This is a genomic window from Corallococcus praedator, from assembly GCF_003612125.1.
GTDB lineage: Bacteria > Myxococcota > Myxococcia > Myxococcales > Myxococcaceae > Corallococcus > Corallococcus praedator.
This window is the reverse complement of record NZ_RAWI01000037.1, coordinates 1-40,703: the sequence shown is the minus strand read 5'-3', so window position 1 is coordinate 40,703 and position 40,703 is coordinate 1. Positions and strand designations below refer to the sequence as shown.

The following is a 40,703-nucleotide window of genomic DNA, read 5'->3' as shown; positions in this document are numbered from 1 at the left end:
CACCGTGAACAAGTCGAAGTCGTAGCCCGCCATCGCCAGCCTCCCGTGTGTCTCAAGGCGTGTTTCAAGACATGGTGCCCTGCTGCCTCACAGGGAAGGAGCCAGCCGGGCCCTGCCCGCCGGTCCGCCCACCAGGGTCCGAAGCGCCTCCTACCTCGGTTGCCCGGTTTGCATTCAATCCCCTCCCGCGCGGGAAGGGGGGATATCCTCGCTCGCAGGGCGGCCCCCCGTATGTCCCACTCCTCCTGCCAGACACCCCTCCGCACGGACGTGCCGGACCCTGACGCGTCTCCGGACCTCGATCCGGAGGTGGTGGGGCGCCGCTATCGCATCCTGGACCTGCTGGGGCGCGGGGGCGCGGGCACCGTGTGGCGCGCCCAGGACGGGCTGTCCGGGCCGGTGGCTCTCAAGCGGCTGCACAAGACGGTGGCGGACCTGGCGCGCCGGCCCGGAAAAGGCACGCCCTCCGCCTTCGCCACCCAGGGCATGGCCCTGTCGCTGGCGCACGAGTTCCAGACGCTGGTGTCCCTGCGCCACCCGCACGTCATCCGCGTGCTGGACTACGGCTTCGACAACGAGGGCCGGCCCTACCTGGCCATGGACCTGCTGGAGGACGCGCGCACGCTGGTGGAGGCCGGCTCGGACGCGCCCCTGCCCACGCAGGTGGGGCTGCTGGTGCAGACGCTCCAGGCGCTCGCGTACCTGCACCGGCGCGGCATCATCCACCGCGACCTGAAGCCCGGGAACGTGCTGGTGGTGCGCGGCCAGGTGAAGGTGCTGGACTTCGGGCTCGCGGTGGGCCGCGACCAGGGCCGCCGCGCGCACCCGGCCGGCACCCCGGGCTACCTGGCCCCGGAGCTCTTCGAGGACCAGCCCCCGTCCGAACAGACCGACCTCTTCAGCTTCGGCGCCATGGCGTGCCAGATGTTCTTCGGGCGGCTGCCTCACGCCGGCCAGGTGTTCGCGACGCCGGACTTCCCGCCCGCGCTCAAGGCCGCGCTGGAGCAGCTGGTGGCCCCGGACGCCCACCGCCGGCCGCGTGACGCGGAGGCCGTCATCGCCGCGCTGTGCGCCGCCACCGGCCAGCCCGTGCCCGCCGAGTCCGCCGCCACCCGCGAGAGCTTCCTCCAGTCCGCGCGCTTCGTGGGCCGCGTGAGCGAGCGCGAGCACCTGAACGACGTGCTCGACCGCGCGCTCGCGGGCCAGGGCAGCGCGTGGCTCGTCGGCGGTGAGAGCGGCGTGGGCAAGTCGCGCCTCCTGGAAGAGCTGCGCTCGCTGGCGCTGGTGCGCGGCGCCGTCGTGCTGCGCGGACAGGCAGTGGACACCGGCGGCGTGCCCTACCAGGAGTGGCGCGCGGTGCTGCGCTGGCTGCCCATGCTCACGGAGCTGTCGGACCGGGACGCTCGCGTCCTGAAGCCGCTGGTGCCGGACATGGACACGCTGCTGGGCCACGCGGTGCCGGCCGCCCCGGAGCTGGACGCGGAGATGGCGCAGCTGCGGCTGCACCAGACCGTGGAGGACCTCTTCGGCCGGCTGCCCCAGCCCACCGTCGTCATCCTGGAGGACCTGCACCAGGCGCACAGCGAGTCCCTCCAGCTGCTCGCCCAACTCGCGGCGCGCGCCCCCGGGCTGCCGCTGCTGCTGCTCGCGAGCTTCCGCGACGACGAGGCCCCGCACCTGCCGGAGCGGCTGCCCGGGACCCGGACGCTGCGCTTGCCCCGGCTGGACTCGGAGGAGATCGCGCTGCTGGGTGAGTCCATGCTGGGCACCATCGGCCGCCGGCCCGACGTGGTGGAGCTGCTGCGCCGCGAATCGGAGGGCAACCCCTTCTTCGTCGTGGAGGTGGTGCGCGCGCTGGCGGAGGAGGCGGGCGGCCTGGACCGGCTGGGCGGCCGCGCGCTGCCGGAGCGCGTGTGGGCCGGCGGCATGCGCGCGCTGGTGCAGCGCCGGCTGGAGAAGGTGCCCCGGGAGGCGCGCGGCCTGCTGGACGTGGCGGCGCTGCTGGGCCGGGAGCTGGACCTGCGGGTGCTCCAGTGCGCGGCCCCGGGCGTGGACGTGGAGGCGTGGCTCACCGACTGCGCGGCGGCGGCGGTGCTGGACGTGGCGGACGGACGCTGGCGCTTCGCGCACGACAAGCTGCGGGAGCGGCTGTTGGAGGACCTGTCGCCCGCGTCCCGGCCCGCGCTCCACCGGCGCGCGGCGCAGGCGCTGGAGGCCGCCCACCCCACGGGCCACGCCGCGGCGCTGTCGTACCACTGGGGACAGGCCCAGGACGTGGCCCGCGAGGCGCTCCACGCGCGGCGCGCGGGCGAGGAGGCGCTGGCGGTGGGCGCGTGCCGCGAGGCCCTGCCCCTGCTCTCCCGGGCGCTGACGGTGGCTCCGCAGCCGACTGCGCTGGAGCAGGGCCAGGTGGAGGCCCTGCTGGCGGAGGCGCGCTTCCAACTGGGAGACCTGGAGGCGTTCCGCGCGCACGCGCAGGCGGCGCTCGCGCACTTCGGCTGGCCCGTGCCCACGACGCGCGTGGGGTGGGTGCTGGGCACGCTGGGCCAGGCGCTGGTGAGGCTGGCGCAGAGTGCCCGGCCGGATGCGTACGCGGACGACTCGGTGAGGCGCCGCGAGGCCCGGCGGGTTGCGGGCCGGCTGCTGATGCGGCTCACCGACGCGTTCATCTACGCGCAGGAAGCGCTGCCGGTGCTCTGGAGCGGCCTGCGCATGCTCAACCTGTGCGAGCCCGCCGGGCCCACGCCGGAATTGGCGCGCGGCTACACGGTGATGGCGGTGGTGGCGGGCACGGTGCCGGTGCACCGCGTGGCGGACGCGTGGGTGAAGCGGGCGCAGGACGTGGCCGAGAGCGTGGGCCGCCCGTCGGACCTGGCCTACGTGCTCAACCGCAACGCGGTGTGCGCGGTGTACCAGGGGCACTGGCAGGACGTGGAGGCGTGGCTTGCGCGCGCGACGTCCATCGTGGACTCGGTGGGCGACCTGCGGTTGGCGGAGGAGTGCCGCGCGCTGCTCAACGTGGCCTGCTGCTACCAGGGCCAGTTCGCGCGCGGGCTGCCGCTGATGGACTGGCTGGAGGCGTCCGCCGTGCGCCGGGGCGCGGTGCAGACGCAGCACTGGGCCATGCACTACCGCGCGTACATCCTCTTGCGGCTGGGCGAACACGCGCGGGCCCGTGTCGCGCTGGAGCCGGCGCTGGCGTGGACGGAGGCGCACGGCGGGGCCACCGACCGCATCATCGTGGACGGCACGCTGGCGCTCTTGTGCCTGCGCGAGGACGACGCGGCGGGCGCGCGCGCGGCGGCGGAGAAGGCGCTGGTGCGGCTGTCGGCCGGCAAGCCGGTGGCGCACTTCGTCTACTTCGGCGCCATCACGGTGGCGGAGGTGCTGCTCACGCTGTGGGCGCGCGAGACGCCGGGCCCGGGGTTGCAGGCGCTCACGCACAGCGCCCGCGCGGCGCTCAAGTCGGTGGAGGACTTCGCCCGGGTGTTCCCCTTCGGAGCGCCCGCGGCGTGGCTGTGGCGCGGCTGCGAGGCGTGGCTTTCGGGCCGGCACGGCAAGGCCTTCCAGGCGTGGAAGCGGTGCATCGCGGAGGCCACGGCGCGCCAGATGCCCTACGAGGCGGCGCGCGCCCGGCTGGAGTGGGCGCGGCACCTGGAAGTCGATGACCCGGCGCGCGCGGAGCTGCTGCGACTGGCGGTGGAGGACTTCACCCGGCTGGAGGCACGCGAGGACCTGGAGCGCGCGGTGGCCGAACAGGCTCGGCCCAGGCTGACGGATGGCATGGCGGAAGGCACGGCGGGGTGATGACGCGATGATGCGAGTGGAGGATGTGGCGCTCCTGGCGTGTCCGGACTGCCGGGGCCGGCTGGTGTGGCACGGGCAGAACGAGGAGGACCGGCTCACCGAGGGACGCCTGCGCTGCGGCGGCTGCGGTGAGACGTGGGAGGTGGAGGAGGGGCGGGCCCGGCTGTACCGCGAGGACCGCGTGCGCGGCACGGACCGGCTGATGCGCCACATCTACGACGGGCTGCCCGCGCTGCATGATCCGCTGACGGCCCTGCTGACGCCGCTGTTCCAGTCCGTCTCCGAGTCGCGGATGCGCGACGGGTACATGCGGCGGCTGGAGTTGAGCGCGCTCCAGCCTCGCGAGGACGGGCAGCCGGTGCGGGTGCTGGAGGTGGGCGTGGGCGCGGGCGCCAACCTGCCGCGCATCCGGGGCGCGCTGCCGCCGGGGCTCGCGGTGGAGGTGTGGGGCCTGGACCTGAGCACCGGCATGCTGGCGCAGTGCGAGAAGCGGCTGGGCAGCAAGCGCCGGGGTCGGGGCCTGGAGGGCACCCGGTTGCTCCTGGCGGACGCGCACGCGCTGCCCTTCCGCGACGCGACGTTCGACCGCGTCTTCCACGTGGGGGCCATTGGCAGCTACCGCCAGCCCGCGGTGGCGCTGCTGGAGATGGCGCGCGTGGCCCGCCCCGGCACGCCGCTGGTGGTGGTGGACGAACAGCTGGATGCGAGCTTCCAGCCGTCGCTGTTCCAGCGCGCCGCCTTCCGCGCCCTCACGTTCTACACGCGCGACGCGAAGAGCCCGCGCTCGCTGCTGCCGCTCAACGCCGAAGGTGTCATCGAGGAACAGGTGTCACCCTTCTACTACTGCCTCACGTTCCGCGTTCCGTCGCTGGAGCCGGCCGTCACGGGTTGAGCACCAGGTCCAGCAGCCGCAGCGTCATGCCGCCGGTGAAGTCGATGGTGGCGCCGTTGAACCAGCCCGCTTCGTCGCCGGTGAGCACGGAGACGAAGCGCGCCACCTCCTCCACCGTGCACATGCGCCCCGCGGGGTTCATGGCCGCGTGGCGCTGCTCCAACTGGGCCAGGGCCTCCGGCGAGTAGACGTGGCGCAGGGCGGGCGTCATCACCGTGCCGAACTTGAGCAGGTTCACGCGGTGGCCCTTCGGGCCCAGCTCCACCGCCAGGTAGCGGATGTACATCTCCAGCGCGGCCTTGGCGGCGCTGATGAGGCCGGTGTTGCCCAGGTGGGATTCGTCCAGGGGGTTCTGCAGACCCAGCAGCCGCGCGTCCGGGGCCAGCAGGTCGCGCTTCACCAGCGCCTGTGTCCAGTACACGAACGAGTGCGCCATGCAGTCGAAGGTGCGCTCCACGCGGCGCGGGTGCAGCCGGTCCGGCCCCTCGGACAGGAAGCGCCCCACGGATGCGCCCGCGATGGCGTGGACGAACAGCTTCACGCTGCGGGGGCCCGCGCGAGCGAGCAGGGCGTCCGCGCCGTCCTCCGCGGCTTCGGCGGTGGAGGCGTCCGCCTGCCGCAGGAAGAGGTCCCGACCCACCGCGCGCACGCGGGCCTCCATCTGGAGCGCGGCGTCCGGGTAGCGGCCCCGGTGCACGCCGAAGACGTCCAGGCCTGGGTTGCGCGCGACGGCTTCCGCGATGGCCGCGCCCGACCCTGACGAGACGCCCAGGATCAAAGCCCAACGTGGGGCGGGAGGGGTTCGTGAGGGTGTGCCGTCCGGAGGAGTGTCTTCAGGGTGTCGTGGCACTTGCATGGTGTCCCAATCATAGGAAGCCGATGCGGGAACGGCTCGGACGACGGTGAGGGTCCTCGACCCGGCGGAGATGGGGGTGGAAGGATGGCTTCATGCCCTCATCCCGATTCCTCTTCGCGTGGCTGGCGGCGCCTGCCTTCGCGGTGCTCGTGGCCTGTGCCCACTCCTCTTCCTCCGAGGAGGCCGCGGAGGACCCGCTCTCCACGCTGTACCTGCGCACCTGCGGGGGCACCCGCGTGGAGGCGTGCTTCAACGGCGCCGAGCGCCACCTGAAGGGCGACGGCGTCGCGAAGGACGAGGCGCGGGCGGCCACGCTGTACGAGCTGGGCTGCAACGGCGGGGACCCGAGGAGCTGCGCGGGGCTGGGCGTGCTGAAGGAGGAGGGCCGGGGCGTCGCGAAGGACGCGGACGGGGCGGCGAAGTTGTACGCGCAGGCGTGCGAGCGGGGCATCGGCGAGGGCTGTGGACGGCTGGCGCTGCTGTACGGCGAGGGGCGCGGGGTGCCGAAGAGCGAGGCCCAGGCGGTGCGCTTCTTCCAGCAGGGGTGCGCCCACGACGACGGCCTGTCGTGCAACAACCTGGGCGTGTTGATGCTGATGGGCGGCTTCGGCCTCCCGCAGGATGTAGCCGGGGGCATGGGCCGGCTGGTGCAGGCCTGCAACCGGCAGGTGGCGACCGCGTGCGAGACGGTGGCCGGGGAGTTCGACTCGGGCACGCGCACGCGCAAGGACCCGAGGCTCGCGGCCAGCTACTTCCGTCAGGCGTGCGGCATGGGCTTGCAGAAGGCGTGCGAGCGGGCCTCCACGGCGGTGGCCGCGACACCGCCGCCGGCCGCCACGCCCGAGGAGGGCGCGAAGCTGGAGAAGATCCGCGCGATGTGTGACGCCGCCGGCACGGGCGTGGGCAAGGGGATGGCGTGCTACCTGATGGGCGTGGCGTACGAGAAGGGCGCCTCCGTGAAGGAGAACCCGGGCCGCGCGACGGTGTTCTACAAGCACGCGTGCGACCAGGAAGTGCAGGAGGGCTGCGCGGCGATGCGGCGCATGTTGGGACTCACGCCCGAGGAAACGGCTCAGCCGGAGCCGAAGCAGTCGGTGCTGGAGTCGCTGCGGCTGGACCTGCCTTCCACGCCGCGCGCGGAGCCGAAGCAGTCGGTGCTGGAGTCGCTGCGACTCCAGGGGAGCGCCCCGTCCCAGGGCGCGGCGGAGGCGCCGAAGTCCTCCGTGCAGGAGCCTTCCCCGTTCCAGGGCGGGGCTCCGGGGCCGAGCGCCTCGGTGCTGGATCCGCTGGTGCGGCTGGACACCGCGTGCAGGGCCGGACGGTCCGATGCCTGCACCCGCCGGGCCTGGCTCGTGAAGAATGGCGAGTCAGGGGCGGTCGCCAACGCGGTGCAGGCCCTGGTGGATTTCAAGAAGGGCTGTGACGGAGGGGACGCTGCCGGGTGCATGGGCATGGCGAGCGTGTACCTGTTCGGTGCGCCGGGCGTGCCGCAGGACGAGGCCCTGGGGCAAAGCCTCCTCGAGCAGACCTGCTCGCGGACCCGGGGTGACGATGCCTGCCGCGTCCTGGCGTCGCATCTGTCGATCTCCGATGTCGGGCCCGAGAATCAGGCCCGGGTGATGCGGGCCCTGGAGCGGGGATGCTTCGTCCATGAGAGTTCCCGGGCCTGCTCCGAGCTGCTCTCGAACGCCTCGCGGTCGCAAGTCCCAGCGGAAAAGGAGCCGGCGAACCTGGAGCGCATCAAGCGCCAGGCGTGCAAGACGCGGCTGATGTCGGCATGCAAGGAATTGAACCTGATGGCGCCGTCGGAGGACCCGTTCGTGCGCACGCAGCGGATGGCGTGTGAGACCGGCCGCAATCCCGATGCCTGTGCCGATGCAGCCACCGCCTACGCGCACGGTGCCTTGGTGGCCCGCGACCTGACGAGCGCGCTCCGGTGGGGAGAACAGGCCTGCACGGGCGGTAGCGGCGCGGGCTGTCTGCTCCTGGCGCGAATGCACGATGACAAGGGGCTGGGACCCCAGGACCCGGTGCGCTCCGCGAACTTCGCCTCACGGGCCTGTGAGCGCGGAAGCTGGCAGGGCTGCGAGATGCTGGCGAGAGCCCTGCGCTATGGGCTGGGTGTCACCCAGGACGAACGTCGGTCCGACGAGGCCAAGCGCAGGGCCTGCGCGCTCATGCCCGAGAAACAGCGGTCCTCGTCCTGCCAGTGACGGTAGCGGGGTCCGCGCGCGCGGCGCTGTCCCTGGCGTCAGCCGGCCCGAGGCGCGCATCAACGCGATGGATCCGGTGACGTGGCCCACGCATGGGCCACGAGCGCGGCGTTGTCCGGGGCGGCACGTCCGTCCGGAAACACGAGCGTGTCCTCCAACCCGATGCGCGCATCGAAGCCGTGCTGCCGTGCCCATGCGAGCACGGCCCACGCACCACCCTCGTCGCCATGGACGAGCAGGGGACGCTGGAGGCCCGTGGCACCCAGCGCGTCCACCAGCGTCCGGGCCTGCTGGCACGCGGCCTCCGGCTCCGGGGCCTGCGTCTCCACGAGCACGCGCAGGCACGCGGAAGCGCGCGGCCAGGACACGAGGCGCGGGACGTCCTCCGGGAACCACACGCCCGCTTCGACGCCGATGCCCGCGTCGAGCAGCGTGTCCGCGATGGAGGCCCAGCTGGACTCGGAGAGGTTGACGGAGGCGAAGTCAGGTCGGGCGTCGGAGGACAGCGTGGCCCATGCGGCGATGCGCGCGCGGCGTGCCTCCACGTCCGGAAGCATCCACGCGCCGGTGCTGACGCCCACGGGGACGCCGGGACAGGCGCGACGGATCGCCACGACCGCCGCGCCGATGTCGGCCGCGTGAAGGGATTCGGCGCCGCGTGCATCGCGCGGATGCACGTGGAACGCACCCGCGCCCGCCGCGTGACAGGCGGCGGCCTCCCGCGCGAGCGCTTCGGGTGTGACGGGCAGACACGGATGCGCGGTGGCCGCGCGGGCTCCATTGAGACAGGCTTTGAGCAGCATCGGTGCCCACCCTTCCTGGCGACACGGGGCACGGCCAGGAAAATGCGCCGCCCCCGTCCGTGGAAGACACCGGCCCGCTTCAGAGCGCCGTGAGCAGGAGCTCCTCCTGCTCCCCGACCTTGAGGCCGAGCAGCGGCTGGACCTCGTCGCGGAAGCCCCAGTGCCGCGCCAGCTCCACCAGCCACGCGACGGTGGCCGTGAGCCGGAACGGGTTGGACCCCGCGTCCTCCAGCGGCTCGAACGCCCGGGCGATGATCGACTGCTCCGGCTCATCCGGGAGCGGGCTGCGCGCATCGATGGCCTGTTGCAGGTCCTGCAGCGCGTGCGTCAGCCGCTGCCAGATGACGAAGATGTTCCCGTAGGGCTGGCCCCCCGTGTCGCCGCCGTACTTCGACGCCCCCTCCATCACCCCCATGAAGGTGCCCGCCGTGGGGCCTCCACCCGAGTGCCGGGACTGCTCCCAGTTCCACGCGACGAGGCCCCCCGCGCCCAGTTGCTTCTTGAGGTGGGCCCCCACGCTGTTGGTGATGAACTCCTTGGACCAGCCCTTGCCCTGCTGCAGCAGGTACGTGTTCCACAGCGGCGTGTAGAGCTTCTGGCGCACCGAAGGGGACTCCCGCGACGCGACGGAGTCCCGGGGCAGCGCGCGGGCCAGGGCCACCGCGAACGCCTGACGCTCCACCTCCGGGTCGGTGCCCATCTTCCGGAGCACCTTGCGGAACGTGGCGGCGTCGAGCCGCGCCTCGAAGCGGGCGGTGACGCGGGTGCCGCGCGGGACGGACTGGAACAGCCTGCTCAGCGGTTCGACGGAGGCATCGTCGCGGAGCGCGCCCCAGACGCGGGCCTGATCCGCCAGCTCCTGGAGCGACAGGCTGCCCTCGACACGGGATTGCGCGAAGAAGGCGTAGTCGAACGCGTCCGCGCTCGGCCGGGTGGAGAACGCCGGCATCTGCGCGTTGAAGTCGATGCCCTGGAGGACCTTGTTCCCCGCGAGCCAGCCCTCGTGCTGGTAGGAGCGCGTGCCCTGGAAGGCGTAGCGGCGGGGCCCGTGCGCATGGTCCCGCGAGGCGTGCTGGGTGACGGCCTTCAATTGCTTGCGGTCCTCCACCTTCGCCAGGAACATGTCGCGCCAGCCCAGCCCGAAGCCCCGGGTGCGCTGCATGCCGGTGGTGCGCATGTGGAAGTAGCGGCGCACCCACGCGTCCTTCGTCCGACGCTGGATGCTGGCCAGGTCCCCGGAGATGAGCGCGGCGTGCACGCTCCCCAGTTCGTCCGCGGGCACCTCCAGCGCCATCAGCGTCGCGTCCCCGGCGGTGCGGGCGTATTCGTATTCGAAGCCGGCCTGCAGCGCGGTGACCACGCCGTCCTCGATGAGGCGCTTCAGCTCCGTGTGCACCTGCTTGACGGTGGCCAGGGTCCCGTCCAGCTCCTGCTTGAAGCCGAGCGCCCCGAACAGCGAGGTGGCGACGGGCACCAGCACGGTGCCCAGCGTGCCGCTGTCCAGGCCCTCGACAATCTTCGACACGCTCTGGGCCTGGGCGGTGTCCGCCACCGCCCCCAGCAGCGCGGCGAGCACCGGCGAGGCGACATCCAGCGTCACCCCCACCTTCATGCCGGCGGACACCTGGGACGTGATGGCCTTGCGGATGGAGATCTGGAACGCACCGCCGCCCTCCGCGCGGGAGAAGACGAGCCGCAGCTCATCCTCCAGCTTCAGCTCCCCGCTCAGGCTGGCGCCCACCTCCGCCTTGAGCTGGAGGGCGACCTGTCCACCCACGCGCCGCGCGAGCGAGGCCACAACCGTGGACGTCACCGCGGGCCAGGACAGGGTGAGTCCGGCCTTGAGCTGGATGCGCGTCTGGAAGGACAGCGCGTCGCCCGCCACCAGGGCCTGCACGTCCTCCAGGAGGAAGGGCAGCCGCAGGGACTTCACGTCGTCGCGGAGCGCGTCACCCAGGGTCCGGGTGGGGGCGTGCCGGCGGTAGTCCGCCACCAGCACGTTGACGGCGCCGCTGCCGCTCAGGGCGACGAAGGGGAAGCTGCCCTCACCGCTGGCCTGGGCGTTGAGCTCCGCCGCGTACTTCAGCCAGCATGCGGCGCCGTCGGGCGTGAAGAGCGGTTCGGGTTCGGTGCCGTCGGGGTTCCCCGTCGCCCGGCCGATGACGCCGTGGGCGTCCGCGTCCTCCTGGCCGTTGAAGAGTTCGACGGGCACCCGGAGCGCCGCCTTCAGGGACACGGAGCCCCCCGGCAGCGGGATGGCCTTCGCGACGCCCGCCTCCGCGCTGCACACCGCCTGTCCATGCGCGGCATCACCCAGCGCGAGGTCCAGCGTGTTCGTGGCGGGTACGTTGATGCTCCAGCTCATGTCATGCCCCCCCAGGGTCGACCGCTGGACCAGCGTCGCACGCGGACGGACGCGGGACCGTCTGACCCGGGGGAGGTGGGTGTGTTGGTTCGCGGGCACCGGCGGGGGCAACCCCCCACGTCGCCTTCCCCAGGCGACACGTCGCGTCGCATGGCGGATCCGGTGTCCTTTGGTCAAAATCTTCATCACCCCGGGGATGTAGGGGTTGTTCACAAGTCCGCGACGGTCTAGCCAGGAGGAACTGAACCGCGTCCCCCCGAGACGTGGCGAAGGAGCACCGGGTGTCCTCTCAGAATGAGTTCGTGTTCGGCCATACGGTCGAAGGATTGCTGTTGGCCTTGCAGGGCCGGATGGATGAGCCGTTGCGGGCGAAGCTGAAGGCCGCCGGGCTGGACCTGGAGCGCAAGCTGGAGCCGGCCTATCCCAACGCCGTGTGGCAGCGGTTGCTGCAACTGGGCGCGGAAGAGCTCTTCCCGGGCGTCCCCATGAAGGAGGCGCAGTGGCTGCTGGGCGAGCGCTTCGTCGAGGGCTACTTCGAGACGAACATGGGGCGGGCCCTGAAGGGTGTCCTCAAGCTGTTGGGACCGGCGCGGGCGCTGGAGCGCACCTCCCGCAACCTGGCGTCCGGCAGCAACTTCCTGCACGTGGAGGTGCAGAAGGTGTCGGACACGGACTTCCGGATCCGCGTGAACGAGGGCGGGACCTACCCGGAGTTCATTGGCGCCATCTGCCACTTCGGCACCATGGCGACGGGCGTGAAGGGCCTCACCACCGTCGTGGAGTCCCGCGACGGGCGCGCCGCCATCTACCGCGTCCGCTGGTAGCGGGCCGCGTCCAGCAATCCCTGCACCGCGCCCGTCACGTCGCGGTGCACCGTGAGCAGCGCGTCCCGGTCCGCCGCGTCGAAGCCGGGCGCCAGGTGGCGCGTGAGGGGCTCCCCCACCCACTGCGTCATCTTCACCGGGAACGGCAGGGACAGCGGCCACAGGCCCGTGGCGCCCACGCCCAGCCACAAGGGCAGACGTCCAGGCAGGCTCAGGCGCTTGCCCCAGGCATGGCCGTCATTCAAACCCACGTAAGCGTCGTCCATGCCGTGGCCCGCGATGGGCACGATGGGCAGCCCGTAGCGCACGGCCAGCCGCAGGTAGCCCAGCCGCTCCCCCCAGTCCACGCGGTAGCGGTGCCGGAAGTCGCGGCAGCCCTCGCGCGTGCCGCCCGGCTGCACCAGCACGTGTTCGCCCTTCGCCACCGCCTCGGCCAGGCGCGGTCCATCCCCGGTGACGAAGCCCAGCCCGTCCGCCACCTGCCGCATTCCGGGGATTGCGTCGAACGCGCCGTGCGCGATGCCGTGGGGCAGGTAGCCCAGGCGGTCATGCAGCGTCACCGTCAGCATGCACAGGTCCACCGCCAGGGGCCGCCCGTGGTAGCCCACCAGCAGCTTCGCGCCCGGTTGCAACAGCGGCTCCAGGTTCACCACCTCATAGCGGTGGTAGCGCTGGAGCAGGCGGAACGTCGCCAGCCACGCGGCCCTTGCCGCGCTCCCCGTCGCCGTCACCCGCCCACCCGGTACAGCACCGCGCCGTGCGCCACGCCCGCGCCCACGCCCACCAGCAACACCCGGTCCCCCGGCTTCACCGGGCGCGTGCGCCACAGCCGGTCCAGGCCCGTCCCCAGCGACGCGGACCCCACGCTGCCCACCGTGTCCACCACCGTGACGCTCTTCTCCGGGGGAACCTCCAGCGCCTGGAGGATGGCCGCGAACATGCTCCCGTTCGGCTGGTGCGTGAGCACCCACTCCACGTCCGCCACCGTCAGCCCCGCGCCCTGGAGCACCGCCGTCGCCGCGCGCGTCAGCGCTCCCAGCGCCACGCGCGTCATGTCCTTCGCGGGCGTGAGGAAGCGCATCCCTCCGCGCTCGCCCGTCAGGTGCGGGTTGTCCAGGACGACGTCCGGCGGCAGCGTGCCGTCGTTGCCGAACGCCGCGCCCAGCACGCCCTCGCCCGGCCGCGCTTCGCCCAGCACCACCGCAGCCGCCGCGTCGCCCAGCACCAGGTAGGGCCGAGGGTCCTCCGGCCGCGTCGTGCGCGACAGCAGCTCCACCGACACCACGCCCACCGGCCCCAGCCCCGTGGCCACCGAGCGCGCCGCCAGGTCGAACGCGCTCAGGAACCCCATGCACGCGTTGCCCACGTCCATCGCGTCGCACGTCCCGGCCAGCCCCAGCGCCGCCGCCACCCGACTGCCATTGGCCGGCGTGGTGACGTCCCCACCCATGGAGGACACGAAGAGGATGCGCTTGAGCGCCGTGGCCTCCAGGCCCGCCGCGTCCAGCGCGCCCTTCAGGGCCTGGGCCCCCAGGTCCGCCGCGCGTGTCCCCGCCGGGGCGAAGTGCCGCGTGCGGATGCCCGTCTTCTTCTCCACCTCCGCCGGGTCTCGGCCCACGCGCGCGCACAACTCCGCGGTCGTCACCGGCGGGCCGGGCAGCACGCTGGACGTGCCGAGGATGCGAACGGGAATCACGCGGCCCTCCTTCCGCCGGACGGATTCCGGCGCACGCGCAGGGACTCCCACGCCTGCTTGAACTCCAGCAGCTTCTGCTCCAGGGCCATGTCGCGCGCGGCCTCGTCCAGCACTTCGTCCACGTGCGTGAAGCGCATGGAGCCCAGCAGCGGATGGTCGCGCGTGCCCACGTCGTAGCGCAGGTCCCCGCGCGCCGACTCCAGGTCGCCACTGCGATGCAACAGCAACACGCCGCTGGTCAGCAGGTCCATGGCCCGCGCCACCGGGTTGAGCGCGGAGAGGAACAGCCCCACCGGTCCGGGCAGCAGCGGCCGCGCCGCCTGGTGGTGGCCCGCCGGGAAGATGTTGCTGGAGAAGACCAGGTCCGCGCCCGCGTTGAGGAGCACGTCCACCGGCACCATGCTGGTGAAGGCCCCGTCCACGTACCGCGCGGGCGGCTGGAGCGTGGGGGCCCACACCCCCGGCGCGGAGCCACTGGCGCGCACCGCCAGCGCGAGCGGCCCCTGCTCCAGCACCACGCAGCGGCCCGTGGTCAGGTCGGTCGTCACCGGCAGGAAGCCCGTGGGCAGCTCCTCCAGCGACAGGCTCCCCAGGTCGCCCCGCACCAGCCACTCCATGGCCTGCGTGGTGACCACCGACGACAGCGCGGCGGCGGACAGGTGGCCGCTCCTGGCGCGGTGGCGCAGCCGGCGCAGGCCATCCAGGCCCTCGCGTCCGTCGCGCGCGGTGCCGCAGAAGTACGCGCCCACCAGCGAGCCCATGCTGGAGCTGCTCAGGAAGTCCACCGGCACGTCCAGCGCCGTCAGCCGCCGCAGGATGTGCGCGTGGTAGAAGCCCCACACGCCCCCGCCGCTGAGCGCCAGTCCCACGCGCCGGCCGGTGATGGCACGCGCCCAGCGCGACAGCGCATCCCGCGTGCCCGCGTCCAGCCCCAGCGCGGCCAGCGGGCGCGTGTCCCCGGGTCGCACCACCAGCCGCTCCCAGTCCAGCCGCAGCCGGCAGATGGGCGGCGGCGCGTCCGCGTCCCAGCCATCCTCGTCGGGCAGGGGACGGCCCCGCAGCGTGGGGCTGGCGCGCGGGCGCCACGGCGACAGGAGCACCGTGGGCAGCACCGATGCTCCGGCCATGCCCACGGCCGCGTCGCTGGAGGCCACGAGCCGCACCTCGCGGACCGTCACGCCATCCGGCGCAGCGAGCCCGTCCAGCAACACGCAGTCGAAGTCCCCGTCCGGCGCCATCGCGGCGCAGGACTCCAGCGTGCCGGGCCCCACGGTGCGGCGGAACACCCCGTCCGGCCCCCGCACCGCGGCCTCCGTCCGCTTCGTCCCCGCGCGCACCAGCAGCACGCGGTCCCCGAAGTCGTGGGCCATCACCTTCGCCACCAGCTCCACCAGCACGGACAGCGCGGCGGGCGGCAGCTCCAGGCCCTGCGTCCGGAACGTCACCACGTCCGCGCGCGGGCCCGTCGCGAAGACGCCGTGGCGGGGCGCGCCCGCGGCGAGCTCCAGCTCCGCGCGGGGAATGAACAGCGCCTGCGACGCGGACACCGCCGTCACCGTGACAGGCCAGATGCCCCGTGCGAGCGCTTCCACGCCCAGTGACATTCCCGAGCGCAGGTGCAGGAGCACCGTCCCTCCCGCCGTCACCTTCCATTCGCCCGAGCGCAGCAGGTAGACGCCGTCCACCTCCTGGCCCTCCTGGCACACCCCTTCACCGGGAGCGGGCTCCACCGGCCGTGCCCTCCCCAGCAGGCGTAGGAGGACGGACGTGCGGGTGTGGCGCAGCGCGGGCGCCTGCTTCAACGTGTACAGCCACCGACGCCGCTCTTCGACCGTGAGGGGAGAAGCCATGCGTCGCCCAAGGATAACCAGGACCCTCCGCCGCCGGATAGCGCAGCGGAGTGCCTGCCCGCTGTGCGGGTCGGTATCCGCGATCTTCTACGCGGGCTGCGGCCGGTGTGGATCCCTCCCAGGAGGGATGGACGGCGGCGGGTTTTTCGGGGGGCCCCCCGTGGAGTTACCGGGCTTGCGGTGTTTCAGGACCTTGGTGCGCGCGCCCTCCACCAGTGCGTAGAGCACGGGGATGAAGATGAGGTTCACGAAGGTGGAGAAGAGCATCCCGCCGAAGACGGTGGTGCCCAGCGACTTGCGCGCCGAGGCGCCCGCGCCGCTGGCCAGCATCAGGGGCACCACGCCGAAGAGGAAGGCGAAGGACGTCATCAGGATGGGCCGCAGGCGCGTCTCCGCCGCGTTGATGGCGGACTCCACGACGCCCTGTCCCTGCGCGCGCAGTTGTTCTCCGAACTCCACGATGAGGATGGCGTTCTTGGACGCAAGGCCCACCAGCATCACCAGTCCCACCTGGCAGAACACGTCGTTCACCAGTCCACGCGCGCCCTGAAGCAGGAGCGCGCCCATCATGGCCACGGGCACCGCGAGCATGACGACGAAGGGCAGGGCGAAGCTTTCGTACTGCGCGGCCAGCACCAGGAAGACGAACACGATGCCCAGCGCGAAGATGACGAGCACGGTGTTGCCCGCGCTCTTCTGTTCCGCGGACAGGCCCGTCCATTCGTAGGTGAAGCCCGTGGGCAGCGCCTGCTTCGCCACGTCCTCCATGGCCTGGAGCGCCTGCCCGGTGCTGACGCCGGGGGTGCCCTGGCCGTTGATGTTCGCGGAGCGGAAGAGGTTGTAGTGGGTGATGTTCTGCGCGGTGGCCACGGGCGTCAGCTTCACCAGGTTCTCCAGGGGCACCATGCCGCCCCCTTCCGCGCGGACGTAGAAGCTGCCGATGTCCTTCGGGTTGTCGCGGAAGGGCGTCGCGGCCTGCACGAACACGCGGTAGACGCGGTTGGCGAAGGTGAAGTCGTTCACGTACTGGCTGCCCAGGTACACCTGGAGCGTGGAGAACAGCGAGGACAGGGGCACGCCCATCGCCTTGGCCTTCTCGCGGTCCACGTCGATGTTGAGCTGCGGCGAGCCCGCCGTGAACGCGGAGAACACGCCTCTCAGGCGCGGCTCCCGCGCCGCCGTGCCCACCAACGCCTGCGTCGCCTGCGCCAGCTCCTCCAGGGAGCGGCCGCCCTGCTGGTCCTCCAGCACGAACTCGAAGCCGCCCACGCTGCCCACGCCGCGGATGGCGGGCGGTTGCAGGGGCAGCACGCGCGCGCCGCCCACCTGGCCCAGCGGACCGCGCAGGCGCTCCACCATCCCGGCCACGCTCTCCTCCTTCTTCTCGCGCTCCTCCCAGGGCTTGAGGTTGATGAACAGCGAGCCGTAGTTGGCGCCCGTGCCCAGGAGCGAGAAGCCGCCCACGGTGAAGATGTCCGTCACCTCCGGCTGCTCGCGGATGATCTCCTCCACCTGGAGGAGCACCTGGCGCGTGTACTCCAGCGACGTGCCCTCCGGGCCCTGCACCGCGATGATGAGGTAGCCCTGGTCCTCGTCCGGGATGAAGCCGGACGGCGTGGCCCGATAGAGCAGCCCCGTGGCGACCAGGAACACGACGAACGCGGCGACGACGAACCACTTCGCCCTGCCCAGCATGAAGCCCAAGAGCTTCCCGTAGCCGCGCCGCAGGGAATCCAGGCCGTCATCGAACTTGCGCGCGAGGACGAACTTCTTGCCCTCGTTGCTGCGCAAGAGGCGCGCGCACAGCGCGGGGGACAGGGTGAGGGCGACGAGCGCGGAGAGGCTGATGGAGAACGCGATGGTGAGCGCGAACTGCCGGTAGATGGCGCCCGTGGTGCCGGGGAAGAAGGACACCGGGATGAACACCGCGGAGAGCACCAGCGCGGTGGCCACCACGACGCCGGACACCTGCTGCATGCCCCGGGTGGTGGCCTCCTTCGCGTCCACCTTTTCGTGCTCCATCACGCGCTCGACGTTCTCGATGACGACGATGGCGTCGTCCACCACGAGGCCCGTGGCCAGCGTCAGGCCGAAGAGGGTCAGCGTGTTGAGCGAGAAGCCGAACGCGTTGACGAACATGAACGTGCCGACGAGCGACACCGGCAGCGTCGTCACCGCGACCAGCACGCTGCGCCAGCCGTGCAGGAAGATGAAGATGACGAGGATGACCAGGAGGATGGCCTCGCCCAGCGCGTGGAGCACCTCCTTGATGGAGGCGCTCACCGCCAGCGTGGTGTCGAACGCCACCTTGTAGGTGAGGCCGGGCGGGAAGGTCGCGGACAGCCGCTTCAATTCCTTCTCCACGCCCTCGCGCACCTCCAGCGCGTTGGAGCCCGGAAGCTGGGTGATGCCCAGACCCACCGCGTCCTGGCCGTTGAAGCGCAACAACTGCTGGTAGCTCTCCGCGCCCAGCTCCACGCGGCCCACGTCGCGGATGCGCACGAGCGCGCCTTCCGCCCCGCGCTGGATGACGATGGCGCCGAACTCGCTGGCGGACGTCAACTGCCCCTTCACCTGGAGCGACAGCTGGTACGCTTGGTCCTTGGAGGAGGGCGCCTGGCCCACCTTGCCCGCGCCCACCTGGACGTTCTGTTCCTGGAGGGCGTCCAGCACGTCCTGGGCGGTGAGGCCGCGCCGGGCCAGCTCCGTGGGATCCAACCACAGGCGCATGGCGAAGCGGCGCTCGCCGAAGATGCGCACGTCGCCCACGCCCTTCACGCGCAACAGCGCGTCGCGGATGAAGACGTCCGCGTAGTTGCTGACGAACTCCGTGTCGTAGCGCTTCTGCTGGTCGTAGACGCCAAAGGAGACGAGCAACTGCGTCTGCGCCTTGCGCACGGTGACGCCCAGCGCGTTGACCTGCTGGGGCAGCTGCGGCGTGGCGGTGGCGACGCGGTTCTGCACGTCCACCGCCGCCAGGTCCACGTCGCGCGACGGGTCGAAGGTGGCGATGATGGTGCTCTGGCCGTCGTTGGTGCTGGTGGAGGACATGTAGCGCATGCCCTCCATGCCGTTGAGCTGGCGCTCCAGCACCGTGGTGACGGCGCTCTCCACCGTCTCCGCGGACGCGCCGGTGTACGTGGCCGTCACCTGCACCTGGGGCAGGGCCAGCTCCGGGTACTGCTCGATGGGGAGGTTGGGGATGGAGATGGCGCCCACGAGCGTGATGAGGATGGACAGCACGCTCGCGAAGACCGGGCGTTTGATGAAGAACTCGGAGAAGTTCATGGCAGTCCCTAGCGGCCCGCGTCCGCGCCGCCGCCCGTGCCTGGCGCGGAGGTGTCGGGCATGCCTTCCGTTTGGCCCTGCTGCGCGGGCTTCGCCGTGATGGGCATGCCGTCGCGCAGTTGCTGCACGCCGCTGATCACCACCTGCGTGCCCGCGTCCAGGCCCTTGAGCACCTCGTAGTCGTTGCCCTCCACCAGCCCCAGCGTCACCGGCTGGCGCTTCGCCACGGTGCCGCCGTCGCTCTGTCCCACCACCATGGCGAAGGACTGGCTGCCCTGCCGGGTCACCGCGGTGGTGGGCATCTTCAGGGCCTCGCGCACGTCGTAGACGAGCTGCGCGCGCACCAGCTGGCCGGCCCTCAGGCCCACGGTGTTGACGAAGGCGGCCTTCACCTCCACCAGCTGCGTGGCCGGGTTGGGCGTGGTGGCGACGAAGAACGCGGGCGCGCGGACCACGGGCTTGCCGTCGTCGTCCAGCACCTCCAGGGGCGTCTGTCCCAGCTTCACGCGGCTGGCCTGATCCACCGGCACCTGCACGGACAGCTCCAGCGCCCGGCTCTGGTCCACGATGGTGAGCGCCGTCTCAGAGGACACGTAGTCGCCCAGCTTCACCGGGATGTCGCCCACGATGCCGTCAAAGGGGGCGCTCACGCTGAAGAAGCCCAACTGCACCTGCTGGTTCTGAATCTGTGCCTCCGCGGCGCGGGCCTGGGCCACGGCCTGCTCCGCCTGGGCCACGGCCTGCTCGTAGTCCTGGCGGCTCACGAGGCCTTCCTTGAGCAGTTGCGCGCTGCGCTCCCGCGTCTTGCGCGCGAACTCGCGGCTGGCGACCGCGGAGGCCTTCTGCGCCTGGGTGGCGCGCAGGGTCGCCCGTTCCTGACGGGGGTCCACGACGAGCAGCACCTGGCCGGAGCGCACCGTGTCCCCGGGGTGCACGGCGATGGATTGCACGTAGCCGGCCACCTGCGGGAAGACGGTGATGCTGCGCCGGGAGATGAGCGTGCCCACGTACTCGCGGGTGTCGCGCACCGGGCCGGGCTGGACCTGGAGCACCTGCACGGGCATGGGCTTGCCGCCGCCCTGTCCCTGCTGGCCACCCTGGGGGCCGCCACCGGGCCCGCCCTGCCCCCCTTCCTTTCCGCCGCTGCAGCCGCCCGCAAGCGCGAGCACGAGTCCCCATGCGCCCCAATCACCCCTCACCACTCGCATGCTGCCTCCGACAAGAATGCGTCCACCTGCGCCTGGCGCAGTTGGAAGTCTCGAATCACGAGCGCCAGCTCCGCCTGTCGCAGGGCCCCGGCCGCGTCCACCAGCTCGAGGCTCGTTCCGGTGCCCACCTCGAAGGCGCGGCGGGAGAGCCGGTCATTCTCCTTCGCGAGGTTCAGCTCGCGGTCCGCCAGGGCGCGCGTCTCCTGGCTCACCTGCACGGCGCGCTTCGCCTGGGTGACCTCCACGACGACGTTGCGCTCGCGCGCGACGACGTCCGCGCGGGCCTGCTCCAACTGGCCGCGCGTCTGGCGCAGCCGACCCTCGCGCGCGCCGCCGTCCCAGAAGGGCAGCACGAGGCTTGCGCCGATGTTCCAGATGGGCACCTCCGCGAAGCCCGGGTTGACGGTGAGCGCGGTGGTGTTGCTGGTGAGGTCCAGCGTGGGCGCGTACTGGCGCTTCACCTCGCCAATGGCGCGCTCGGCCACCACCAGCCGGGAGCGGGCCGCGGCGATGTCCGCGCGGCGCTCCAGCGACTGCAGCGGGTGGCAGGTCTGGCTGGCGCCCTGGAGCAGGGTGTTCAGCTCCAGCCCCTTGGCCAGGCCCACGGCGGAAGGGGTGCCCAGCGCGAGCCCCAGGGACTCGCGCGCCTGGCGCAGGTCCTCGTCGCCCGTCACCACGTTGCGGCGGGCGGCCTGCGCGTCCTGCTCCACGCGCACGACGTCCAGGCGGGTGCCGGCGCCCAGCTCGAAGCGGCGCTGCGCGAGGGCCAGCCGCTCCAGCGCGGTGCGCAGGTTGACGCGGTTGACCTCCGCCAGCCGCTCCGTGGAGGACACGGAGACGAGCGCCTGTGCGAGGCCGCGGGTGAGCTGCCGGCGCGTCTCCGCGAGCGACAGGGCGGCGGTGCGCCGGTTCTCCTTCGCGCTGCCCAGGGCGTAGAGGCTGGCCAGGTCCACCAGCGGCACGGACGCGGCGATCGTGCCCACGCCCAGCAATTCCGTGGGGGTGATGCCGCCGCCGGTGCCCACGCCGCCGCCAAGGCCGCCGCCAGCGCCACCGCCGATGGCGACCAGGCTCGGGTTGAGCACGTTGTACTGGGCGCCCAGGGTGCCGGTGACGCTGGGCAGCAGGTTCGCGAGCGCGATGCGCCATGTGCCCGCGGCCACTTCAATCTGTCCCAGGGCGGCCTGCAGGTCGGTGGAGCGCTGGCGCAGGAGCGTGAGCGCCTGGTTCCACGAGGTGAGCTGCAGCGGCGCGGTGGATGCCGGGGCGAGCAGCGGATCCGACACGTTCGCCTCGAAGGGTGGCGGTACCTCCGGCACGTCCTGCGGATCCTGGGTGGGCTGCGGGGTGGGCGTGGCGCGAGGTCCTGGCGCGGTGTCCTGGGCCACGGCCTGGGGATGTTCAGGGCCGGGCTGGGCGGAGACCACGCCGGAGGCTCCAAGCTGGGCCAGCAGGGCTGCGAACGGGAGGGCGTTCATAAAGGGTGCTCCCCAGGTAGGGGCGAAGCCATGCCCCCGCCACGGGGGCGCCCCCGTGGCGCTCCAATGGACAACACAGTCGCGTATGGAATTGCCCGGCGGCGGGGGCGATGAACGTCGGTCCTGCCCCTGGGGGCAGGATGACAATCAATGACAGAGGACCAGGAGGATGCTCACGGCGGCGCAGGCGCGGGAGACCTGGTCGTTGAAAGGATCCGGGTCCTCTACTCCGTGGGAGACGGCTCTTATTCAGCGAGCATGCCGTCACCGCTGGGGCCTTTGTTGAAGGCGATTCCCGAGAAGGAGAAGAGCTGCAGGCAGCCGAACCTCGTCCGGGATTCGCGTGGAGAGGCGAACATCCACGCGGACTACCACAGTCATCCGTGGGCTGATTCGCGCATGTCCAGGCCGGACCGGACCGAGGCGCGTCAGCGGTACTCCATCCGGCTTCAGTTCGACACGAAGTGCAGGGTGATGAAGCTCGTGCCCCACATCGGAGAGGCCCGGCCGGGAGAAGTCTATGAGCGGCGTGGGAAGAGCTGGGCGCTCATTGGTATCGTGAAGCCAGAGCACAAGGCCGTCGGTCTGATGACCTCGGTCGAGGAATAGAAACCACCCCATGCCCATTCAAAATCCAGCGACCGGCTGGCGTGGAGCCTTGATGAAGTCCGGACTGCTCCTTCCCGTGTGCCTGCTGCTGTCGGCGTGCGCGCTCTTCCACCGGGATTCGCGGCCAGCTCATGCCCCGCCGGAGGAAGCCGCTCGCGTCCAGTTCCCGCTCGACCTTCCCGAGGACGCGCGGACGCTCGAGGGCGGGACGGTGACCGCCATGCAGCTGGCCCTGGATGACTTCCGTCCCCTGGACCTGAAGCCACACAAAGGGGCCACGGAGGAAGAGCAGTGCCTCTACCAGCGTGAGTCCTATGACGTCACCGCCGCGCCCGGTCCGGAGGGCGTGACGTTCGTGCAGATCACCCTGAAGCCCCAACTCTGCGAGAAGCAGGGGCCCCTCATGGACATGGGGGCGACCTACGCCGTGGATGTGAAGGGACGACGCATCCTCGCCATCCAGCACTGAGCGCTCACGGCGCCGGCTAATGGGGATGCTTGAAGGGGGTGTGGCCCTGGCCTGTTACTCGTAGGACTTGCCGGCGAACAGGATGCTCGCGCATCGGTGCCAGGGGTTCTTGTGGGGAGCCTGTTGGCTTGTCGCCTCTGCCCAGTCCGCGCCCGCTTCGAGAAAGCTTCCGATGGTGCCGTTCTCCCAGCCGAGAGGTCCCGGTGAGTACGGCGCGGGAGGAAGCCGTGCTGCCTCCGCGCGGTCCGCTTCGTAGTCATCTTTCAGGGCGAGGACGAAGCGGAGGAAGGACGCCTCGTCCGTGACCTCCTCCAGAAGCTGACCCAGTTTGTCCGTCACGATGCCCTCCCGAGTGAAATCAGGTGCCCGCATCCTGGCTGGATTCGAGGATGAACGGCAGGGGAACGGAGCCATCCGGCGGCTCGAATGACCGGCTCCCGGAATCAAACACAGCCATCCCGGAAGCCATCCCCTCCTCACGGCGCCGGCATCATGCTCAAACGCTGCTTCGCCGACCGGCTCTGCGGGTCGAACCGGAGCGCCTCTTCCAGCCGCTCGCGGCCCTTCGCCACGTTGCCCTGCACCATGTACAGGTCCGCCAGCCGCACCAGCACGTCCGCGTTGTAGGGCTGCAAATCCAACGCCCGCTCGAACTCGCGCGTCGCCGTGACGACGTCCCGCTTGCGCATCGCCAACTGCCCGAGCATCACGTGCGGCTGCACCAGCCCGCTCGTCTCCGGCTGGTTCGCCAGGGCCTCCAGCGCCGGCATCGCGCGCGCGTCCCCGAACGACGCCAGCGTCAGCGCCGCGCCCTGCCGCACCCACAGCGAGCCGTCCTTCAAGAGCGGCACCAGGTCCTCCGTCGCCTCACGCGCGTTCACGCTGCCCAGCGCGTCGATGAGGTCCGAGCGCAACGTGCTGTCCGTCGTGCCCTTCAGCGTCGCCCGCAGCGCCGGCACCGCTTCGCGCTTGAACCTTCGCGCGAGGAACTTCGCCGCCGCGCCCCGGAGCGTGCCCGCCTCCGCCGTGTCCGCCAGCACCGCCTCCAGCGGACCCCGGCTCTGCGCCGCCGTCTTCTCATCGAACGCGTCCGCCAGCCGCAACCGCCGCTGCTGGCGCTGCGCCGCCTGGGGCCACCACTTCGTCAACGCCTGCCCCATCGCGTCCGGCGTCTCCTTCGTGTGGCAGGCATTGCACGCGTTGGGCACGTCGTGGCGCGCCGTGTTCTGGGGCACCGGCACGTCCAGCGCGTGGTCCGCGAAGTGGTCCAACACGCCCGACACCACCGGCGGCATGTGACACGCGATGCAGTCCTGCGCCGCCGCGGCCTTGTGGTGCGTGTGCTTGTCCCCCTGCGCCACCACCTCCGCGTGACAGCCCTGGCACGTCGCCGCGTTCGCGGACGTGCGCGCGGGCGCCGCCTTCGTCAGCGGCTTCACTTCATTGGGCGCGTGCGGATCATGCGGCGCCGTGTGGCACGTCAGGCACGTGGCCCCACCCTGCAGGTGGCACTTCGACTGGATGAGCGCCTGATACTCGAAGCTGGAGGTGCTGGGGCGCCCGTCGCTGAAGAAGTCGCCGGAGCGCTCGTTGCCCACCAGCAACACCATGGGCTGGTAGTTCGCGTCGTAGCGCTGGCCGGGCTGGAAGCGGTGCGCCGCGTCCAGCATCGGGAACAGCGTGCGCCGGGGCCCGTGGCACTGCGCGCACACCGCGAAGCCCTCCGCCGCGCCCAGCTTCGCAGGCTGGACGATGTCCGCTGGCGCCTGCGACTCCGCGTGCCGCCCGCCCGGCCCGTGGCAGGACTCACACGCGACGCCCGCGTCCGCGAACGTCGTCGTCCACTGGTGCTTCTCCCGGTCGTACCTCGCGTCCAGGCCCGTCACGTGACAGTCCAGACACGCGTGCTGCGCGCTGCGACGGAAGTTCGCCCAGAAGAACGGGTGGTCCGGCGCCAGCGCGCCCTGCTTCTTCTCCGAGTAGTCCACCCACTCGCCCTTGCCCGTCACGTGGAAGTACACCGGCAGCACCTGCCAGCGTCCGTCCGGCAGCAGCGTGATGGGGTCCTGCATCCGCTTGCCGCCCACCAGCCACTGCACCGGCCACTCGCCCAGGTTCCCGTCCGCGCCCTTCGTGCGCATCAGGTACTTGCCGCCGTCGCGGCGCATCCACGCCTCGCTGGATTCGCCCTTGAAGTGCGTGCCCGCGCCCGTGAACGAGCCCACCACGTACTGCTTCGTCGCCGGCGACAGCGCCCGCGCGTGCCAGTCGTGCTTCCAGCCGGTGTGCTGCTCCTCGTGGCAGTCCGCGCACACCTCGGAGCCCACGAAGCGGTTCGGCGGCTTCGCGGCGGCCTCCGCCGTCTTCACCGGCACGGGCGCGGCAGGGCTCCCCGCGTCCAGCACGGCAGGAGGCGTGGAGGCCCGGGTGACGGGAGCCGAAGGCGCGGAGGTCGCGGCCGGGCGCAGGGCGAAGAACAGGCCCACGGCGAGGACGGCGACCACCGCGAGGGCGACGAGGACAGGGCGAGAAGTGCGCATCCGGAGGTGCGCCCATGCTCCTCCGGACCGTCGGGCGGCACAAGCGGCGCTCCGAGCGAGCCCGGGCAGCCCGTCTCCTCCAGTGGACACCGTACTCCCAGGGAGTGCTGCGCACCCAGGGAGCCCTGGACTAGGGTGACAGCGGTCAGGCGCCGTCCCCCTTACCCAGCAGGAGGTCCGTCCCATGCCCATGCGGTCCGTGAATGGAACCCGGCTGTACTTCGAGGACACCGGCGGTACCGGGGACGTGGTGCTGTTCAGCCACGGCCTCCTGTGGAGCACGCGCCTGTTCGACCCACAGGTGGAGGCGCTGCGCGGCCGCTTCCGGTGCATCTCCTACGACCACCGGGGGCAGGGCCAGAGCGAGGTGCCGCCCGACGCCGTCATCGACATGGAGACGGTGTACGCGGACGCGGTGGCGCTCATCGAGTCGCTGGGCGTGGGGCCGGTCCACTTCGTGGGCCTGTCCATGGGCGGCTTTGTCGGCATGCGGCTGGCCGCGCGCCGGCCGGACCTGGTGCGCTCGCTGGTGCTGCTGGAGACCTCCGCCGACCCTGAGCCCACCGCGAACATTCCCCGCTACACCGCGCTCAACCTGGTGGTCCGCTACCTGGGCGTGGCGCCCGTGACGGCGCCGGTGATGCGCATCATGTTCGGCACGTCGTTCCTCACCGACCCGGGCCGCGAGGCGGAGCGGGCGCTGTGGCGCGCACGCCTGCGCCAGAACCGCCGCGACATCTGGCGCGCCGTCAACGGCGTCATGAAGCGCCAGGGCGTCGCGGAGGAGCTGCCGCGCATCCGCACGCCCACGCTGGTCATCGTGGGCGAGGAGGACCGCGCCACGGTGCCTGTGAAGTCGGAGCGCATCCACTCCCTCATCCCGGGCTCGAAGCTGGTGCGCCTGTCGCGCGGTGGGCACTCCTCCTCGGTGGAGGAGCCGGCGCTGGTGAATGCTGAACTCGCTCCCTTCCTCACCGAGCACGCCTCCACGAATGCCGCGCACACCGGCTGAAGCGCGGTTACCCGAGAAAAAACCAGGAGGGCTTGTTCAATGCCAGTCGCGAAATGGAATGGCGTCGTGCTCGCGAAGAGTGACCGCTTTGAAGAGGTGGAGGGCAATGTCTACTTCCCGCCCGACAGCCTGAACCGGGAACACTTCAAACCCAGCGCCACGCACACGCATTGCCCCTGGAAGGGCGAGGCCAGCTACTACTCCGTGGAGGTGGACGGAAAGACGAACGCCGACGCCGCCTGGTTCTATCCGGAGCCGAAGGCGAAGGCGGCCAACATCCGGGACCACGTGGCCTTCTGGAAGGGCGTGACGGTGGAGCGCTGAGTCTTCAGCGTCCCGTCCAGTAGCGCACCCACCGGGGCGCGTTGCGCAGCTGCGTGACGATGAAGGCGGGGATCCACTGGATGAGGTTCGCCTCGGGCTCGACGTTGTAGCCATTGAGCAGGCGCATGTCGATGCGCCGGCGCTGCAGGTTCGTGGGATGCGGGGTGGGCAGCCCGCCCCGGCATTCGCCGTTCTGGAAGAACAGGTCTCAGCGCTGCTCGTTGTACGCGAAGCCCTTGTCCACCCAGGCCTGCGCGACGACGTAGGAGAACGTCAGCAGCGTGAAGGCGACGGAGCTCTGGTTGTAGCAGCGCCGGCCCGTGCCGGGCGTCCGGTAGGTGGCCAGCGCGTGGTGGTGCATCTTGGCGAGCAGCAGCGTCGTCGACAGGGTGCGCGTGCTGTAGAAGCTGCCCCAGCCCATGCTCATGTTGCCGTAGAGGATGCGCAGCATGATCTGCGCCGTCTCGATGACCCGGCGCGACACCACTTCCCTCACGAAGCTGTGGGGGCGCTGGACGAACAGCGCGGAAATGTCGTGGTGGTAGTAGGTCGCCAGGAACGACACGCCCGCCAGCTCGTTGACGGAGCTGAGCTGGAAGAAGACGTAGAAGAAGGCCTCGTCGCGCGCGGCCTCGAACTCGCGCAGGAACTGGTTCGCGGAGGCCGCGCCCGTCACCGCCTGCGTCGCCGCGGCGGCGTTCGGCCCGTACAGCAGGCCCGCCAGGCGCTGGTCGCTGTACGTGTTGTCCCAGAAGGAGGAGATCTTCGCGAAGGCGCCCAGCGCGGGCCGCCAGGCCGTGCCCGCCACCAGGGGCGTTCCCCGGACATGCGTCTTCCACAGGGCGCTCAGGTCCGCCACCAACGCGGGTTCCTCCTGCTCGAGGATGCTGAACAGGCTGTTGGCCGCCGTGAGCGGGTTGTCCAGGAGGGCGGTGACGTCGTTGCCTCGGAAGATGAACGGCATGGCGGGGCCTCCAGAGGCAGACGCCTGGGGCGGGAATCCTAGAGACGGAATGAGCCTGGAACAAACCGCTGACCCTGGAAGTAACGCTTTCCTTCGGGGCGGGATGTCCGCGGCCGTACGCGCCGGTGGGGACGGGCTTGTCGGCCGGGTGGGAGCGGCGATGCTGGTCGCCTCTTCGGACCGCGCGTGAGGGTGGCGCGGCGGTCCTTCTTCAGGTGGAGGTGGCGCGGGTGGCGACGGTGTCCCTGCAGGACGTGCGCAAGGTGTACCGGGGCGGGGTGGCGGCGGTGAAGGGCGTGAGCCTGGACATCGCGGACGGCGAGTTCGTGTCGCTGGTGGGCCCGTCCGGGTGCGGCAAGTCCACGACGTTGAACCTCATCGCGGGGCTGGAGGAGTTGTCCGGCGGCACGCTTCGCATCGACGGGCAGGTGGTGAACGACCTGTCGCCGCGCGAGCGCGACATCGCGATGGTGTTCCAGAGCTACGCGCTCTACCCGCACCTGGACGTGGCGGGGAACCTGGCGTTCCCGCTGAAGGTGGCGGGGATGGAGGCGAAGGACATCGACGCGCGGGTGCGCGAGGTGTCCGGGGTGCTGGGGTTGGAGGCGCTGCTGGCGCGCCGGCCGAAGGAGCTGTCGGGCGGGCAGCGGCAGCGGGTGGCGCTGGGGCGCGCGTTGGTGCGAAGGCCGAAGGTGTTCCTGTTCGACGAGCCCCTGTCCAACCTGGACGCGGCGCTGCGCACGCAGATGCGGGGGGAGATCAAGAAGCTGCACGAGCAGCTCCAGGCGACGTTCATCTACGTCACGCACGACCAGGCGGAGGCGATGACGCTGTCGGACCGCGTGGTGGTGATGAGCCAGGGCGAGGTGCAGCAGGTGGCCCCGCCGCGCGAGCTGTACGACGCCCCGGCGAACCTGTTCGTGGCGGGCTTCTTCGGCTCGCCGCGCATCAACCTGGTGAAGCCGGACACGCTGGGGCTGCCCCCGGAGGACGCGGTGCTGGGCCTCAGGCCAGAGCACCTCCAGGTGGGCCAGGGCGAGCGCCCCGCGGATGCGCGCGAGGGGCGCGTGTACCTGGTGGAGCCCATGGGCGCGGAGGTCTGGGTGACGGTGGAGACAGGCGGCGAGCGGCTGGTGGCGCGGGCGCCCGGAGACTTCCGCGCCGCGAGCGGGGACCCGGTGTGGCTGCGCCACGATGCGCGTTATCTGCGCCGGTTCGACGGGAAGACGGGGCGCGCGGTGTGAGGCGCGTGGGTCAGGCGTAGACCTCCTCGCTGTCCACCAGCGGCTCCAGGCGGCGCTGGAGGGATTGGAGCAGGGCGTAGCGGCGGCCCAGGGCGTCCTGGAGTTCGCGCGCCTCCGTCCGCGTCCGCTCCTCCCGCAGGGCGCCGAGGGCCGCATCCAGGGTCTCCTGCAGCACGCGTGACTCGTCGTTCGACAGTTCCAGCAGCATCGGGGGCGACCTCCTTCTCGTGAACGTTGGGCACCGCGTCCGGGAGTGCGCGGGCCGTTCCCCTGGCGTGGAGGAAGGTTGCCCGGGGGCTCCCCGGGCTGCCTGCCTTGATGCGCACGGCGGCGGGAGCGACCCCACTCTTGGTGAGGACCCCAGGCGCGAGGAGCGACACGATGATTCACGCAGGCGACGTGCGAGAGGGCATGGCGGTGCTCGCCGCCGATGGACAGAAGCTGGGCCGGGTGGCGGGCGTGGGCGACACCCACTTCGAACTGGAACAGGGCCTGGTGCCCATTCCCCGGCGCGACTACCTCATCGAGTACAGCGACGTGGAGGCCGTGCGCGAGGACGAAATCCTGCTCAAGCCCGCGGACCATCCGCAGCTCGCGCTGGAAGAGGATGACGACGGCGGGGCCCTGCCGCCCCGAAACAGCGAGGGGATGGACGCGGAGCCCGCGAACGACCCCGTGGGTCCCATGCGGCACTGAGTTCGGAGCGCTTCCCTGACGCCCGGCCGCCAGGGGTGTTTCCAACCCGGAGGGCAGGGCAAGGGCCCGGAATCATTGGGCCCCACGGCCGTGGAGTGTCAGACCGGTGCGATAGACACACCCCCTCGGTCAGACGTCCGGGTGGGGTCATGCGACGGCTTTCGACATCTTGCGTCACGATGCTGTGGTTGGGAGTGATGTTCTCGTGCGGGCCCGCGCCGCGAGCGGATGCGGGAGCCGTGGAGGCGCCGGTGCCGGGCGTGTTGTCCACGCCGCGCCGGCTCCTGCCCTACGTCGCGCTGGAGGACGGGCGGGTGCTGGCGGCGGGGGGACACGACGGGCACCGCACGCTGGGCTCCAGCGAGGTCTTCGACCCGGACACCGGACGGTGGCGGCCCACGGGGGCGCTGCGCACGGCGCGGCGCAACCATGCGGCGGTGCGGCTGCTGGATGGGCGGGTGCTGGCGGTGGGCGGCTCCCAGGGAGTGACGGTGGGGGCGCTGGCGAGCGCGGAGGTGTACGCGCCGGACACGGGGACGTGGACGGCGGTGGCGCCCATGGGCGAGGCGCGCAACGACCCGGCGGCGGTGGTGTTGCCGGACGGGCAGGTGCTGGTTGCGGGCGGCACGGACGTGGACCTGCGGCCGGTGCGCTCGGCGGAGCTGTACGACCCGGCGGCGGGGACGTGGCGACCGGTGGAGGCCCCGGGCTTCGTGCGGGGAGGCGAGGGGACGGCGGTGGTGCTGCGCTCCGGCCGGGTGCTCTTCGTGAGCGGGTTGCAGGCGGAGTTGTACGACCCGGCGACGGGCCACTGGGAGAAGGCGGGCGTGGTAGGCGGCGCGGCGGGCACGCACCGGCTGGGGCACACCGTGACGCTGCTGCCGGATGGGCGCGTGCTGGTGGTGGGAGGCACCACGTCGCGCGCGGCGCAGACGGCGGAGGTGTACGTGCCGGAGCGCAACGCGTGGGAGCTGGTGGAGTCGCCCTCGGTGCCGCGTGAGCACCACGCGGCGCTGGTGACGGGGGAGGGCGCGGTGCTGGTGGTGGGCGGCGAGCACTCCACGCGCGGCACGCTCGCGTCGGCGGAGCGGTTCGACCCGGTGCGCGGCACGTGGACGCAGGCGCCTACGCTGCATGAGCCGCGAGGCGAGGCGGGCGCGCTGTGGCTGCGACGGGGCACGGTGCTGGTGGTGGGCGGCGTGAACGAACTGGGCACGCTCGCCACGAGCGAGGAGTACGTCCCGGCCACCTGTGTCCCCATGACGTGTGAATCCCGGGGGCCGGCTTGCGGTGTGACGACGGACGGCTGTGGCGGAACGCTCGACTGCGGCCCGTGCGTGGCGGGCGCGCTTCCTGGCATCGAGCAGGGCCCATGACAGTTGAATCCAGTGGGCAATGGACAGATTCGCGTCAAGGCGAGCACGCTGCCATCCATGACTTCCGGACCTCCACGGCACACGTCCATCGATGACCCGGTGGCCGACGACTACTGGTCCTTCGAGGACGACCACGGACGCCCGCACGTCTCGCGCGTCACGCTGGGCAGGCCCGTGCCCATTCCCCAGGACGCCAATGGGGACTGGTACTGCCCCGTGCTCATCGGTCACGCGGTGCCCCTGACCGTCAGCATGGTCGGTGTCGGCCCCGTGGATGCCCTGCTCAACGCCGCGCGCTTCTTCCGCGAGCACTTCCACGAACTGCGCAAGGTCAGCCCTCGCGCCACACCCCCAGGCTCCACGGATTCAGCGTGAAGCCAGCACAGCGTGTCTGGTTTTCACGGCTGACCGGCAACCCGGGACCCGGCGGGCGTCTGTCTTTCTTCGCACCGCGCGGACGTGCGTGACAGACTGCGCGCCCATGCGCTCCTGGAAACACCTGCTCGTCGTCCCGCTTGTCTGTTCCACCGCCTGCGCCACCGCGCCCGTCCCGACCGCGAAGACCGAAGCCCCGGCCCCCGCCGCCGCGCCCGTGGCCGTCGCGCCCGCGCCCGCCGCGCCGGAGCGCCCCTTCGGCACGCTGCGCGAACAGGCGGACCGCCAGCAGGCCTGGCTTCGCGAACGCCTGGAGATCGCGCTGCCCCAGCTCATGCGCAAGCACGGCGTGCAGATGTGGATCGTCCCCATGCGCGAGTACAACGAGGACCCCGTCTTCAAGGCGCTCGTGGCCCCCACCACCTTCGCCGCCCGCCGCCGCACCATCTACGTCTTCTTCGACCGGGGCGGTGACAAGGGCGTGGAGCGGCTGGCCCTGGGCGGCAGCACGCAGGGCGGTCTCTACGAGGCCCGGCGCGCGCCCCAGCTGGTGGACCGGGGCGGCGCCCAGCGCCCCGCCGAACTCCTGGGCCCCGAACAGTGGCCCCTGCTCAAGCAGGTGGTGGAGGAGCGCAAGCCGCAGTCCATCGCCATCGACGTGTCCCCCGCCATCGCCTTCGCCGACGGCCTCACCCATGGCGAATACGAAGGCATGGCCCAGGCCCTGGGCCCCGCCTGGGTGAAGCGCTTCAAGCCCGCGGGCGGCCTGCCCCTGGACGTGCTCGGCTGGCGCAGCGCCGACGAGGTCCGTTTCTACGAGGACCTCACGAAGCACGCCTGGAACATCATCCAGACCGCCTTCTCCAACGCGGTCATCACCCCCGGCGTCACCACCACGAAGGACGTGGAGTGGTGGATGCGTCAGCGCCTGGCCGACCAGGGCCTGGACACCTGGTTCCAGCCGGACGTGGACGTGCAGCGCAAGGGCGCCACCGAGGAGCAGCTGGGCGACAGCCCCGTCATCCAGCGCGGCGACGTGCTCCACTGCGACTACGGCATCACCGCGCTGCGCCTCAACACCGACACCCAGCACATGGGCTACGTGCTGCGCGAAGGCGAGACGGACGTCCCCGAGGGCCTGAAGGCCGCGCTGAAGGCGTCCAACCGGCTCCAGGACATCGTCACCGGGGAAATCAAACCGGGCCGCACCGGCAACGAGGTGCTGCGCGCCTCGCTCGCGCGCATGAAGGCGGAGGGCATCGACGGGACCGTGTACTCACACCCCATTGGCCTGCACGGCCATGGCGCCGGCCCGATGATTGGCATGTGGGACCGGCAGGAGGGCGTGCCCGGCAACGGCGAACACCGCGTGATGCCGTCCTCCTGGTTCTCCATCGAGCTGCAGGCGACGAGCCCCGTCCCGGAGTGGAACGGCCAGCCCGTGCGCTCCGCCCAGGAGGAGGACGTGGTGCTGGACGCGGAAGGCGCCGTGCACTGGGCCTTCCAGCGTCAGACGACCTTCCACCTGGTGCGCTGAAGTCAGCGCGGCGCGCCCGTCATGGACTTGAGCAGCGTCACCAGCGCCTGCTTCTCCTCGCTGCTCAGGTCCAGCTTGACGATGGTCACCGTGCGCACGCCGGGGAACGTGCCGTCCGGGTCGCCGCCCTCGTTGTAGAAGTCGACGACCTCCTCCAGCGTCTTCTCCGCGCCGGTGTGCATGTACGGCGCGCTCATCGCCACGTTGCGCAGCGTCGGCGTGCGGAAGGCGCCCACCACCTCGTCCGGCTTGCCTTGCGCCTGCGCGCGCAGCGTGGGCAGCCGCGCCGCGTCCAGGCCCGTGGGCGCGTCGCTGAAGAGGCCCGCGGCGTTGAACTTCCAGGACAGCAGCGAGTCCACCGCGTCCGCCTGGCCGCGCTTCCCGGCGCCCGCGTCCTTCAGGCCCAGGTTGTGGAACTTGTCGTCCGTCAGCATGCGGCCCTTGTGGCACACCACGCACTGGCCCTTGCGCACGAAGGTCTTCAGCCCCAGGTACGCCGGGTCCTTCTCCTGCGTGCCCGCCTCCACCGCCGCGAGGAAGCGCCGCACGTCCGCGTCGAAGGGGGAATCCGTCCGGTTGAGCGTGCGCTGGTACGCCGCCAGCACCTTGCCCACGTTGGCCATCAGCCGGTCCCCGTCCGACTCGTCCGCGGGCGCCGTGCCGAACAGCTGCGTGTACGCGGACACGTACGCGGGGTCCGCCACCAGCCGCGCGCGAACCACGACAGCGTCCGAGTCCATCTCCACCGGGTTCGTCAGCGGCAGCACCGCCTGGGACCAGAGCCGGTCCGCCCGGCCGTCCCACATGAACCAGCGGTTGTAGCCCGTGTTCAGCAGGCTGGGCGGATTGCGCTCCGTGCGCTGGCCTCCGCAGCCCTCCGCCGTGGCCGTCTCCACCGTGTAGCTGTCCCCCTGGTGGCAGTCGCGGCAGGACACCGTCCCGCAGCGCGACAGCCCCTTGTCCTCGAAGAGCCGGTGGCCCAGCGCCGCCGCGGAAGCGTTGTCCCCAAACTTGTTCGTGGGGTCCACCTCCGGCTTCACGCTCGGCGTGTGCAGGATGCTCAACTGCTCGAGCTCGTCCTCGGTGGGAAAGGGGGCTTCGGATTCGCAACCCGTCCCCAGAAGGACCAGGGCGAGCACGGCGGTACGCAGACGGAACAGGGACATGGGCGGGCGAAGCTTCGCGCCCTTGTGTTCAGCAATCAATGGTCCCCGGAAGAACCCACTCGCAGGCTCTCCTGCCATTCTCGCGAAACCGGGGACGCCCACCCTGGCGCGTCCCCGTCCTTCATGCTCCGGCCTTCAGCGCGCGGAGGCTACCCGCAGGAGAGCTTGTAGCTGAGGACCTTCGCCCCGAAGCGGGCGACGTTCACCGTCGTGGGCTCCGGGCTGGCCGTGGGCGCCGCGCCGCTGGCGCACTTCAGGGCCGGGTCCACCACCAGCTCCACCTTCAGGTCCGCGCCGTCCGGCAGGCTCGCCACGGTGTAGCTGCAGGTGTTCTTGCGGCTCTGCTTCACCTCGCCCGAACCCAGCGCGGCGGAGTTTCCCTCGGTCACCTTCACGTTCACCGACGAGCACGGGTCTCCCTGCAGCCCGCTCTCCGGGTACGTGATGCTGCCGGTGACCGTGGCGTTGCCCCCGCGCCCTCCAGCCGCCGCGCCACTCGACGTGGAGGCGCAACCGGTCACGGCAAGGACGAAGGCGGCAACAGCAATTCGCAACATGGATATCCTCAATTCAAGAATGAAAGGGTTTTCGCGCAGGCAGGCCGCCGTCCAGGCAAGCCATTCGCGCGCGCCACGTACAATCGCGCGGCGCCTTCATTCCACGCGGAAGCGCATTCGCGATTGCGTTTCCGCGTTGGGATTTCCGCTCATCAACACTGTCCGGCCTGCTCCCAGCGGATGAGAAAACAGGCATCACTGGAGTCGCTGCAAGGCGTCATGCGCATGCACCAGACCGTGGCCGAACGCGGGGTCCCTGCCGGGCGTGCCCAGGTCGCGCGCGGAGGCCTCCATCGCTTCGCGGACTTGTAGCGGCGTGAGCGTGGGATGGGCGCTCCAGAGGAGCGCCGCCACGCCGCTCACGAAGGGCGCGGCCATGGAGGTGCCGGAGACGTAGGTGTAGTCCACCGGGACCAGGCTCAGCCGCGCGAAGGTGCCCAGGCGCTGACGCAGCACGGTGCCGGTGGCCTGGTTGACGCTGACGGCGGGCGCCCAGTGGCCACGGCGGGGCAGGGAGAGGATGTCCGCGGCGCCGCCGGCGGGCGCGTCCTCGTTGCCGAAGATGACCGCGCGCGCGCCCTGCATCATCACGTTGGACATGGCCTGGTCCACGGGCACCGCGCCCGGGTGCACGTAGGCCACGAAACCGTCACAGGTGGCGTCCTGGCACGCGTCCAGGGAATCCCCCAGGCCGCAGTCCACCAGCCGCCCCAGCGCGTCGCCGGTGGGTGAGTACAGCAGCGAGCGCGACATGGGGACCAGGTCGTTCACGGACATCTCCGCGAAGGTGCCCAGGCCCCGGGGGAAGGTGGACAGCACGTCCACGCCGGGCGCCATCAGGCCCAGGGCGTTGCCCATGCTGGAGAAGTTCGCGCGCCGCTCGTTCGCGTCCACCGCGCCCACCGCCAGCACGGACGGGTCCGACGCCGGGTACAGCACCGGGCCGCCCTGGTTGCCCGCGGCCGCCACCACCAGCATCCCGTGGTCCAGCGCCGCCTTGAACGCCTCCACCGAGTTGCGCGTGGGCGAGCCTCCGCCCAGCGACAGCGACAGGACGCGCGCGCCCTGGGACTCGCACCACTCCAGCGCGGAGAACACCACGCTCATCTGCGTGGAGCCCTGCGGATCCAACACGCGCGCGATGAGCAGCGAGGCGCCGGGGGCCACGCCCACCATGCCGCCCGCGTTGAGCCGGGGGCCGGTGACGCCGCCCTGTCCCAGCCGCGCGCCGATGATGCCCGCCACGTGCGTGCCGTGGCCCTGGCCCCACTCGCCCTTTTCGCTCTTGTCCGTTGGATCATCGTCGCCCTCCAGGAAGTCGTGGCTTGCCACCACGGCGCCCTGGAACTCCGGGTGCTCCACGTCCAGCCCGCTGTCGATGACGCACACCTTCACGCCCTCGCCGGTGGGAGCGCCCGGGTCCAGCACGCCGTCCCCGTTCGCGTCCCACACCGCCGGCCCCTGCACCAGGCGCAGCCCCTCGGAGTACTCGTCGGACGGCGAGGCGCCCAGGGTGGAGGCCCCCACCGGCTGCGTCAGCGCGGGCGGCAGGCCCTGGGAGGACCAGCGTTGATCCTCCTCGATGCTCTCCACCAGCGGGCTGTGCTCCAGCATGAAGCGTTCCAGGGCGTTCACGCGCGCGGCCACCGCAGGGATGTTGCGATAGACGGCGCTCACCTTCGCGCCCGTGGCACGCGTCAGCTCGGCGCCGGTCGCGGTGACGCGCGAGGCCTGCGTCTGACCGCCCCGGCGGAAGCGGATGAGGACCGACTGGCGTCCGTCGCCCTGCACCCGGGAAGGCAGCGGCGAGTCCAGGCCCTGGCGGGTCGTCACCTCTCCGGCGACGACACCCGGGCAGGTCTGTCCCCGCGACAGAGGACGTGTGGAGGACTCCGGCCCACATGCCATCAGCGCCAGCAACCCGACGAATCCCCATCGCTTCATGACGCGACTCCTTCCAGGACGACGACCTCGCAAGAGGCCTCCCTCCGGCCGGGGGGCCGAAAGGTGCCCGCCACCCTCCCGGAGGAAGGAAGCGGTCCGCACTTCAGGGAACGCATCCAGGGGTGGAGTCGCAACGTTCCGCGGGGCACGGGGCCCCGGACGTGCTCGGGTTCACACCCCGCCTGTTGTCAGGAGGAACACGCCGTCGGGTTTTCCGTTTGCTCCGGGACTTTCTCTTTTGCTGGCGCGCGGTGTCTGGGGTTTGAGAAGAAGGGGCGAAGCGGGGGGCGCGGCTTGATTCCATGGGGGAGTCCGTGCTGCGCTCCCACATCGAAGCCATGAGCACCGCACCCCCAGAGTCCCCTCGGTTTTTCGGGCGCTACGAGCTCGTCCATCTCCTGGGCCAGGGCGGCATGGGAGAGGTGTACCTGGCGAAGCTGACCGGGGCGGCGGGCTTCGAGAAGCCCTGCATCGTGAAGACCATCCTGCCGGCGCTGGTGAAGGACCGGCAGTTCCTGGACCGGTTCCACCACGAGGCCAAGGTGCTGGTGCACCTGGTGCACTCCTCCATCGCCCAGGTGTACGACATGGGCGAGGCGGACGGCACCTACTACATGGCCCTGGAGTACGTGGCGGGCGTGGACCTGGGGTACCTGCTGGAGCAGGCGCGGGTGCAGGGGCGGGCGGTGCCGGTGCCGGTGGCGCTCTACATCGGGCAGCGCATGGCGGAAGGGCTGGGGTACGCCCACCGCAAGACGGGCCCGGACGGAGACCCGCTGGGCATCGTCCACCGGGACGTGTCCCCGCACAACGTGATGGTGTCGTACGAGGGCGAGGTGAAGGTCATCGACTTCGGCCTCGCGAAGTCCACCGCGCGCAGCAAGTACACGCTGCCGGCCACGGTGATGGGGAAGCTGGGCTACATGTCCCCGGAGCAGGTGCGCGCCGAGCCCCTGGACCACCGCAGCGACATCTACTCCTGTGCGGTGGTGGTGTGGGAGATGCTGGCGGGCCGTGGGCTGGTTCCCCACGGGACCGTGGGTGAGATGATGGCGGCCATGTCGAATCCGGTGGTGCCGCCGCTGGCGGACCTCCGGCCGGACGTGGACCCGTCGCTGGAGGCGGTGTTGCGGCGGGCGCTCGCGCCCGTGCCGGCGGAGCGCTACCTGCGGGCGGACGACTTCGGTCGCGCGCTCAACGCGGAGCTCTTGCGCACCGGGGCGGCGATGGGCGCGGAGGAAGTGGGCGAGTTCGTGCGCGCCCTGTGCCCGGAGGCGTTCGCCGAGCAGCGCAAGCTGGCCTCCAACGTCGCGGGGGAGCGCCGCACGCCGCCGCCCGTCGCGCGCTCCGGCTCCGGCTCCTCCGGCACCGGCCTGTATGGGGCGCCTGGAGAAGGTCCGGAGTCGGGCGCGGCCTTCCAGGCCACGGCGGTGCGGACGCCCGGCGACGCGCCCGTGCGGCGGGACACCGGGCGCATCGAACCGGAGCTGGCGCGGGGGCCCTCGGGCACGTTCGTGTCGGGCGCTCCCAGCCGGGGCCCGGGTTCGGGCGGGGTGGCCCGGAGCGATGAGGCGCTGGACGCGTCCGCGCTGGGCGCCACCGCAGTGCACCGGGTGTCGGACCCGCGGGCCCCGGCGCCGGTGGAAGGCGCTCACGGACAGGCGTTGGAGAAGCCCGAGCGTCGCCGGCCGCTGGCGCAGATCGCCGTGGCGGCGTTGCTGCTGGTGGGCGCCACGGTGGGCCTCACCACGTATGTGATTCACACGAACACGGCGTCCCCGGCCGTCGTGCCGCCCGCGCCCGTCACCCCGACGGAGCCGGTGGTGGCCGCGCCCGAGCCGCCGGTGGTGACGCCGCCCCCGGACGTGGCGCCGCCGCCCGACGAGGCGCCGGTCGTCGCGGAGAACGGGGCGCCGGACGCGGGCGGGGTGCCTGCTCCGGTGGAGGTCCCCGACAAGCGTCCGGACGTGAAGGTGGCGTCGGTGTCGAAGACGCGGCGGCCTCCTCGCATGGTGTCCGTGAACACGCTGGTGGCGCCCATCGAGGAGACGCGGGGCGGTCAGCGCGTGGTGAACGTGGAGGCGTGGCCCGGGCTCATCGCGGGTGTGTCATTGCAGGTGGTGGGACCGGCGGCGCGAGGCTCCAACAAGCACCCGCTGCTGGGGATGGCCCGCGTGGAGAACATCCGTCCCAAGCGGGATCAGCTCACGGTGCGGTTGGATGACGACGCGGACGCGTCGAAGGGCGAGCGCTACGTGGTGCTCCCCGTGCGCCCGTCCACGCCCGTGGCCCCCGCGCCCGTCGCGGAGCCGGTGCGCGAGGAGCCGCCCGCGGAGCCTCGCAAGCTGCTGGGCTCCGCGACGACGGACGGTCTGCTGGGCTTCAACGTCAACCGGACCCTCACCATCATCAACGAGGACACCATCCCCTGGACGAAGTGCAAGATCGTCCTGGCCCGGCGGCAGCAGGCGTTCATGGCGTCGCTCGCGGAATATGCGAAGCACGAGGTGAAGACGGTCGCGCCCTATTTCACGGTGCAGGCCAGCGCGCCCATGGTGCCCGAGCGCACGGTGCGGATCATCTGCAAGGAAGGCGAAGGGGAGTTCCCGCTGCGCAAGCAGTAGCGCGTCATGGCGTGGGCGCGCTCCGCCACGCCCCCGCTCAAGGCCCCAGTCGCGCGGCGCCCACGGGGCACTCCGCGCGCAGGAAGCCCGCCACCTCCGCGTCGCCTGCCTTCGCGTTGCGCACCGCGCGGGACATGGACGTGCGGCACTGCCACGTCACGTCGCGCGTGCCGTGGCAGCAGTGCCAGCCGGTCAGCGTGCGGTCCAGGTACTGGAGCATCTCCTGGCGCGTGGGCGTGAGGATGCTCCACACCGCGCCGGCGAGCAGCGCCACCCCGAGGAGCTGGGGCAGGAGGGCCCGGAACCAGCCGCGAGCCCCGCCCGGAATCACGACCGCGTGCACACCCAGCCGCGCGTCCAGCGGCCGCTGTTGCAGCACCACCTGGAGCAGCAGCTCCACCGGCGCGGTGAGGCCCCGCAGGAGCCCGGTGCCCAGGCCCGGCGTGCGTCCCCCGTCGCGCTCCAGCTTCAGGCCCAGGAAGTGGCGGCCCGGGGTGCGGCCCGTCAGCCCGCCCACGGCGGACAGGACGCACCACGCCACGGCTCCCGCGAGCACCAGCGCGCCCGGGGTGGACAGCTGCTCCGCCGCGCGCACCGCGCCCCAGCCCACGAGCGCGGAGCTTGTGAGGTCCAGCAGATCCGCCACCCACAGCCGGCCCTGATACCGGGCCTCGGTGGGAATGGTCTCCATGGAGAACAACGTCCCGTCGCTCATCAGCCTCTCTCGTGCGCGAGCGGGGCTTGGACCCCAGGCCGCCCGTGCGGCGCCAGGAACGCGCCCGAAGCGAGCGCGTCCCGACCCCGCGCTCCTACTACAGGTCCAGCACCAGCCGCTTGGAACGTGCGCGAGAGACGCAGACGAGCATGCGGGCATCACCCGCGGGCTCCGCCTGGAAGAAGGTGTCGCGGTGTTCGGGGGTGCCCTCGCACACGCGGGTGACGCAGGTGCCGCAGGAGCCGGCCTCGCAGTCGCTCTCCACCTTCACCCCGTGGGTGCGCAGCACGTTGAGCACGCTCTTGCCGGCCGGAACGCGCAGGACCTGGCCGGTGCTGCGCAGGGCCACCTCGAAGTCCTCCTCCGGCGTCGCGTGGGTGGCGGCGGTGCCCGCGGCGGTGAAGGCCTCGAAGTGGACCTTCTCCCAGGGCCACCGGTTCAGGAGGGCCGCCTCGCGCACGGCCCTCATCAGGCCCGCCGGACCGCAGCAGTACAGCCGCGTGCCCGGACCGCGCGTGCTCAGCAGCGTGCGCACGTCCAGGCCCTTCGCCGGGTCGCCCCCGTCGTGGTGCAGGTGCACGCGGCCGGCGAAGGAGGGCGAGGACAGGAGCTCCCGGAAGGCGGTCCGGCCCGCGTCGCGCGTGCAGTAGTGCAGCACCCACTCCGCGCCGGTGCGCTCCAGCAGGCGCGCCATGGCCAGCAGCGGGGTGATGCCGATGCCGCCCGCGATGAGCACGTAGCTGCGGGCGTAGAGGAGGGGGAAGTCGTTGATGGGCTCGCTCACGGTGAGCGTGTCGCCCACGTGGACGTGGTCGTGCATGGCCCGCGAACCGCCGCGTCCGTTCGCATCGCGCTGCACGGCGATGACGTAGCGGTGCGTCTCGCCCGGGTCGTTGCACAGGGAGTACTGCCGCATCCCGTTCAACGTCGGCACCTGGACGTCCAGGTGGGCGCCGGCCTCGAAGTCGGGCAGTGCGCGGCCGTCCCTGGAGACCAGCTCATAGGACCGGATGCCCTCGGCCACGGGGGTGATGCGCGCCACCCGCAAGCGCAGCGTCTTCGTCGTCACGGTATGCCCCTGTTCCCCGACCCGCCGCCCACGCAGGGCCAAGCCAGTCTTCCGGCGTCGGGCACGGTGGCCATTGGCCTGGGGCGCGTGCAGTGGGCGCGGGGGCGGTGTTGCTGACGCCTTGCGGACATCCGGTGCCTGCCTGGCTGCCCTCCGTGCGGACGCGGGGGGCGAGGAGGCGCGGGTGGGCACGGGCGGGAAT

General features: G+C 71.7%; 33 protein-coding genes. 14 read left to right on the top strand and 19 right to left on the bottom strand.

Annotation, left to right across the window (positions count from 1 at the left end):
- Nucleotides 1-231: 231 nt before the first annotated feature.
- Nucleotides 232-3,807, top strand: coding sequence for a serine/threonine-protein kinase (locus D7Y13_RS07490; RefSeq protein ID WP_120583340.1), 3,576 nt, complete (start codon nucleotides 232-234; stop codon nucleotides 3,805-3,807).
- 7 nt (nucleotides 3,808-3,814) lie between these two features.
- Nucleotides 3,815-4,699, top strand: coding sequence for a methyltransferase domain-containing protein (locus tag D7Y13_RS07485; protein ID WP_120532621.1), 885 nt, complete (start codon nucleotides 3,815-3,817; stop codon nucleotides 4,697-4,699).
- Here the strand turns inward: D7Y13_RS07485 and D7Y13_RS07480 are convergent.
- Nucleotides 4,689-5,477: an SDR family oxidoreductase gene (locus tag D7Y13_RS07480; RefSeq protein WP_233595498.1), complete on the bottom strand. Its 789-nt coding sequence runs from the start codon at nucleotides 5,475-5,477 to the stop codon at nucleotides 4,689-4,691. The two genes, D7Y13_RS07485 and D7Y13_RS07480, sit on opposite strands and share 11 nt — an antisense overlap.
- Before the next feature lie 170 nt (nucleotides 5,478-5,647).
- Here D7Y13_RS07480 and D7Y13_RS07475 point away from each other — a divergent pair, with 170 nt between their 5' ends.
- Nucleotides 5,648-7,768, top strand: coding sequence for an SEL1-like repeat protein (locus D7Y13_RS07475; RefSeq protein ID WP_120583342.1), 2,121 nt, complete (start codon nucleotides 5,648-5,650; stop codon nucleotides 7,766-7,768).
- Nucleotides 7,769-7,827: 59 nt separating this feature from the next.
- Here the strand turns inward: D7Y13_RS07475 and D7Y13_RS07470 are convergent, their stop codons facing one another.
- Both D7Y13_RS07470 and D7Y13_RS07465 read right to left on the bottom strand, forming a co-directional pair.
- Nucleotides 7,828-8,571 carry a 3-keto-5-aminohexanoate cleavage protein gene (locus tag D7Y13_RS07470; RefSeq protein ID WP_120583343.1) on the bottom strand — a complete coding sequence of 248 codons (744 nt, stop codon included), beginning with the start codon at nucleotides 8,569-8,571 and terminating at the stop codon, nucleotides 7,828-7,830.
- Nucleotides 8,572-8,650: 79 nt separating this feature from the next.
- Nucleotides 8,651-10,936 (bottom strand): hypothetical protein, encoded by a 2,286-nt coding sequence (locus D7Y13_RS07465; protein WP_120583344.1) that lies wholly within the window; start codon nucleotides 10,934-10,936, stop codon nucleotides 8,651-8,653.
- A gap of 281 nt (nucleotides 10,937-11,217) precedes the next feature.
- Between D7Y13_RS07465 and D7Y13_RS07460 the strand changes: the two genes are divergently transcribed.
- Nucleotides 11,218-11,760 (top strand): DUF2378 family protein, encoded by a 543-nt coding sequence (locus tag D7Y13_RS07460; RefSeq protein ID WP_120532626.1) that lies wholly within the window; start codon nucleotides 11,218-11,220, stop codon nucleotides 11,758-11,760.
- Here D7Y13_RS07460 and D7Y13_RS07455 read toward each other — a convergent pair.
- From D7Y13_RS07455 to D7Y13_RS07430, 6 genes are all read right to left on the bottom strand, one after another.
- Nucleotides 11,742-12,491, bottom strand: a complete 750-nt coding sequence (locus tag D7Y13_RS07455) for a lysophospholipid acyltransferase family protein (RefSeq protein ID WP_120532617.1) — start codon at nucleotides 12,489-12,491, stop codon at nucleotides 11,742-11,744. The genes D7Y13_RS07460 and D7Y13_RS07455 overlap by 19 nt on opposite strands.
- Nucleotides 12,488-13,456, bottom strand: a complete 969-nt coding sequence (locus D7Y13_RS07450) for a 3-oxoacyl-ACP synthase III family protein (protein ID WP_120532625.1) — start codon at nucleotides 13,454-13,456, stop codon at nucleotides 12,488-12,490. The genes D7Y13_RS07455 and D7Y13_RS07450 overlap by 4 nt, the downstream gene beginning before the upstream one ends.
- Nucleotides 13,453-15,306 (bottom strand): cyclic nucleotide-binding and patatin-like phospholipase domain-containing protein, encoded by a 1,854-nt coding sequence (locus D7Y13_RS07445; protein ID WP_120583345.1) that lies wholly within the window; start codon nucleotides 15,304-15,306, stop codon nucleotides 13,453-13,455. The genes D7Y13_RS07450 and D7Y13_RS07445 overlap by 4 nt, the downstream gene beginning before the upstream one ends.
- A gap of 87 nt (nucleotides 15,307-15,393) precedes the next feature.
- The gene (locus D7Y13_RS07440) at nucleotides 15,394-18,594 is read right to left on the bottom strand and encodes an efflux RND transporter permease subunit (RefSeq protein WP_120532615.1); all 3,201 of its coding nucleotides are present in this window, start codon (nucleotides 18,592-18,594) and stop codon (nucleotides 15,394-15,396) included.
- An 8-nt stretch (nucleotides 18,595-18,602) separates the two neighbouring features.
- The gene (locus D7Y13_RS07435) at nucleotides 18,603-19,802 is read right to left on the bottom strand and encodes an efflux RND transporter periplasmic adaptor subunit (protein WP_120583346.1); all 1,200 of its coding nucleotides are present in this window, start codon (nucleotides 19,800-19,802) and stop codon (nucleotides 18,603-18,605) included.
- Nucleotides 19,790-21,280 carry a TolC family protein gene (locus tag D7Y13_RS07430; protein WP_120583347.1) on the bottom strand — a complete coding sequence of 497 codons (1,491 nt, stop codon included), beginning with the start codon at nucleotides 21,278-21,280 and terminating at the stop codon, nucleotides 19,790-19,792. The genes D7Y13_RS07435 and D7Y13_RS07430 overlap by 13 nt, the downstream gene beginning before the upstream one ends.
- Before the next feature lie 150 nt (nucleotides 21,281-21,430).
- Between D7Y13_RS07430 and D7Y13_RS07425 the strand changes: the two genes are divergently transcribed.
- Nucleotides 21,431-21,889, top strand: coding sequence for a hypothetical protein (locus D7Y13_RS07425; protein ID WP_120583348.1), 459 nt, complete (start codon nucleotides 21,431-21,433; stop codon nucleotides 21,887-21,889).
- Between the two features lie 52 nt (nucleotides 21,890-21,941).
- On the top strand, nucleotides 21,942-22,358 hold the full coding sequence (locus D7Y13_RS07420) for a hypothetical protein (protein ID WP_120532611.1): 417 nt from the start codon (nucleotides 21,942-21,944) through the stop codon (nucleotides 22,356-22,358).
- Between the two features lie 54 nt (nucleotides 22,359-22,412).
- On the opposite strand, the gene D7Y13_RS07415 is transcribed toward D7Y13_RS07420, so the two are convergent.
- Together D7Y13_RS07415 and D7Y13_RS07410 are read right to left on the bottom strand one after the other, a co-directional pair.
- On the bottom strand, nucleotides 22,413-22,697 hold the full coding sequence (locus D7Y13_RS07415; protein WP_199732750.1) for a DUF7660 family protein: 285 nt from the start codon (nucleotides 22,695-22,697) through the stop codon (nucleotides 22,413-22,415).
- A 137-nt stretch (nucleotides 22,698-22,834) separates the two neighbouring features.
- On the bottom strand, nucleotides 22,835-24,898 hold the full coding sequence (locus D7Y13_RS07410) for a HEAT repeat domain-containing protein (protein ID WP_120583350.1): 2,064 nt from the start codon (nucleotides 24,896-24,898) through the stop codon (nucleotides 22,835-22,837).
- 184 nt (nucleotides 24,899-25,082) lie between these two features.
- Here D7Y13_RS07410 and D7Y13_RS07405 point away from each other — a divergent pair, with 184 nt between their 5' ends.
- Nucleotides 25,083-25,910, top strand: a complete 828-nt coding sequence (locus D7Y13_RS07405; protein ID WP_120532607.1) for an alpha/beta fold hydrolase — start codon at nucleotides 25,083-25,085, stop codon at nucleotides 25,908-25,910.
- Nucleotides 25,911-25,949: 39 nt separating this feature from the next.
- Entirely contained in the window at nucleotides 25,950-26,234 is a 285-nt protein-coding gene (locus D7Y13_RS07400) for a DUF427 domain-containing protein (protein ID WP_120532606.1), read from the top strand.
- 4 nt (nucleotides 26,235-26,238) lie between these two features.
- Here the strand turns inward: D7Y13_RS07400 and D7Y13_RS48625 are convergent, their stop codons facing one another.
- Complete coding sequence (locus D7Y13_RS48625) at nucleotides 26,239-26,361, bottom strand: hypothetical protein (RefSeq protein ID WP_255425906.1); 123 nt, start codon at nucleotides 26,359-26,361, stop codon at nucleotides 26,239-26,241.
- 81 nt (nucleotides 26,362-26,442) lie between these two features.
- On the bottom strand, nucleotides 26,443-27,198 hold the full coding sequence (locus D7Y13_RS07395; protein ID WP_120583351.1) for a hypothetical protein: 756 nt from the start codon (nucleotides 27,196-27,198) through the stop codon (nucleotides 26,443-26,445).
- Between the two features lie 230 nt (nucleotides 27,199-27,428).
- On the opposite strand from D7Y13_RS07395, the gene D7Y13_RS07390 reads away from it, so the two are divergent.
- Nucleotides 27,429-28,442 carry an ABC transporter ATP-binding protein gene (locus D7Y13_RS07390; RefSeq protein WP_120583358.1) on the top strand — a complete coding sequence of 338 codons (1,014 nt, stop codon included), beginning with the start codon at nucleotides 27,429-27,431 and terminating at the stop codon, nucleotides 28,440-28,442.
- A 10-nt stretch (nucleotides 28,443-28,452) separates the two neighbouring features.
- Here the strand turns inward: D7Y13_RS07390 and D7Y13_RS07385 are convergent, their stop codons facing one another.
- Nucleotides 28,453-28,650 carry a hypothetical protein gene (locus D7Y13_RS07385; RefSeq protein WP_120532604.1) on the bottom strand — a complete coding sequence of 66 codons (198 nt, stop codon included), beginning with the start codon at nucleotides 28,648-28,650 and terminating at the stop codon, nucleotides 28,453-28,455.
- A 173-nt stretch (nucleotides 28,651-28,823) separates the two neighbouring features.
- Between D7Y13_RS07385 and D7Y13_RS07380 the strand changes: the two genes are divergently transcribed.
- The 4 genes from D7Y13_RS07380 (at nucleotide 28,824) to D7Y13_RS07365 (ending at nucleotide 32,426) form a co-directional block, all read left to right on the top strand.
- A complete protein-coding gene (locus tag D7Y13_RS07380; RefSeq protein WP_120532603.1) occupies nucleotides 28,824-29,138 on the top strand; it encodes a DUF2171 domain-containing protein in 315 nt (104 codons plus the stop codon).
- 179 nt (nucleotides 29,139-29,317) lie between these two features.
- Nucleotides 29,318-30,514 carry a Kelch repeat-containing protein gene (locus tag D7Y13_RS48620; RefSeq protein WP_279637081.1) on the top strand — a complete coding sequence of 399 codons (1,197 nt, stop codon included), beginning with the start codon at nucleotides 29,318-29,320 and terminating at the stop codon, nucleotides 30,512-30,514.
- Nucleotides 30,515-30,571: 57 nt separating this feature from the next.
- Nucleotides 30,572-30,889 carry a hypothetical protein gene (locus D7Y13_RS07370; RefSeq protein ID WP_147444276.1) on the top strand — a complete coding sequence of 106 codons (318 nt, stop codon included), beginning with the start codon at nucleotides 30,572-30,574 and terminating at the stop codon, nucleotides 30,887-30,889.
- Between the two features lie 106 nt (nucleotides 30,890-30,995).
- Nucleotides 30,996-32,426, top strand: a complete 1,431-nt coding sequence (locus tag D7Y13_RS07365; RefSeq protein WP_120583354.1) for a M24 family metallopeptidase — start codon at nucleotides 30,996-30,998, stop codon at nucleotides 32,424-32,426.
- A 2-nt stretch (nucleotides 32,427-32,428) separates the two neighbouring features.
- Here D7Y13_RS07365 and D7Y13_RS07360 read toward each other — a convergent pair whose 3' ends face one another.
- The 3 genes from D7Y13_RS07360 to D7Y13_RS07350 form a co-directional block, all read right to left on the bottom strand.
- On the bottom strand, nucleotides 32,429-33,592 hold the full coding sequence (locus D7Y13_RS07360; protein ID WP_120583355.1) for a cytochrome-c peroxidase: 1,164 nt from the start codon (nucleotides 33,590-33,592) through the stop codon (nucleotides 32,429-32,431).
- 149 nt (nucleotides 33,593-33,741) lie between these two features.
- Nucleotides 33,742-34,149, bottom strand: coding sequence for a hypothetical protein (locus D7Y13_RS07355; RefSeq protein ID WP_120532598.1), 408 nt, complete (start codon nucleotides 34,147-34,149; stop codon nucleotides 33,742-33,744).
- A 195-nt stretch (nucleotides 34,150-34,344) separates the two neighbouring features.
- A complete protein-coding gene (locus tag D7Y13_RS07350; RefSeq protein ID WP_120583356.1) occupies nucleotides 34,345-36,093 on the bottom strand; it encodes a S8 family serine peptidase in 1,749 nt (582 codons plus the stop codon).
- Between the two features lie 338 nt (nucleotides 36,094-36,431).
- On the opposite strand from D7Y13_RS07350, the gene D7Y13_RS07345 reads away from it, so the two are divergent.
- Nucleotides 36,432-38,717 (top strand): serine/threonine protein kinase, encoded by a 2,286-nt coding sequence (locus D7Y13_RS07345; RefSeq protein WP_120583359.1) that lies wholly within the window; start codon nucleotides 36,432-36,434, stop codon nucleotides 38,715-38,717.
- Nucleotides 38,718-38,754: 37 nt separating this feature from the next.
- On the opposite strand, the gene D7Y13_RS07340 is transcribed toward D7Y13_RS07345, so the two are convergent.
- Nucleotides 38,755-39,432 carry an RDD family protein gene (locus D7Y13_RS07340; protein WP_120583357.1) on the bottom strand — a complete coding sequence of 226 codons (678 nt, stop codon included), beginning with the start codon at nucleotides 39,430-39,432 and terminating at the stop codon, nucleotides 38,755-38,757.
- 97 nt (nucleotides 39,433-39,529) lie between these two features.
- Nucleotides 39,530-40,501: a PDR/VanB family oxidoreductase gene (locus tag D7Y13_RS07335; protein WP_120532595.1), complete on the bottom strand. Its 972-nt coding sequence runs from the start codon at nucleotides 40,499-40,501 to the stop codon at nucleotides 39,530-39,532.
- Between the last annotated feature and the right edge of the window lie 202 nt (nucleotides 40,502-40,703).

Bases quoted from the DNA above. Each gene is read 5' to 3' on its own strand.
- D7Y13_RS07425 (WP_120583348.1), top strand. From the start codon at position 21,431: ATGACAGAGGACCAGGAGGATGCTCACGGCGGCGCAGGCGCGGGAGAC.
- D7Y13_RS07405 (WP_120532607.1), top strand. From the start codon at position 25,083: ATGCCCATGCGGTCCGTGAATGGAACCCGGCTGTACTTCGAGGACACC.
- D7Y13_RS07355 (WP_120532598.1), bottom strand. From the start codon at position 34,149: ATGTTGCGAATTGCTGTTGCCGCCTTCGTCCTTGCCGTGACCGGTTGC.
- D7Y13_RS07345 (WP_120583359.1), top strand. From the start codon at position 36,432: ATGAGCACCGCACCCCCAGAGTCCCCTCGGTTTTTCGGGCGCTACGAG.
- D7Y13_RS48625 (WP_255425906.1), bottom strand. From the start codon at position 26,361: ATGCGCCTGCTCAATGGCTACAACGTCGAGCCCGAGGCGAACCTCATC.
- D7Y13_RS07465 (WP_120583344.1), bottom strand. From the start codon at position 10,936: ATGAGCTGGAGCATCAACGTACCCGCCACGAACACGCTGGACCTCGCG.
- D7Y13_RS07420 (WP_120532611.1), top strand. From the start codon at position 21,942: ATGAAGTCCGGACTGCTCCTTCCCGTGTGCCTGCTGCTGTCGGCGTGC.
- D7Y13_RS07400 (WP_120532606.1), top strand. From the start codon at position 25,950: ATGCCAGTCGCGAAATGGAATGGCGTCGTGCTCGCGAAGAGTGACCGC.
- D7Y13_RS07350 (WP_120583356.1), bottom strand. From the start codon at position 36,093: ATGAAGCGATGGGGATTCGTCGGGTTGCTGGCGCTGATGGCATGTGGG.
- D7Y13_RS07395 (WP_120583351.1), bottom strand. From the start codon at position 27,198: ATGCCGTTCATCTTCCGAGGCAACGACGTCACCGCCCTCCTGGACAAC.
- D7Y13_RS07435 (WP_120583346.1), bottom strand. From the start codon at position 19,802: ATGCGAGTGGTGAGGGGTGATTGGGGCGCATGGGGACTCGTGCTCGCG.
- D7Y13_RS07440 (WP_120532615.1), bottom strand. From the start codon at position 18,594: ATGAACTTCTCCGAGTTCTTCATCAAACGCCCGGTCTTCGCGAGCGTG.
- D7Y13_RS07430 (WP_120583347.1), bottom strand. From the start codon at position 21,280: ATGAACGCCCTCCCGTTCGCAGCCCTGCTGGCCCAGCTTGGAGCCTCC.
- D7Y13_RS07410 (WP_120583350.1), bottom strand. From the start codon at position 24,898: ATGCGCACTTCTCGCCCTGTCCTCGTCGCCCTCGCGGTGGTCGCCGTC.
- D7Y13_RS07360 (WP_120583355.1), bottom strand. From the start codon at position 33,592: ATGTCCCTGTTCCGTCTGCGTACCGCCGTGCTCGCCCTGGTCCTTCTG.
- D7Y13_RS07445 (WP_120583345.1), bottom strand. From the start codon at position 15,306: ATGGCTTCTCCCCTCACGGTCGAAGAGCGGCGTCGGTGGCTGTACACG.
- D7Y13_RS07365 (WP_120583354.1), top strand. From the start codon at position 30,996: ATGCGCTCCTGGAAACACCTGCTCGTCGTCCCGCTTGTCTGTTCCACC.
- D7Y13_RS07490 (WP_120583340.1), top strand. From the start codon at position 232: ATGTCCCACTCCTCCTGCCAGACACCCCTCCGCACGGACGTGCCGGAC.
- D7Y13_RS07380 (WP_120532603.1), top strand. From the start codon at position 28,824: ATGATTCACGCAGGCGACGTGCGAGAGGGCATGGCGGTGCTCGCCGCC.
- D7Y13_RS07485 (WP_120532621.1), top strand. From the start codon at position 3,815: ATGATGCGAGTGGAGGATGTGGCGCTCCTGGCGTGTCCGGACTGCCGG.
- D7Y13_RS07370 (WP_147444276.1), top strand. From the start codon at position 30,572: ATGACTTCCGGACCTCCACGGCACACGTCCATCGATGACCCGGTGGCC.
- D7Y13_RS07475 (WP_120583342.1), top strand. From the start codon at position 5,648: ATGCCCTCATCCCGATTCCTCTTCGCGTGGCTGGCGGCGCCTGCCTTC.
- D7Y13_RS07340 (WP_120583357.1), bottom strand. From the start codon at position 39,432: ATGAGCGACGGGACGTTGTTCTCCATGGAGACCATTCCCACCGAGGCC.
- D7Y13_RS07385 (WP_120532604.1), bottom strand. From the start codon at position 28,650: ATGCTGCTGGAACTGTCGAACGACGAGTCACGCGTGCTGCAGGAGACC.
- D7Y13_RS48620 (WP_279637081.1), top strand. From the start codon at position 29,318: ATGCTGTGGTTGGGAGTGATGTTCTCGTGCGGGCCCGCGCCGCGAGCG.
- D7Y13_RS07470 (WP_120583343.1), bottom strand. From the start codon at position 8,571: ATGCTGCTCAAAGCCTGTCTCAATGGAGCCCGCGCGGCCACCGCGCAT.